The 57,671-nt window shown below is 68.2% G+C and carries 49 protein-coding genes and 3 pseudogenes (1 of these 52 running past the window's edge); 29 read left to right on the forward strand and 23 right to left on the reverse strand.

Translation table 11 applies throughout. The features are described 5' to 3' along the window. Window positions 1-141: 141 nt before the first annotated feature. A complete protein-coding gene (locus AB0I23_RS28365; RefSeq protein ID WP_330481515.1) occupies window positions 142-447 on the reverse strand; it encodes a hypothetical protein in 306 nt (101 codons plus the stop codon). A 531-nt stretch (window positions 448-978) separates the two neighbouring features. Between AB0I23_RS28365 and AB0I23_RS28370 the strand changes: the two genes are divergently transcribed. The 3 genes and pseudogenes from AB0I23_RS28370 to AB0I23_RS28380 all read left to right on the forward strand — a co-directional run. Next, window positions 979-1,893: a sigma factor-like helix-turn-helix DNA-binding protein gene (locus AB0I23_RS28370; RefSeq protein ID WP_359113441.1), complete on the forward strand. Its 915-nt coding sequence runs from the start codon at window positions 979-981 to the stop codon at window positions 1,891-1,893. Beyond that, window positions 1,890-2,072, forward strand: coding sequence for a hypothetical protein (locus AB0I23_RS28375; protein WP_330481513.1), 183 nt, complete (start codon window positions 1,890-1,892; stop codon window positions 2,070-2,072). The genes AB0I23_RS28370 and AB0I23_RS28375 overlap by 4 nt, the downstream gene beginning before the upstream one ends. A gap of 735 nt (window positions 2,073-2,807) precedes the next feature. Further along, window positions 2,808-3,057 (forward strand): annotated as a pseudogene (locus AB0I23_RS28380) (transposase); the annotation flags it as partial. Window positions 3,058-3,094: 37 nt separating this feature from the next. Here AB0I23_RS28380 and AB0I23_RS28385 read toward each other — a convergent pair. Further along, a complete protein-coding gene (locus AB0I23_RS28385) occupies window positions 3,095-3,682 on the reverse strand; it encodes an Imm21 family immunity protein (RefSeq protein ID WP_330481512.1) in 588 nt (195 codons plus the stop codon). Window positions 3,683-3,912: 230 nt separating this feature from the next. Beyond that, window positions 3,913-4,527: a hypothetical protein gene (locus AB0I23_RS28390; RefSeq protein WP_330481511.1), complete on the reverse strand. Its 615-nt coding sequence runs from the start codon at window positions 4,525-4,527 to the stop codon at window positions 3,913-3,915. 726 nt (window positions 4,528-5,253) lie between these two features. On the opposite strand from AB0I23_RS28390, the gene AB0I23_RS28395 reads away from it, so the two are divergent. The 3 genes from AB0I23_RS28395 to AB0I23_RS28405 all read left to right on the forward strand — a co-directional run bounded on the left by AB0I23_RS28395 (window position 5,254) and on the right by AB0I23_RS28405 (window position 6,964). Next, window positions 5,254-5,637, forward strand: a complete 384-nt coding sequence (locus AB0I23_RS28395; protein ID WP_359113444.1) for a hypothetical protein — start codon at window positions 5,254-5,256, stop codon at window positions 5,635-5,637. An 86-nt stretch (window positions 5,638-5,723) separates the two neighbouring features. Beyond that, window positions 5,724-6,011, forward strand: a complete 288-nt coding sequence (locus tag AB0I23_RS28400) for a hypothetical protein (RefSeq protein WP_330481509.1) — start codon at window positions 5,724-5,726, stop codon at window positions 6,009-6,011. A 500-nt stretch (window positions 6,012-6,511) separates the two neighbouring features. Next, window positions 6,512-6,964, forward strand: coding sequence for a hypothetical protein (locus tag AB0I23_RS28405; RefSeq protein WP_330481508.1), 453 nt, complete (start codon window positions 6,512-6,514; stop codon window positions 6,962-6,964). On the opposite strand, the gene AB0I23_RS28410 is transcribed toward AB0I23_RS28405, so the two are convergent. After that, entirely contained in the window at window positions 6,945-7,376 is a 432-nt protein-coding gene (locus AB0I23_RS28410; protein WP_330481507.1) for an HIT family protein, read from the reverse strand. The genes AB0I23_RS28405 and AB0I23_RS28410 overlap by 20 nt on opposite strands. A 58-nt stretch (window positions 7,377-7,434) precedes the next feature. On the opposite strand from AB0I23_RS28410, the gene AB0I23_RS28415 reads away from it, so the two are divergent. Together AB0I23_RS28415 and AB0I23_RS28420 are read left to right on the forward strand one after the other, a co-directional pair. After that, on the forward strand, window positions 7,435-8,967 hold the full coding sequence (locus tag AB0I23_RS28415) for a toll/interleukin-1 receptor domain-containing protein (protein WP_330481506.1): 1,533 nt from the start codon (window positions 7,435-7,437) through the stop codon (window positions 8,965-8,967). 526 nt (window positions 8,968-9,493) lie between these two features. Further along, window positions 9,494-10,549 (forward strand): hypothetical protein, encoded by a 1,056-nt coding sequence (locus AB0I23_RS28420; RefSeq protein ID WP_330481505.1) that lies wholly within the window; start codon window positions 9,494-9,496, stop codon window positions 10,547-10,549. Window positions 10,550-10,666: 117 nt separating this feature from the next. On the opposite strand, the gene AB0I23_RS28425 is transcribed toward AB0I23_RS28420, so the two are convergent. Further along, window positions 10,667-11,995: a DNA polymerase III subunit beta gene (locus tag AB0I23_RS28425; RefSeq protein ID WP_359113447.1), complete on the reverse strand. Its 1,329-nt coding sequence runs from the start codon at window positions 11,993-11,995 to the stop codon at window positions 10,667-10,669. Between the two features lie 418 nt (window positions 11,996-12,413). On the opposite strand from AB0I23_RS28425, the gene AB0I23_RS28430 reads away from it, so the two are divergent. The 5 genes from AB0I23_RS28430 (at window position 12,414) to AB0I23_RS28450 (ending at window position 17,780) form a co-directional block, all read left to right on the forward strand. Next, entirely contained in the window at window positions 12,414-13,151 is a 738-nt protein-coding gene (locus AB0I23_RS28430; protein ID WP_359113449.1) for a TIGR02391 family protein, read from the forward strand. Window positions 13,152-13,328: 177 nt separating this feature from the next. Then, on the forward strand, window positions 13,329-13,745 hold the full coding sequence (locus AB0I23_RS28435) for a DUF6907 domain-containing protein (RefSeq protein WP_330481501.1): 417 nt from the start codon (window positions 13,329-13,331) through the stop codon (window positions 13,743-13,745). 569 nt (window positions 13,746-14,314) lie between these two features. Continuing rightward, window positions 14,315-15,136, forward strand: a complete 822-nt coding sequence (locus AB0I23_RS28440) for a serine/threonine protein kinase (RefSeq protein WP_359113453.1) — start codon at window positions 14,315-14,317, stop codon at window positions 15,134-15,136. A 47-nt stretch (window positions 15,137-15,183) separates the two neighbouring features. Beyond that, entirely contained in the window at window positions 15,184-15,762 is a 579-nt protein-coding gene (locus AB0I23_RS28445; RefSeq protein ID WP_330481499.1) for an ABC-three component system middle component 2, read from the forward strand. A 488-nt stretch (window positions 15,763-16,250) separates the two neighbouring features. Beyond that, window positions 16,251-17,780 (forward strand): DNA recombination protein RecN, encoded by a 1,530-nt coding sequence (locus tag AB0I23_RS28450; RefSeq protein WP_359113455.1) that lies wholly within the window; start codon window positions 16,251-16,253, stop codon window positions 17,778-17,780. A gap of 180 nt (window positions 17,781-17,960) precedes the next feature. Here AB0I23_RS28450 and AB0I23_RS28455 read toward each other — a convergent pair whose 3' ends face one another. Further along, a complete protein-coding gene (locus AB0I23_RS28455) occupies window positions 17,961-18,821 on the reverse strand; it encodes a sugar phosphate nucleotidyltransferase (RefSeq protein WP_359113457.1) in 861 nt (286 codons plus the stop codon). Window positions 18,822-19,048: 227 nt separating this feature from the next. Here AB0I23_RS28455 and AB0I23_RS28460 point away from each other — a divergent pair, with 227 nt between their 5' ends. The 5 genes from AB0I23_RS28460 to AB0I23_RS28480 all read left to right on the forward strand — a co-directional run bounded on the left by AB0I23_RS28460 (window position 19,049) and on the right by AB0I23_RS28480 (window position 28,910). Beyond that, window positions 19,049-20,617 carry a DUF2397 family protein gene (locus tag AB0I23_RS28460; protein ID WP_359113459.1) on the forward strand — a complete coding sequence of 523 codons (1,569 nt, stop codon included), beginning with the start codon at window positions 19,049-19,051 and terminating at the stop codon, window positions 20,615-20,617. Beyond that, window positions 20,614-21,858, forward strand: a complete 1,245-nt coding sequence (locus AB0I23_RS28465; RefSeq protein ID WP_359113461.1) for a DUF2398 family protein — start codon at window positions 20,614-20,616, stop codon at window positions 21,856-21,858. Before AB0I23_RS28460 ends, AB0I23_RS28465 begins: the two co-directional genes overlap by 4 nt. Further along, window positions 21,855-26,036 (forward strand): SbcC/MukB-like Walker B domain-containing protein, encoded by a 4,182-nt coding sequence (locus AB0I23_RS28470; RefSeq protein ID WP_359113463.1) that lies wholly within the window; start codon window positions 21,855-21,857, stop codon window positions 26,034-26,036. Before AB0I23_RS28465 ends, AB0I23_RS28470 begins: the two co-directional genes overlap by 4 nt. Further along, the gene (locus AB0I23_RS28475) at window positions 26,033-27,652 is read left to right on the forward strand and encodes a DUF2399 domain-containing protein (protein ID WP_359113465.1); all 1,620 of its coding nucleotides are present in this window, start codon (window positions 26,033-26,035) and stop codon (window positions 27,650-27,652) included. Before AB0I23_RS28470 ends, AB0I23_RS28475 begins: the two co-directional genes overlap by 4 nt. A 322-nt stretch (window positions 27,653-27,974) precedes the next feature. After that, window positions 27,975-28,910, forward strand: coding sequence for a Ku protein (locus AB0I23_RS28480; protein ID WP_359113467.1), 936 nt, complete (start codon window positions 27,975-27,977; stop codon window positions 28,908-28,910). Here AB0I23_RS28480 and AB0I23_RS28485 read toward each other — a convergent pair whose 3' ends face one another. Next, on the reverse strand, window positions 28,911-29,120 hold the full coding sequence (locus AB0I23_RS28485; protein WP_359113469.1) for a DUF6233 domain-containing protein: 210 nt from the start codon (window positions 29,118-29,120) through the stop codon (window positions 28,911-28,913). Between the two features lie 214 nt (window positions 29,121-29,334). Here AB0I23_RS28485 and AB0I23_RS28490 point away from each other — a divergent pair, with 214 nt between their 5' ends. Beyond that, window positions 29,335-29,661, forward strand: coding sequence for a hypothetical protein (locus tag AB0I23_RS28490; RefSeq protein ID WP_359113471.1), 327 nt, complete (start codon window positions 29,335-29,337; stop codon window positions 29,659-29,661). Window positions 29,662-29,728: 67 nt separating this feature from the next. Here the strand turns inward: AB0I23_RS28490 and AB0I23_RS28495 are convergent, their stop codons facing one another. From AB0I23_RS28495 to AB0I23_RS28535, 9 genes are all read right to left on the reverse strand, one after another. Then, entirely contained in the window at window positions 29,729-30,130 is a 402-nt protein-coding gene (locus AB0I23_RS28495) for a hypothetical protein (RefSeq protein ID WP_267010023.1), read from the reverse strand. 5 nt (window positions 30,131-30,135) lie between these two features. Further along, the gene (locus AB0I23_RS28500; protein WP_359113473.1) at window positions 30,136-31,971 is read right to left on the reverse strand and encodes an nSTAND1 domain-containing NTPase; all 1,836 of its coding nucleotides are present in this window, start codon (window positions 31,969-31,971) and stop codon (window positions 30,136-30,138) included. Window positions 31,972-32,174: 203 nt separating this feature from the next. Then, a complete protein-coding gene (locus tag AB0I23_RS28505) occupies window positions 32,175-32,468 on the reverse strand; it encodes a hypothetical protein (RefSeq protein WP_359113475.1) in 294 nt (97 codons plus the stop codon). Between the two features lie 250 nt (window positions 32,469-32,718). Next, window positions 32,719-33,741: a Gfo/Idh/MocA family protein gene (locus AB0I23_RS28510; RefSeq protein WP_359113477.1), complete on the reverse strand. Its 1,023-nt coding sequence runs from the start codon at window positions 33,739-33,741 to the stop codon at window positions 32,719-32,721. Continuing rightward, complete coding sequence (locus tag AB0I23_RS28515; RefSeq protein ID WP_359113479.1) at window positions 33,738-34,838, reverse strand: DegT/DnrJ/EryC1/StrS family aminotransferase; 1,101 nt, start codon at window positions 34,836-34,838, stop codon at window positions 33,738-33,740. Before AB0I23_RS28515 ends, AB0I23_RS28510 begins: the two co-directional genes overlap by 4 nt. Before the next feature lie 55 nt (window positions 34,839-34,893). Next, the gene (locus AB0I23_RS28520) at window positions 34,894-35,400 is read right to left on the reverse strand and encodes an NUDIX hydrolase (RefSeq protein WP_359113481.1); all 507 of its coding nucleotides are present in this window, start codon (window positions 35,398-35,400) and stop codon (window positions 34,894-34,896) included. Window positions 35,401-35,484: 84 nt separating this feature from the next. Further along, window positions 35,485-36,351 carry a phosphopantetheine-binding protein gene (locus AB0I23_RS28525; RefSeq protein WP_267010017.1) on the reverse strand — a complete coding sequence of 289 codons (867 nt, stop codon included), beginning with the start codon at window positions 36,349-36,351 and terminating at the stop codon, window positions 35,485-35,487. Next, window positions 36,348-37,748, reverse strand: a complete 1,401-nt coding sequence (locus AB0I23_RS28530) for an NAD(P)/FAD-dependent oxidoreductase (protein ID WP_359113483.1) — start codon at window positions 37,746-37,748, stop codon at window positions 36,348-36,350. The genes AB0I23_RS28525 and AB0I23_RS28530 overlap by 4 nt, the downstream gene beginning before the upstream one ends. Continuing rightward, on the reverse strand, window positions 37,741-38,820 hold the full coding sequence (locus AB0I23_RS28535; protein WP_359113485.1) for a TauD/TfdA family dioxygenase: 1,080 nt from the start codon (window positions 38,818-38,820) through the stop codon (window positions 37,741-37,743). Before AB0I23_RS28535 ends, AB0I23_RS28530 begins: the two co-directional genes overlap by 8 nt. 278 nt (window positions 38,821-39,098) lie before the next feature. On the opposite strand from AB0I23_RS28535, the gene AB0I23_RS28540 reads away from it, so the two are divergent. Beyond that, on the forward strand, window positions 39,099-40,457 hold the full coding sequence (locus tag AB0I23_RS28540; protein ID WP_359113487.1) for a transcriptional regulator: 1,359 nt from the start codon (window positions 39,099-39,101) through the stop codon (window positions 40,455-40,457). A 36-nt stretch (window positions 40,458-40,493) separates the two neighbouring features. Here the strand turns inward: AB0I23_RS28540 and AB0I23_RS28545 are convergent, their stop codons facing one another. Then, window positions 40,494-41,438 (reverse strand): nucleotidyl transferase AbiEii/AbiGii toxin family protein, encoded by a 945-nt coding sequence (locus AB0I23_RS28545; RefSeq protein ID WP_330481479.1) that lies wholly within the window; start codon window positions 41,436-41,438, stop codon window positions 40,494-40,496. 50 nt (window positions 41,439-41,488) lie between these two features. Further along, the gene (locus AB0I23_RS28550) at window positions 41,489-42,856 is read right to left on the reverse strand and encodes a type IV toxin-antitoxin system AbiEi family antitoxin domain-containing protein (RefSeq protein ID WP_359113489.1); all 1,368 of its coding nucleotides are present in this window, start codon (window positions 42,854-42,856) and stop codon (window positions 41,489-41,491) included. A 144-nt stretch (window positions 42,857-43,000) separates the two neighbouring features. On the opposite strand from AB0I23_RS28550, the gene AB0I23_RS28555 reads away from it, so the two are divergent. Beyond that, entirely contained in the window at window positions 43,001-44,818 is a 1,818-nt protein-coding gene (locus AB0I23_RS28555) for a zeta toxin family protein (protein WP_359113491.1), read from the forward strand. Here the strand turns inward: AB0I23_RS28555 and AB0I23_RS28560 are convergent. Then, window positions 44,782-45,063, reverse strand: a complete 282-nt coding sequence (locus AB0I23_RS28560) for a hypothetical protein (protein ID WP_267010014.1) — start codon at window positions 45,061-45,063, stop codon at window positions 44,782-44,784. The two genes, AB0I23_RS28555 and AB0I23_RS28560, sit on opposite strands and share 37 nt — an antisense overlap. 204 nt (window positions 45,064-45,267) lie before the next feature. On the opposite strand from AB0I23_RS28560, the gene AB0I23_RS28565 reads away from it, so the two are divergent. The 4 genes from AB0I23_RS28565 to AB0I23_RS28580 all read left to right on the forward strand — a co-directional run bounded on the left by AB0I23_RS28565 (window position 45,268) and on the right by AB0I23_RS28580 (window position 49,476). After that, entirely contained in the window at window positions 45,268-47,628 is a 2,361-nt protein-coding gene (locus tag AB0I23_RS28565) for an ATP/GTP-binding protein (RefSeq protein ID WP_359113493.1), read from the forward strand. Between the two features lie 81 nt (window positions 47,629-47,709). Then, complete coding sequence (locus AB0I23_RS28570) at window positions 47,710-48,246, forward strand: DUF6882 domain-containing protein (RefSeq protein WP_359113495.1); 537 nt, start codon at window positions 47,710-47,712, stop codon at window positions 48,244-48,246. Window positions 48,247-48,427: 181 nt separating this feature from the next. Further along, window positions 48,428-48,805, forward strand: coding sequence for a helix-turn-helix domain-containing protein (locus tag AB0I23_RS28575; protein WP_359113497.1), 378 nt, complete (start codon window positions 48,428-48,430; stop codon window positions 48,803-48,805). After that, a complete protein-coding gene (locus AB0I23_RS28580) occupies window positions 48,694-49,476 on the forward strand; it encodes an IS630 family transposase (protein WP_359113499.1) in 783 nt (260 codons plus the stop codon). The genes AB0I23_RS28575 and AB0I23_RS28580 overlap by 112 nt, the downstream gene beginning before the upstream one ends. 86 nt (window positions 49,477-49,562) lie before the next feature. On the opposite strand, the gene istB is transcribed toward AB0I23_RS28580, so the two are convergent. Together istB and istA are read right to left on the reverse strand one after the other, a co-directional pair. Continuing rightward, complete coding sequence (gene istB, locus AB0I23_RS28585; protein WP_267007350.1) at window positions 49,563-50,333, reverse strand: IS21-like element helper ATPase IstB; 771 nt, start codon at window positions 50,331-50,333, stop codon at window positions 49,563-49,565. Next, the gene (gene istA / locus AB0I23_RS28590) at window positions 50,330-51,925 is read right to left on the reverse strand and encodes an IS21 family transposase (RefSeq protein ID WP_359113501.1); all 1,596 of its coding nucleotides are present in this window, start codon (window positions 51,923-51,925) and stop codon (window positions 50,330-50,332) included. The genes istB and istA overlap by 4 nt, the downstream gene beginning before the upstream one ends. A gap of 228 nt (window positions 51,926-52,153) precedes the next feature. On the opposite strand from istA, the gene AB0I23_RS28595 reads away from it, so the two are divergent. Together AB0I23_RS28595 and AB0I23_RS28600 are read left to right on the forward strand one after the other, a co-directional pair. After that, complete coding sequence (locus AB0I23_RS28595; protein ID WP_359113503.1) at window positions 52,154-52,591, forward strand: hypothetical protein; 438 nt, start codon at window positions 52,154-52,156, stop codon at window positions 52,589-52,591. A 629-nt stretch (window positions 52,592-53,220) separates the two neighbouring features. Continuing rightward, window positions 53,221-53,472, forward strand: a complete 252-nt coding sequence (locus AB0I23_RS28600) for a hypothetical protein (protein WP_359113505.1) — start codon at window positions 53,221-53,223, stop codon at window positions 53,470-53,472. Between the two features lie 72 nt (window positions 53,473-53,544). On the opposite strand, the gene AB0I23_RS28605 is transcribed toward AB0I23_RS28600, so the two are convergent. Continuing rightward, on the reverse strand, window positions 53,545-54,558 hold the full coding sequence (locus AB0I23_RS28605; protein WP_359113507.1) for a DNA-directed RNA polymerase subunit alpha: 1,014 nt from the start codon (window positions 54,556-54,558) through the stop codon (window positions 53,545-53,547). Window positions 54,559-55,053: 495 nt separating this feature from the next. Continuing rightward, a pseudogene (locus AB0I23_RS28610) lies at window positions 55,054-55,512 on the reverse strand (single-stranded DNA-binding protein); the annotation flags it as partial. A 143-nt stretch (window positions 55,513-55,655) separates the two neighbouring features. Here AB0I23_RS28610 and AB0I23_RS28615 point away from each other — a divergent pair. Both AB0I23_RS28615 and AB0I23_RS28620 read left to right on the forward strand, forming a co-directional pair. Further along, on the forward strand, window positions 55,656-55,871 hold the full coding sequence (locus AB0I23_RS28615) for a helix-turn-helix domain-containing protein (protein WP_327259792.1): 216 nt from the start codon (window positions 55,656-55,658) through the stop codon (window positions 55,869-55,871). A 204-nt stretch (window positions 55,872-56,075) separates the two neighbouring features. Continuing rightward, window positions 56,076-57,671 (forward strand): annotated as a pseudogene (locus AB0I23_RS28620) (DUF4158 domain-containing protein); its annotated part runs 148 nt beyond the window's last position; the annotation flags it as partial.

The following is a 57,671-nucleotide window of genomic DNA, read 5'->3' on the forward strand; positions in this document are numbered from 1 at the left end:
GCTGACGGTCTCGGCGGTGCGGACGCTCATCACGGGGCCCTCTCTCGGGGTGGGTTCTCGGTGGGACGGGGGTGCCACTCCCCCGCCGCCGGGGGGTGAGGGTGGTCCCTGTCTCGGATGTGAGGACAGGGGGCGGGGCAGTCAGCCCCAGGTGACGCGCAGGCCTCGGGCCTGGGCGTCCTCGGCCAGCCGGTGCAACTCCTGCAGCCGTGCCTGCGTGTAGCCCTCGCCGCGGCCGCAGTCGACGAAGCGGCCGTCCGTAACGGCAGGACGCCCGGCATCCTCGGGATCGAGGGCAAGCGCGAGCAGCACGCGGCCGAGAAAGACCCGGGCGTCCTCGTCGCCGTACGGCTCGGCGTACCCGAGAGCGCCCAGCACGCGAGCGGCGTTGGAGTTCGCCATGTCCACCGGCTCACCAGTGAGTTCAGCAGTGAACGTGACCGACATGGGTGACTCCGTCTCTCGCGAGTGTGTGTTTCGGGTGTTGGCCGACTGCCACCGCCGACCAACAAGATAACTATATCCCCGGCGAATCACAACGGCAATACCTGCCCCACACCGGGTTCGCCCAGACCGGGGCGCAGCCCGTTGGGGGCACAGCCGGCCCCGCCGCTCCCCCGCCGGAGCCGGGCATGGACTACGCCGACGCCCCGACCGCCCGGGTCTGACCGGCTGACGACCGGGGCGCAGCCTGACCGGATTCGGGGCGGGCCGGGGGCGGGGTCCTGGGGGCAGGTCCGGGCCCGGAGCCGTTGGCCCCTGCGGAGCACCCCGGCTTACTCGAGCGCGCGCGTGATACAGCACGCAGCCTTAGTGCCGCAAGGATGACTTGCAGCCACAGCATTGCCCGCTATGCACCGGTTCAGCGCTCTTGGAAAACTATCTCGGCGTCCCGCGCGATGTTTTTCCCACTTCCCCGCTACGTCGTGCCGAAGGCAACGCGATATGACTGGGGGTGGGCTAGTGACGCCGCATCTGATGATCGAGCAACTGAAGAGCGTCGTTCCCGAGCGAATCGGGATGATCCGGGATGAAGATCCCGCGGCCAGAGCAGCACGGCGGCGGGCTGAAGACGCGACCCTGGTCGAGCGGCTCCGGCTGGCTGATTTTGAGGGCCTGGAGATGGAGCTGGCACGCGAGAGGCTGTGGGCCTACGCCGTGGTGACGCTGAACGCGTGGTGCGCGAGCGGCACGATCGTGGAGCGCGTGCGTGCCTCCTCGGAATTCCACGGCAGGTTCGAGATGCAGGACCGGCACAGCGACGTGCTGCGCGCCGCCCCGGAGGAGCGCATTGACCTCACGCTCTCGGCGGTGGCCGGCGCGTGGCCGTCCTTCCTTGAGTACGGCCTCCGCGGCGGCAAGTGGGATCCGAACTGGGAGCCGGAGACCGCCGTGGCGGACAGCCGGGGCTCATCGGCCGCAGGGCTGCGGACGTACTTCACCAAGGGAGTTCTGCAGTACTTCCCCCGCGAGTACTGGAAGTGGGCCACAGCCCAAGACCTGCGGCTTGCAGAACTGGGTGTGCTCGACGACTGGACGGTGCGCCTGGAGCCGTGGTGGCCGGGCGCATCGCATTTCGAGGACGAAGACGTTGTCGTCAACGATTGGCTCAACCGGCTACTGACATCCCTGCCGCCGCAGACCCGCCATATCTTTCGCATGGTCTACGAGGGCCACACCTACGCCGAGATCGGCGAGGTCCTCGGCATCACGGCAAAGATGGTCGCCGACCGGATCTACCGTGCCCGCCAGCGCCTGACCACAGCACGGGAGAGCCTTCGTCAAACGATGTCAGCAACCCATTCGTTCATCCCCCAGGGACCGGACGACCGGATGGCCAGCGCGCTCCACCAACGGGCGCGGGAAGCACGGAAGGCGTCGATCCGCCGATGAACACCACGACCGCCCTGGCTGTGCTCTACAACTTCGTCATCCACGACGTCGCGGGAAACCTCGCCGCCAGCCTGGTACTCCTGACCGCGACAGCCAGCTGGCGCCGCCTACGCGTTAACCGACAAATCCGCCACAACAGCACACCGCTCAACGAACCCGAAACACCACCCGACAACTAACACATCCAGCAACCACCCCGAGACGGGGCGCAGCCAGCAGGGCTGCGCCCCAGGGCGCAGAGACCCGTGAGCCGAGGGGACCAGCAGCGCGAAGCGAGAGAGCCGGACGCGCAGCGCCCCCAACGACCGGCTGCCGGACCCGAAGGTGCGTGAGAGCGCGCAACGCCCGGACCGGACCGCCCCACCGTGCGACACGGACGGCGCAGCACCCCGCCCCCGGAAAGGGAGGCGGAGCGCTGCGCCCTAAAGTCGGAAAGCGTTCGAACGGAAGCTATGAGGCGTACGGGTTACCTGACTCATCAGTAATCGAGATTCCCTGCCAGAAATTGACCCTCACGCGGTCGTTTGACCCGACCCCCGGGGACGGGCCAAGGGGCGCTGCCTGTGCCGTGCCAGCAGTGCTCACGGCAGCCACGAGAACCATGGACGGTACGGCGATCAGAGCGGCTGCCCTGATCTGCATGATGGTCTTGCGCTTCATCGGCTCCCCAAAAATTCGTCGTCGGGCGCGCGCCCGGTGCGTTCCTTAAACGCTCTCGGAGTAATCCGGTCACTGTGGCGGTCCGCTATCGCGCCACTCGCAACCGCTGGCGCCAGCCCGACTCGTTGGCGACACCGAGGTTCACTTCCAGCGAGCATCCGAAACCAGCACCGGTACCCGTTGTCGCCGCCGGTGATCGGCAACGACGCATGTCTTCCCGGCGTCGCGGGAGCGACCGTCGCGCGGGACGCAGCGGCAAGACCATGACCATCGCTGATGGCGGCTATCCAGGCACTGGAGTCGTCATGCCCCACCGTCGGAGGGCGGGCGAGTAACTGCCCGCCTGGAAACAGGAGCACAGCCGCTCACACAAGCGGATCCGCGCCCGCGTCGAGCATGCCTTCGCACGGATGAAAAGCCTGGGAGATCCTCCGCGACTGCCGGCTGAAGGGCGAAGGCGTCCACCACGCGATGCTCGGCATTGCCCATCTACAACCTTGCGCGCAGCGCGTGACCACACTCAACCCAAGCTCCTACCCGTTCAAGATTCGATGGGCAGGAGCTGGACCAGGCCAACCCAGTTCTCCTCGTCCGCCTTGGTGTGGGTGGCACGGACCTTCCAGTGACCGGCGGGCAGCGGGACCGATGCCTGGGCGGGCATCCCGCCGCCGGGATACTCGATGTCCAGCTCGGCGCCTGCTTCGGCAGAGTCCATGAGCGTGGCTGGACCGTCCGACACCCATGTGCCGCACTCCTCCCACTGAGTAGCCGCATCTGCGAGGACAGCCCTGGCCGCAGCCTTCAGCTCGGCTTCGGAGTCGGCGGCAAGCCACCGCAGGAAGGCTCGGTGCTCGGGTAGAAAACAGCTGGTAGCGGGCTCGTCCGCCAGCACCAGTGCCTGCGCACCGTTGTCTCCAAGGGCGATCACACCGGCCAGATCATCCACCGCGCAGGCTCGGTCGTAGTCGTCTGGAGTGGTGGCGTCTCCCGCCAGGACCCCGGTCTCCGTACCCCCACGCCATGCAGCCAACGCGGAGACGGGGACGACGATCAAAGGCCCGCCCATCGACTCCACCCAAACAGGAGAGATGTGAGACGCATCGGCTGCAGTGGACGAAGAGATGCTCATGCCGTCAGTGTGCCCGCGCCCACTGACAACGCCCACGGCGGCCCAGTAACGCCCATGGCAGGAACGGGCCCGGGCCTACGGCGACCGCAGTTACGGGACAGCCCTTAGCCAGCACCACACACCCAACACCCGGGTGATGGAGAGGAGCGAAGCAAGGGAGCCGGGCGCGGAGCGGCTAGTGCCCGACTGCCCGTCGTCGAGGTTCTCGGCCCAGAACGAGCACCATCCCATTACAGACCGCCCCACACGACATAGCCGTCTAGGGTGTCGACGGTCTTCTGCGGAGGAGTAACGGAGGGGATTTCGTACAGCCAGTCACCGCGGCCGGTATCCCACTGCAGGGTCACGGTGGACACCTGCATGGCGCCCGCCGCGAACCGGGACACTATCTGCAGGACCGCGGTCTGTGGGGTGTAGGTGACGAATTGGTACCCGGCGAACTGGCCCAGCTCGCCGGGCACCGGGGTGACCGGTTCCGCGGTCGCCTCGTACGCCCGCCGCTTGTCCAGCAGGACCTGCTTGCCGTCACCGTACGTCTGCTTCTCGACCACCGTTTCCCAGTTCTTCGTGAACGCGTACCGGGTACCGATCTGCGCGGCGGCGAAGAGCGCCCCCGTCGGCGAGTGGGCGAAGCACTCGGCCACGTCGCCGTCGACGACCGCGGGGCCCGCGGTCTTGGACGCCGGTACCGCGACGGTGCTGACGAGAGCCCATTCCGCAACCGGTGCCGTCCGCGGTATGTCTGTCGATGTCGCAAGCTGGGGGCAGCCAACGGCAGTCTTCTCCGCTGCCTGCGGATCAGCCGATGCCTTCGCCGCGCCATGCGTCGCCGAGGCAGTCGCCAACGGGGCTGCAGACGGCTTGCCGTCCCCGCCATCGCTACTGCTACCGCTACAGCCCGCGAGCAGCAGAACAAGCGACACAGCGCTGTACACCGCCACCACGCGCCTCTTCCGAACCGTCACCATCCAGGCCACCCCCGCGAGTCCGTGATCACTCGCGCTCACCGTAACGCGACGCAGCCACACCGTCACGCCCCTGCCCCGGAGCAGGGCAGAGAAAGGGAACCCCTCTCCTGCAGAGCGGCAGACGTCGTCCACCAGGCCCACCAGAGATCCAGAACATCTCGTTGCTATCGCCGCCCCGCACCAAGACGCCCCGGCGTGGATGTTCGCATCTGGCATTCTCAGGCAAAAGTTAACGAGATGCCGCTCTGGCCCCAAGTGCCGCGTAGGCAGCAGGCGTTCGTCGCCGTATGGTGCCGGCTACAACGCATCGCGACCAGGCACTCACCTTGGATGGTCACCTCTCCCTCGGGGGATGAGGCAGGGGCTGGAGGGCCGATGAGCATACGCACGGCGGGGGAGACTTTCGTGGCAGCAGCATCACACCTGAGCAGTAACGGGAAGAGGCGGTGGAACGCACCCGTCATCGTTCCCGCGGCTCTCGTCGGGGTTGTGCTCATGACGGCCGGATGCAGCACATCCGGGGACAAAGCACTGCCCTCGAAAACGAGTGCGCCTGCAACGCCCGTCCCGTCCGCCGACCCTGAGAAGGCGCAGAAGGACGCCGTGCTGACGGTGTACCGGAAGATGTGGGCCGCCCAGATAAAGGCGTACTCCTCCGGCACACTCAGGGGAGCCGGCTTGGAGAGCGTCGCCGGGGACAAGGCCCTGTCGAAGGTCAGGGTGACGGCCCTGTACTACCAGGAGCACGGCAGCGTCATGAAAGGCAAGCCGCAGCTGTCCCCGAAGGTGACCGCGATCAGCGAGGGCCAGGCGGAAATCACCGACTGCATCGACAGCACCCACTACGTGCAGATCAACAAGAAGACCGGCAAGGCGGTCGGACTGCTCGACAACAACCGGCGGCACATAGCGACCTACAAGGCGCACACCATCGCGGGCAAATGGCTGATCACCGACCTCAACATCGACCGGAACCGCACATGCTGAAACCGGTACGGCGGTAAGTTGCGGAGCCTGCGGTGACCGCGATAGCGCACAGGGCCGCATCAACGCCGATGAGGCTGCGCTGCCCCTTGAAGCGGAGGCCGATCCGGGCTTCCAGGATCGGTGTACTCCTCGGGCAGGAGATCCAGACCCACGGCTACACAGGTGGATACGGGGCTATCCGCAAATACCTTCGTCCCTTCCTGGACTGCACCCCGGACGACCCCGCCACCATGCGCACCGCCCGCGACCGGACGGCCGACCCGGTCACCGTGAGCGCGCTGGACAGCGAACTCGCCGACCTCGACCGCGAGCACACCACCATCCGCATAGCGCTGCGGAGCCGCTTCGACGGCCTGGACCACGACCACATCTGACCCGCACAGCGAGACGGCCCCGGTGCAGCCGCCCGGCCGAGGCGGACCACATATGAAGCCTCGCCGACGGGGGGCGGCGAGGCCGCAGTCAGTGTGGCAGGACCAGGCCGCCGTTGTGCCCGATTCGCCGTGCGGAGCGGAGCGGCGGCAAAGCGCGGCGGGAGAGTGAGGACCCGATGAATGACCAGTTGACCGATCGGCAAGCGAAGGCTGTATCCGGGACTACATCGCCGACACGGGCGAATGCCCGACCATCCGGCAGCACCCACGCCAAGATGCGCCGCCTCGGCGAACAGGCCATCTCAAGGGTTGGCGCCTTCGGCGGAACCTTCGCCGCAGTGCCAACCGGATTACGTCCCCTTGGACGCGCCCCTCTAGGACAGGCAGGCCCTGCGCACCTTTGGATCCGTCCATCGCCCGTGCCCCCATTCCCCCTTCCCGCTCCGGCCTGCCACGCCGATAGCATCTTCGAACGGCTGCTCGGACGGGAGACTTGACGCGTGACAGCACTGAACGAGGACCCGGAGACAGGCGTGGCCGGACGCCGCACTCCGCTGGATCCCGACCGAATGAAGCACCTGGAGTTCATCCAGGCAACAATCACCCGCCTGGGCAACAACTCCTTCCTCATCAAGGGCTGGGCGCTCACCCTGGCCGCGGCGTTCCTCGCCCTGTCGGCCGGCCAACGGAGCTGGGAGATTTCGGGTGCCGGTGTGGTACCGCTGCTCTGCTTCTGGTTCCTGGACGGCTACTTCGTACGCCAGGAGCGGCTGTTCCGGCGGCTCTACGACGCCGTACGCCGCCCAGACAGCACGGTCGAGCTGCTGTCGATGAACGTGGGCCCGTACGGCCTGGACACCCCGCTCCGCGCCGCGATCCTGTCGCAGACCCTCGTACTGTTCCACGGGGCGCTGCTGGCGGCCGACGTCGCACTCATCGCCGTGTGGCTCTGAGCCCGGCCCGGACCCGGTTGGCGAGCTCGTCCAGCGCGGCCTCGTCACAGGCAGATTCGCGCGGTGGCCAGAAGTCGCCCATCGCGTCCCCGACCCGGCGCGGGACCAGGTGCACATGCACGTGGAAGACCGTCTGCGAAGCCACCCGCCCCGCCGAGTTGATGACGTTCATACCGTCCGGAGCGAGGACCGCGCGCAGGGTCCTGCCGACCGCGAGCACGGCGTGCGTCAGCTGCTGCACGGTGCGCTCGGGCATCTCCCAGAGATCCACAGCATGGACTCGGGGCACGACCAGCGTGTGCCCCGCGGTCACCGGGGCCAGCGGAAAGAACGCCACCGCGTGGGCGTCCTCGTAGACCACACGCGCGAGCGTCGGGTTCGCGACGATGTCGCAGAAGTCGCAGGTCTTCATCAGGCGCTTCCTCCTCATTCTCCGCACGTCACGCGTCTGCATCTGGTAAGACCCTGCCATGGGTGGGATCTTCGTCAATTACCGCAGGGGAGATCACTCCGGCGCCGTTCTCGCGCTGCACGAACGGCTCGCCGGACACTTCGGCACCGACCAGGTGTTCCTCGACAAGCCGTCGATCGTGCCGGGACGACGCTATCCGGACGTCCTGCGCGAGCGGCTGGCTGACTGTGACGTCCTGCTCGTCGTCATCCACTCGGGCTGGGCCGCCGAAGCGGACGAGCTAGGGGTCCGGCGGTTGTACCGCGAGGGCGACTGGGTCCGGCTGGAGATCGAGACGGCACTGGAAACCGAAAAGATCGTCATCCCCCTCCTGATCGCGGGCGCGGAGCCACCGAATCCAGGTGATTTACCGGAGAAACTGCGCGAACTGACCCTGAAGAACGCCCACTTTCTGGCGCCATTCGAGGGGGGCGAGGACGAGCGGTGGGAGGCGAGACTGGACGAGCTGATCGACGTACTCGAGCCACACGTCTCCCGCCCCTGGCGGCCGAATCCGGCACCGGAGCCAATCCGATCCCTGGGCCCACGACGCCGCCGACCCGCGAGCGGGTCTCCGGATGACCACCGACCGCGGGCTCATCGACCGCGCCTTCTCGCAGTGGGCACGGCCCTCCTGGCCGTGGCGCTACCCGTCGCGGCCGCCATGCAGGCGCCGTACGGTGCCCCTCACGGCCGGGACGAACCGGCAGCGACGATGATGCTCACTGTCCTGTCGGTCGTCGGCATGGCCGCGTGCCTGTTCGCAGCGTTTGTCGGGCGCGTGTTGCTCCGGCGCGCAGTAGACGGTTGGGAGCGCTGGCTGCACGGAGTCTCGATGAGGAAGTACTTCGTGGTCACCGCGGTGGTGCCCTTCGCCCTCATCTTCGTCGGCCTGACTTTTGCCATGACCCTCCTGGCTGCGTCCTGGTCGATGGGGATGGTGCTGCTGCTGGTCCTGTTCGTCACTGTCGCAAGTACAGCGGCGCGCTTCATCGAGGCTGAGAAGCAGGAAGCAAAGCAGTGGGACGCGTGGCCGACGGCGCTGCCGATTGCCCCCGTACCCAGGCGGGACCTACGGCGTGCGGTCGCGCGGCTGGAGGAACGGATGAAGCCCTGGAAGCAGCCGCTCACCCGCGAACAACAAGATAAAGCCCATTGGGAGTTGCGGGAATTCGACCGGGCCCTGGAGGAGGCGGAACAGGCAGCCGGACGATCGCGACTGGTGTGGCTGTACCAGGACCGGTTCCCGCACTCCGCCGGGTACATCCTGTGGATCTCGATCAGCGCCTCGCTCGCCCTGGTCTGGACGCTGTCCCTCGTGGCAGCGGGTGAGGCCGTCTGGATCACGTACACGTTTCCGGGGGTCGTTACGCTCACCGCCACCGCATTGGCGCTGACCACGTGGGAAATCGACTATCGGCACCAGCGCTGGCTCCACCGTGCCGTGATGGCGGAACTTGCACCGCGCACGAAGGCTCTCCGGGCACAGGTGGCGGAGTTGAGCGCACCGGCCCGTTCCAGGCCTTCCCAGTCTGGCGCGACGATTCGCTGATCAGACCGACACATATGGGATATTGTTGTTTCATACGCAAGGCAGTGGCAGCCACGCGCTGACCGGAAACACCCCAGCAGTGAGGCTCCCCGAGCGGGGTGAAGGACTCGGCGCCGTCCGCGTACCGGATGTCGACGTCGCCGGCGACATGGTCCAAGTCGATGGAGCCTGGCGGACAGACCGTGGCGGCAAGCCGGCCTCCTTCAGGCGTTGGAACCCCGCGAGGTTTCCCGCAGTCCGTCCGAGGGCCCATGGCGAGATGGACACGCAGGCCCGACCGTCCTTCGAGGCGGTGGGCCGGCGCTGCCCGGATCGTCCGGCAGTACGACGTTATGGAAGGACACCCCGTGATCACCGACTTGTTCGCACCCGGCGGAGGCGACGGCCCCAGACTTCGACCGCTGCTCCTGGCGGTAGCCGCCGGCCTGGCGGCCGCGCAGAGCGAGGCGTGGGCGAGCGCCCTGGGAACAGCGGCCGGGGTCTACGCAGTTGTTGTCGGTAGCGGCCGGAACAGGAGGCGCTAACCGTGGCCCGTACGAAGCCGTCCGAGGCGGACATGGCCCTGATCGCCGAGGTCAGGAAGCGCGGGTTCTCCGCCACCCCGACGCAGTTGGAGCGATGGCGTGAGCAGGTGTGGCTGCCGAGGAACCCTCGGGAGTGGCTCGGCCAGGGCCGGGGAAGTTCCTCCGGGCTGCGACCCGAGACCGTGGACCGGGCCGTATGGCTTGCTGCCATCTCGCGTCCCGGCAGGAGCCTTGGCGTCGTTGGCTGGGTGTTCTGGGCCCTGAACGACAACAAGGCGAGCGCGAAGCGGCTGCGGGCCGCACTGCTCACTGCGCTCGACCGTCCGTTCACGCGGGCCGGGATCACAGAGATCCCCGACGGTGACTCCGACGAGGCGTTCCAGGTGCGGGAGGAGGCTGCTTCCCGGCTGTTGAAGGGACGGCGCGCTCCGCAGCACGACTTCGACCGGACGCTGCGGGAGTACGCCGCCGAAGCAGGGTGCGACCTCCCTCATTCGCCGTTCTCCGTCCCGAACATGTACCACCGGGCCCTGCTCGAGCCAGGCGCGCGGATGATGGTTGGTGGCACTGACCACGTCTCGTTCGACGAAATCCTGGACTCGTGGGAAACCGCGTGGCCGCATCATGCCGAGAGCATCGAGGCCCTTCGCGCGTTCTACCGCGACGCCGAGTTCGCCGGTGCAGATGCGATGGCGCAGTCCCCCATGGCCGACGGGATGGCCGGCCTGCGTCGTGCCGTCGAGGACGCCGGCGACCCGGCGCTCTGCGCGGCAGTGCGTACCTGTACGAAAGCGTCCGGCACCCTGGCGGAACTCCTCAAGCGGGCGATACACGAGCCGGTGATCCTCACGCGCCTAATGAACCATGTGATGTGGGATCAATGGGTCCGCACCGGTGGTGTACTCGTCGACGGACAGGCCGGCGAGGCCGCCGTCGCCCTGAGCACCGTTCAGTTCCTGATCGTGCCCGGGTGGGCTGAGGACCTGGAACGCTACCTGGCGTTCATGGAGGCCCTATTGCTCGTCCCGCGCACCGACGCCGCCTTCACTGGCCAATAAAAGGCTGGGTACACAGCGAGACCCCGGAACGGGGCAGATTCCGGGGTCTCGTGCAGGCAGCTCTCCAGCGCGCGCCGGGCGGGGCGGGCAAGGGGCCAGCCCCGCAGAGCCTCTTGGCTACCTGGTCAGGTCGATCCGTACTGGCATCAGCAGGTGCCGGTAGCCATCACCGGCGATGTCGGGCCCGCCGGTGAGCAGCACGGGCTTGGTGGTCTGTCCCTCCTCCATCCCGCGGATGTGCAGGGTGATGGTGTCACCGGAGAACGTGCCGAGGGCGTCGAGCAGGAAGGCCGGGTTGTGGGACAGGATGTTGCCCCGGACTGTGTCGGCGCTGCCGTGCGTGATGGTGGCCGGGATGGTCATGCCCTTGGTGCGGGCCCGGTCGTCCGTGGTGCCGATGCGCGGGGCGAGGGTGAGGGTGCCGTCGTCGCTCCAGGCGAAGCTGACGGGGCTGCCCTTCTCGCCCTTGGCGCTGATGAGGGCCTGGCACTTCTTCGCGGCCCGTACAAGGGTGGGCCGGTCCACCTGGACGGAGGTGTCGCATTCCGTCGGGAACAGGCTCTTGTACTTGGGAAACTCGCCCTCCAACGGGCGCATGGTGACGGTGGTGTCGCCCATCGAGAGGGTGGCCCGGGCGGTGATGCCATCGCCGTCGATGATGCCGATGCCCACGGGCCCGTCGTACGCCTTCAGGCGCTTGGCCAGCGGGGCCAGCACGCCGGCAGGGATGAGGGCGGTGAGCGGCTTCTCGGGCGGCTGGATTGTGGCGCGGGCGGTGACTTCCGCGACCGCGAACCGGTAGCGGTCGGTGGCGGCCATGGTGAGCATCTCGCCGTCCAGCGTCATCTGCACGCCCGTGAGTGTCGGCAGGGTCTCGTCGCGGCCCGCGGTCGTCAGCACACGGTTCAGCTGCGTGAGGAACGTCTGCGCGTCCATGGTCGCCATGGCGGGCACCGCCTCCGGCGGGTGCGTGAACGCGTGGATGTCCAGCGCCGTGATCGGCACGGTGATGTGCTCGGTGGCCAGCAGGTCACCCGCGAGCGAAACATGTGTACGGGCGGCGACTGCCTTTGTCTCCCCCGCGGTCATCGCGGCGAGTGCCTTTCTCAGCTGCGCGAAATGCAGCAGCGAATAGCCCTTCGCGACGGGCGTTTCCACGGGCACTGTTACCGATACGGCGGTCCAGAAATCAAAGGTGCTGAGAGTGAGCCGGTTTCGACTCGTCTCGATGAGGACACCGCTCTGCGCTACCGGCTGCGCCGTGGCCGGTACACCGAATTGGGCGATGTTCAACGCCTCGGTGATCTGCGCGTGCAGAGCCGCGAAGTGTGCGGTCGGCTTGACGGGCTCCTTATCCGCCTTCTTTTCGGTGTTGACCTGCGTCGCGGTCGGGTCGGGCGCCGCGGCAGTCAGATCGCGCTCGGCAAGGGGGCTGGGCTGGGACATGACTCTCCCTCAAGTAGGGGTGCGTGCTTTCGGTTTGCTGGCCGACTGCCACCGCCGACCAACAAGACAACTATAACATTCACAGGTCACGTGAAGGAGTGTTTCGGGCCCCTATCTGGACACCATTTTGGCTGCTCACACGGCGTCTGAGCGACGCGTGCGGGGTGCAGCTCGTTGAATGCCGAGGGCGCCTCACGGGCGCGCAGCGATCGGGTCCCGGCCCGCGCAGCAGCCCGGCGGGCAGCAAGAGGTGTGGGCAGCCAGCCGGCCGCACCCCGGTGCCGTTTCCCGCCATGCAATGCCCCGTCCCTGGGCGAGGACGTCCGGGGCTTGCCATCACGGCAGCGGGCCAGCTTCGCTTGCTCATCGGGTCAGCGAATCGCCAGCCTGGTTGGACACGGCTGATTACCCTCTTTGTATGGATCACGCTTTCGCCGTGCGCAAGTTGACGGAGTTCCTCGCACTCGTCGGCGGGTACCTCTACGAAGTAGAGCGCGCTTCCAGGGAGGACGGGGCAGATTGGCCGGACTGGCCTCAGGAGCTTGTCGTACAGCAAGTTGTGGCCCGGCAGATCGCCAACGCCTACTCCCCCGGCCTGGGCGATGTCGAACGCGATGAGGGGGAGAATGACTTCTCGTACTGGTACCGGTCACGTACCGCTGCTGCTCAGGCGCTCGGGATGGCCTCCTCAGCTGAGGAGATAGCCGCCTTTCTCCGGCCTACGTCACCAGCCATCGCCGCCGACTCCCTCCATCCGTGGGTGTGGGAGCCAGCCGCCCCACTCTGGGCTGCTGAGGCTCGCCAGGACGCGGTCCTCGCCGCGGCTCGCACCCTCAATCGTCGGCTTCAGCAGAAGCTCGAACGCCACGACATCGGCGAGACCGATCTCTGCATGCAAACTTTCGATCTCAAGGAAGCTCAGCCGGGGAAACCACGTCTGCGATTTCCGGGCGACCGCTCCACGGCTACGTGGCGAGCGCGACAGGAGGGAGCAAAGTATTTCGCTGCCGGCGCCTTCCTCGCCATTCGCAATGTCGCAGCCCACGAGGAAGCTGTGGAGTGGTCCCGGGAGGATGCTCTGGAACATCTGGCTGCTCTGAGCGTCCTCGCTCGCTGGATCGAAGAGTGCACGACCGAACAGGTCCCATCGTCCTAACAGCCTCAGCAGCAGAGAGGCCCTTCGGAATCACGGCCTGGGGCTTCGCGCTGGTCGCCCTTCGCGCTCAGGCGCCTCGGGAGCGTCCGAGAACGCCTTACGCGGCCGCGGAAGTCACCGGCGACCCGCGCTACCCACCAAGCCGCTACCACTTGACTATCCGGTCGTTGGCTCGGCATGGACACTCTGCTCGAGGCTTCGCTGGTCAAGACACCGTGGGGCTTCCTCTGCCCGGACTGGTGCAACGATGCTCCGCCTGAGGGAGAGGCCCATATGGGCATGAACGGGCCCGGAGACTTCAGCGAGGTCGTTCACTACGGGCAGAGCACAGGCTGGACCTTCATGGAATGGCCCAAGCCCGACGAGACCACTCGCTGGCCCGGCATCTACCTGACCATCGACATCGCGGCACGCAGCGACTTGGACGGTTATCCGACCCGGCCCTTCCTGCGAGTCGACGAGGACGCGGAGGAATTCGAGATCCACGACCCCGACCGGGCGGCGTTGCTGTGCGAAGTCCTTTCCCGCACGACCACCCAACTCCTGGGCATGACAGCGAAAATCAGGGACTGGACGCCGCCGAAAGCCTCGTGACTTCCTGGAAGGCGCAGGGTCCATGGGGTCGCCTGCAGCCGCTCGCCAGGGAGGCCGACGCTTGTTGCCCGCCGGCCATGAACCACGTCAAGCCGGGTTTGCGGGAGGCTTACCCGGTCATCGGATGGCGATCGGGACGACACACGCCACCATGAGGGCCGCGTCGCCCGCCGCCGGGTGACAGTGCGCGGGGTAGGCCAGGGCACCCATCACTAGACCGGCAAGGACCACGAGCAGCAGGACGAGAAAGGGCAGTTCGTGCCGCTGGCGACTGGCCGGAATCGTCCCGCGCCGGGGCGACCTGCACCTTGATCAGCTGAATCCAAGACGGGTACGCTGGCCGTCGTTACTGTGTGTGGTGCAGCGAGGACAGTCGGCTGAACGCCGGTGACCTGGGCTGCCTGCAGGATGCGGGGGCCAGGTTGGATAGCTCCATAGCCGTGGCGGCTGGTGTTCCTCCCATCCATTTCGGAGTGCACGAGCTCCGTACCGGGAGCGCGGACGGGGCGCGGGCCGACTTCGAGAAGATGCTCGCTCAGCTTGCCGCCGCTACCACCCCAAATGTTCGGATGATCGCGGCCAACCCGGGCGACTGGGGAATCGACGCTTTCGCTGGCGACCTAGGGGGCGCCATCACCGTCTGGCAGTCCAAGTACTTCATGCCTAACACCACCACCAAACAGTCGCAGCAGATCCGTGAGTCACTCGCACACGCGCTTCAGGCTGCGGCGGACAACGATCACACCATCGCGATCTGGATCCTCTGTATCCCCTCCAGCATGGACGGCCCCGCAGCAAATTGGTGGGACCGTTGGAAGAAGAAGCAGGAGAAGGAGCACGACATCGTCATCGAGCTTTGGGACGAGACCGCACTCGTACAGAAGCTCCAAAGCCCCGAGGGCGACCATGTGCGTCGCGCCTACTACGAGCCCTTCACACCGGTGCTGGCCCAGGAGCAGCTGCGGCTGGTCGTGGACGTGGAGGATGACAAGGCTGCAGCGCTCGACTCGGCTCTCTTCGTGCGGCAGATGACGGAGGCCGGCCACGTCGAGCTGGACTCCGCCAAGCAGCAGTTCTTCAACGCTGATCTGGTCGCACGCGAGATCGTGCACAAGGCGGTGCCTACAGAGGTGGCGGCGCTCAGGTCCGCTGATGCCACCTTGCATGGTGTGTGGGAGATGCAGTTCAACGAGTGCTCTGCAGAGGATGCCATCAAGGCCCTCCATGGACGGGTCTGGCGCGAGGTGCGCAGCGAGCACGACAAGCTGCCGAAGGTGCTGCGTCTGGAGTTGGTGCACAGCTGGGGGTTGGTCCACCGGCTGGTCGACAACCGTCGGGCCGGCTGGGTCAAGCACTGGCGGCAGATCGCAAGCGGTCATCCCGACGGCTGAGACCGCCCGATGACCTGTCCCGCTAGACAATTGAGGAGGAGCACGCCGTGGAAGCACACCGGCCGGTAGCGATGCCGGAGGATGAGGTACCTTTCCGGCTCGCTCAGTTGCTGCTGCTCCTTGACGCGGTTGCCGGGCAGGACGCGAACGGGGCGAGCTTGGAGCGCATCGGCTACTACGACTTCCTGTCCGCGAACCCCTTCCTCGTGGTCCCTTCCGAAGGCCGAGAGGCCAGTCTCCTTCGACTGGCCGGGTTCGACCCGCAGGTTTTGGCATACGCCTCTTCCTCGCAGCGGTTCACCAGCCGTCGGGAGCGCATCCAGCACGACCTCGCGCTCCTGGTCGCCTACGGGTGCTGCCAAGTCCGCAACCACAAGGGCTCCCTCGCCTACTCGATCACAGCGGCTGGGCAGGAGCTCGGTGGACAATTCACAGCCACCTACGCCACCTCGTTCAGTACCGCGGCCGGCATCGTCGTGGGTCGGCTCCGCAAGCTCAGCGACAAGGGTCTGCGGGAGCAGACGGCTCGGTGGCTCCGGCCGGACGGGCACGGTGGCCCTGCGGCTGCCCTCATGAGTGTCCTGGGCCCGGGCCCGCGGGTGTCGGCAACGTCTTGGGAGGGATGATCACCATGGAGCCGCTTCCCGGCATTCGGATCCGACGCCTGCGCCTGGCCGGGATCGACCGGGCCTATGACGTCGACTTCACAGTCGGGCAGCAGGTACGGAACTTGTCGGTGATCGCGGGGGCGTTCAGCTCGGGCAAGACTGCCGTGCTGGAGTTCATCGCGTACGGGCTCGGCGCCAAGAGGCACCCCCGTCACCAAGAGGTGCTGCGGAAGGTCCGCTCCTGCCTTTTGGAGGTCGAGCTTTCCGGCGAGCCTCATGTGATCGAACGGTCGGTCGGAGAGCCTTCGAAGGTCGCCTTCGTACGTCGCGGAACACTGGACAGTAAGCCCGTGTCCAGGCCCGAGAGCAGGCTCATCGAGCCGCCCGGCTCTTCGGAGAGCCTGTCCGCGCTCCTGCTGAGCCACTGCAAACTCGAGGGCGTCCACCTGCGTGAAGCCCCCACCAGCCGCGAATCCCGCACGGACCCGCTCAGCTTCCGTGACCTGATGTGGCTGGCCTTCCTTCCCAACGAACGCGTCGCGGACAAGAACTTCCTCTTCGAGAACGACTACATGCGCAAGCACAAGCTGCGGCAGGTGGTCGACGTTGTCTTCGGGGTCCACGACGACCGTGCCGTCGAGCTCGGCCAACGCATACGAGAACTCGGCGGCCGGCTCAACCATGCGAAGGCCGACCTTGCAGCGGCGCGTGCCTTCGTCGAGGAACAAGCTCCCACCACACTGGGCGATGCCATCTCACCCCTCGCCTACGAGCGGGAGCTGGCCGACATCACAGCTCAGCTTCAGAACCTGGACCGGGCCGCTCAGGCGGGGACGGCCTTCGCGGCCCGACTGCGCCGTGAACACCAGCAGGCCGCCCAGAACTCCCGCCGGGCGGCAGCGGTCCTGCGGGACTGCGAGACGCAACTCGCTCGCCTGCTCCCGCTGCGCGCGCAGTACGCGGACGACCTCCTCAAGCTCGGCATGCTGGGCGAAGCCCAGAAGCTCTTCGACCCGCTGAGTGTCACCGCCTGCCCAGCCTGCCTGAACCGCCTGCCGGCTCGGCCGACAGCCACCAGTGGGCGCTGCAGCCTGTGCAGCCACGACCTGACCGACGCTGACGGGACGCTGACCTTGGGCGCTGCCGACGTCGGCAGCGCGACCGAAGGCAACCGCCTGGACGTTGCGGCCGAGACCCGGTCCACCAAGGCCCGCCTCAAAGAGATCACCGCCTACATCGAAAACCTGGACGTCTCACTGGCCGCGCTCAAGCTCCAGGCAGAAGACGCGGCGATCCTTGAAGAACAGGCATCCGCCGCGCTGGATGCGGCAACCTCGCCCGCGGTATCGCCATTCCTCGCCGCTCGCGACGACCTCCACCGCAGGCGCGAACAGGTACTCCTTCTCGTCGACCAGGCCGAAAGCACCGTGAAGCTTCAGGAAGGGCTCGCCAAGCGAGCCGCCACGGTGGAACGCCACGAGGCCGACATTGCCCGTCTGCGCGATGAACTCGCGCAGCTCGGGGACGTCACACTCGACCGCGATCGAATCATCGGCCAGATCAGCAGCCGCTACGGCGACCTCCTTCGGGAATGGCGCTACCCCAAGGTCAGTCAGCCCTTCATCAAACCTGACCTCACGCCATTCGTACGCGGTGAGCCCTACCAGGAGGCATCCTCGGGCGCCCGCACGCTCCTGACCCTTGCCTGGCAACTAGCCGTCTTCGAAATCGCCGTCGAAACAGGTGCCGCGCACCCCGGCTTCCTCATGATCGACAGTCCCCAGAAGAACCTCGGCCACGGCGGTACCCTCGATGCAGTGATCGCCGATGCCGTCGCCATCGACGACGTCTACCACCACCTCTCCGTCTGGCTCGCAAACCGAGGTACCGGGGCGCAGCTCATCGTCGTCGACAACAGCCCGCCGCTCCTCGCGGAAGGCAATGTGGTGGCCCGCTACAGCCGAAACGAGGACCAGCCTCCCTACGGGCTGATCGAAGATGAGACCAGCACAGAAGCGGAAGAGGCTGGCCGCTAGAGCTCCACGGCACTCTTGAGATCGCGGGCGAGCACGGCCGACGTTATGCAGGGGGCCCGCCGGGGAGGGAGTACTGGTCTCCGCCGGGGCATCGACGGTGGATCAGGCAGGTCTGGTGTCGCCGGAGGATGGCGGCGCAGGTGCGGACTCCGATGACGGCGGTGGGCTCGGTCGTCTTGATCACGAGGTTTGCCCCGGCACGGCGAGGCCTTGAGCGCGGGCTGCGGCGATGTTGGCGGCCAGCCATCCAGCTGTGTTGCCGCAGTCGAAGTACTGTCCGGTGACAGGGTGGATGAGTACGTCACGGTCGGGCGCGAATGCGGTAATGGCGTCGGTGGCCTGGTATTCGCCGTTGGCGGCGCGGGTGAGTTTCACGAAGTACGGGATTGCGTCGGCGGGGAGCAAGCTGCGGCTGATGTTGATGAACGCGGTCGGGGCGCTGTAGACGGCCTGCTTCTCCAGCAGGCCGTCCAGGAATTGGTGGCCGGCGGGGGCGTGCCGGGGCGAGAGGATGCCGTACCGGTGGGCGTCCGTGCCGGGGACGGTGGCGGCGGCGACCGCGCCCCGAGTGCCGGCGGCGATGCTGGCGGCCGCGAGGTCGGCGAGGTCGGATCCCCCGTCGGGGCGCAGGAGCAGGTCGTCGCCAGCAATGAGGAAGAAGTCCTGATCGGCGATGAAGTCGGCGGCGAGGATCGCGGGCAGGGCCGTTCCGTACCGGTCGCCGTCGCGGGGCTGCTCGATGAAGGTGAAGTCCGCCTGGTCGTGGAGGTGTGCGATCGGCTCGTACTTCTCCTGCCAGCCGCGGGCGCCGAAGTACTCCCTCATGCCGTGGTCTTCGGTGAAGTAGTGGCGGATCTGGCGGCCGCTCTCACCGGCGGCGATGACGATCGCGATCTCGCGTACCCCGGCGGCCAGGCAGTCGGCGACCGCGTAGGCCAGGACTGGCTGCTCCAGGACTGGCAGCATGCACTTGTTGAGCGATTTCGCGACGGGGAAGAATCGGGTTCCCATGCCGGCGACGGCGATGACGGCACGACTCACGCGCTGTCCCTTCGACGGGGCGGATCCGGACTCCGGCTGTCATTTGTCAGCGGCGGCTCGGCTGGATAGGCGCGCGAGTCTACGCATACCGTGCACGGATTCTGTGAACCCGCGGCCCACGGGTGGGGCGCAACTGGCGGCCCTGCCATCTGGGCCCCAGGAGCATTGTCAGTGGTCACACCTACTCTCAAAACGGACATTGAGGGCGTCATGTGAGAGTAGGTGCCATGGGCGGTCGAAGGCCGGAAGACGGTTACGACTCGGATTGGGTTACGGATGGCTGGGCGGCTACGGCATTGCCCACAGAGGATCCAGGGCGGCCGTTCGGCTATCTGCTGAGCTCCTGCCGCAGTGACTATGTGTCGATCATGGGCGTGCTGGAGCAGGCGGTGGACCAGTTGACTCCCCAGCAGGTCGCCTGTGAGCTCGCGGAGCAGGGCGTGGATCTGCCGGTGGCTGTGGTCACTCAGCGGCTACGGGCCCTGGGCGAGACCTTCCTCGCAGCATCGGGACGTCCCGACTCCGAGATCGAGCGGTACCAGGAACTCCGTGGTTCACGCTGGCGCTACGGCACAACGCCAAGGGGCCGACAGGTGCAGCGCCTGTGGTCCCAGATGGCCGCCGAGGGTGTCGTGCAGCGGGAAATCGCACTGGATGGGCTGGCCCGGATCGTCGACTCGCTCGGCCGGCTCGATGACGGCGGTGCTCTGGCCGCCGCTGATGCAGCGGTTCTTGCCGGGGGTGTCTTCGTTGAGCACGACCATCTCGATGCGGCGCTGGTGGGGCAGGCCGATCTGCTGGCCGAGCTCGCGCACCGCTTCGACCTCGGAGCCGAGGACACGGTCGAACTCAAAGGACTGCTCGTGGACTATGCCACGCATGTGGTCGTTCACCTGGACCGGGCGGTGGTCCTGGTGCACCACCGTCTGAAGCAGCTACGTCCGCGCTTCGCCGAACTGGCTGGGACCATGCGCGGGCAGTCCCGGGCCGGTGCGCTGGTCGCGCGCGGTGTTCTGACGCCGGCCAGAGGGCATCGGGTGGAGGACTGGGAGCAGCTGTTGGGCTGGTTCTCGCCGGGCACCGGGAAGGCTGCGCGGTTCGGTCTGCAGTTGGTGCGGGCAATCCCGATGATGCATATCAACCTGCGGCGTCACCAGAGCGCGGCGGGGCCCGGGTCGTTGCGGGCGAAGGCGCTGTCGCTCGCAGTGGGCTGCCAGGACCCGCAATACGGGCAGGCCGTGTTGCGGGCGTCGCTGGGAGACCACCCGTGGATGAAGCTGCACACCGTTGCTGAGGCTGAGGACGGTGAGGCGGTGTCCTGGCATGAGGGACCTCGAGTGCCGGCGTTGGCGATGCTCAGGGCGACCGGGCAGAGCAGACCCCGGGGCAAGGTGACGGGCCGCAGGCCCCGAGAAGAAGTCGCACAGGTGCTATCGCTGCAACGTGAGCAACGGCGAGCGGCCCAAGAGGCTGCGGTTGCCGAAGTTCTGGCGGGCAGGCAGCCGTTGTCGGAGAGTGCGTGCAGAGCTGCGCTGAAGGCTGATATCGCCGCCGTGCGGACGCCTGAGGCCGAAGGTTTGCGCACCGGTTCGGCCGATGGGCTGGGGTGCACCCTGACCGCTGGAGCTAATGGAACCGGGCGTGTCGACGGAGAGCGGTGGTCGGTGCTGTTGCCGGGGCGTTCAGTGGGCTTTCATCTTCCCCGTTCCGCACGGGTGTCTGCTCGCCGCGCTGCTGCAGAGGTCGGGGCAGGGGCGGCGGATCCGGCTGTGATGGTCTTGGAGGTGGCCAGGTGAGCCGCGGACACTGGCATGGTGAGGGCGGCGGGGCGGGGCCGGACGAAGAGGAGCAGGAAGAGGTCGCCGCTCTTGCCCGACGGCTGGCGGTCCGTCCCTGGCAGGTGGGCGGGCGCGATGACACGGTGATCGAGGCGGTACACCGGCACGCTCATGGTCTGCGCCGGGCACTTGCCCGGGTGGGCTGGTCCTTGACCGTGGAGCCTGATCTGGTGCGGGTGCACAAACCGGCCGCTCTCGCGGCCGGTCCGGTGCCCGGTGAAGCCTCAGCGGCCGGGACCTGGTTCTGGCTGACCGTTGCGGCGCTCGAAAGTCTCAGGCCCCGGGTGGGGCTGGGCCAGGTAGTGGCCGCGGCTCGGGCCGCAGCCGCGGAAGCCACTATTGCCGTCACTCAGTCGCCGACTGAACTGCGCGCGCTGGTGGCCGCCTTGGGCATGCTGCGCGAGCGGGGGCTGCTGGAAGAGCTCGAAGGGCACATCGAGGAACTGCTGGATCAGGAGGACCCCCCGGTGCTGCTGCGGGTGCACCATGTCCGGCTGCTCCACGTCGTGCCGCGCGGTGTGCCGCTGGACGAGTGCGGGCAGTGGAGCACCGACCCCGCTAGGGACCCAGGACAGTGGCTGGCCGGACTGGAGCGCCCCGAGGATCTGTCGGTGCGGATGTGCGGGATGCTCGCCGACCAGGCCGTGGTGCACACCTGCGATCTGTCCGACGACGAACGGCAGTGGTTCAGCGACCGGCTGCCTCGCGAGGGCACAGCCGCTGCGGAAGCCTTCGGGCTGGTCTTGGAGCGGCGCGTGGAGGGTGCCGCTTTTGTCATGCCGGCGGCCAGGTATGCGGGCGAGTGGGAGCTGGGACCGTTCGTCTTCCCCCGTCGCCAGCGCGGGGGAACGGTCGTGCACGCCGCTTTGCTTCTCATCGACCACCTCACGCAGGTCGGCGACCGTGACGCAGCTATGGCTCCGGGGCCGGGTTGGTACGGCGCCGGGGCAGGGGAGGTTGTGGGCCGCTTGGGCGAGCTTGCCGCCCAATACACCGGCTGGGCCGGTGAATACCGCTCTGATCCCTCCCGGCTGGCCGAGCATGTCAGAGCGTTGCTGGAGCCGCCCGGTCTGCTGCGGGTGGTCGGCGGCTACGAGGACCAGTGGTGGCTGTCACCGGCTGTGGCCCGTTGGACCGTCGTGGCGCACGAGCCGGGCCAAGGCGTTACCGCCCACCACGTTATGGAGACAGCCCGATGACCCTGATGGGACCACCTGCCCGCTGGCAGGAACGCTGGCGCCTGACCGGTGCCGGGGTGGACAACGTGTGGCACTACCTCCGGGAAATCCTCGCCTGCCCATCCGGCCGGCTTCTGCTGCGCGGGCCCAACGGGACGGGGAAGACCACTCTGCTCGAAGCATTGCTCCCCTATTTGCTCAACCCAAAGGCTTCCGCGCTCAGTTCTGGCAGGAACCGGGCGACGAGTCTGGAGTCTTTGATGAAGGCCGGAAGTCCCGGTCGGCGGCGTACGGGGTATCTGTGGCTGTCGTTCACCGCTCCTGGCGGCCGGGACGAATCCGGGAGCGAGGCCGATGAAGTGCACTACGGGGTCCGGCTGGAGTACGCCCAGGGCTGCAACCCCGCCGTCGTAGTCGTCCCGTTCTGGGCTCCTGTGCTGCCTGGATCGGACCTGGACAACTTTAGCGAGCTGGACCGCGACGAGTTCACTGGCTGGCTCACCTCCTGTGGGGGTGAGGTGTTCGCCTGCCCCGACGACTACGTGTCACACTTGGCCCAGTCAGTCTTCGGCAGCGATGCGGGCACGTTGAAGCGGCTGGCCAAGAGGATCAAGAAGGTCCGCAATCCTGGTCTCCTCGCAGGAATGAGCCCGACGGAGGCCGAACACCTGCTGCGTCTGGCCCTGCCGACGGTCAGCGGCGAAGTAATGCGGGTTACTGGGGAAGCCCTCGCTTCCGACGAAGGCACCCGTCTGCGGTACGCCCGCGGGGAGAAGACCACCGGGCTGCTGCAGGATCTCGCCGCGGCCTGGACCCATGCCGCCGCCCGCCACCTGGGCGACGCTACGGGCGCGGCATCAGCCTGCACGCGGGCGCGGGCGCGTGCCGATGAGGAAGCCGCGAAGACCGCGACCGAGGCAGCAGAGGCCCGGGAGCGCAAGACCGAGCTATCAGTGCTGTTGGGTCAGCTGGAGACCCTCGAGCGCACCACGGGGAGCCGGGCCAGAGCGTTGGCCATCGACGCCGCGTCATCGGACGTCGTCCGGGCCAGCCAGGCGGCGCTGAACTTCAGCAGGCAACATGCGTCGGACTGTGAGTTGCTCCAACTGCGGCTGGAGAAGGCGGCCGACTGTGCGGCCGCCGTGATCGCTTCCGCCACAACCACGGCAGGCCGGGTCGACAACATCATCAAGGAGTGCTCCGACGCCGGGGCGCCGGTGGCGGTCTGTAAGCCCGTGACCGTGGAGCGGGCTGATGACGCGCCCCTGGTGCGGGTCGGGGAACGGTCGTTCAAGCCCGCGCCCACGGTGACGTTGACGGCCGACGAACCGGCCGTGGAAACCGCGGTGCGCAGCCTTCATGAGACCCAGCAGCGGCAGCAGAAGCGCCAGGACACGGCCCACGTCATCCTCAGGGCCTACGGCGAAGTCGAGGCCGCCTTGAAAGAGAGCCAGGAGGTACGCCGCGATGCCCAGGAGGCGGCGGACAGGGCGGAGCAGGCGGGGGCCCGGCATCGCGCCAACTTCGACCTCCTGCACGACCGGATCCGCGCGCTCGGGACGGGAGTCGAGACGTGGGCCAGCAGCTGGAGCACAGCACTGCGTACCCCGAAGATGCACGCGGCGGGGGTTGTCGAGGAAGCATCCTCCTGGCTGCACGAGAGCGAGTTCGCCGGGGCCGTGCAGAACGCTGCCGCTCTTCGGGACGAGGTGGCGGCACGGGCGGTAAGGGGGGCAGACCGCGCACGCGGACGGTCGGAACACCACAGGAAGGCAGCCGTCCGGGCTCAGCGGGCCGCGCGGGACGCGGAAGGCCGCGCGACGTGGTGGCGTTCGGGTAACCTGCCCGCGTTTCCCGGCCCTGCCTGGCTGGATGCGGTGGACGAGGCCAGTGCGTTCGGGGCAGCTGTGGACTGGAAAGCGGCAACCGTACCGACCGGGCCCGGGCGTGATGTCCTCGAAGCCGCCATCGCCGCCACCGGGCTACTGGGAGCGGCATTCACCGAACACGGCGTGGCGCATGATGTCGGATGGCAGGTACGGGCCGACGGGCCGGCCCTGACCGCACCCCTGTCCTTGGCATCGGTCCTCACCGCCGTCCCCGGCCATCCGTTTGAGGCCGTGGCCGCCGCGGTCCTGGAGCGCATCGCCTACCTACCGAGCGCCGCCGCGCTCACCGACGAGGGGGGCGCGGGACTGGCTATCGGCGCCGACGGGACCTTTCGGGCCGGGCCGCTGGTCGGCCATCCCGCCCTGCGGGGGAACGTGCTGCCTGCCGCGCATATCGGGATGGACGCCCGGCGGGCGGCCGCGATGAGGGAAGCCGAGACGGCACAGCGTGAATGCGAGGCTCTGCAGCATGCCTCGGCCGGTCGCCTGCGCGCGGCGCAATACCTGTCCGGTTTCGCCCGGCAGGTTGAATCCTTCGCCCAGAGCTTCCCCGGTCACCTGGTGGACGAGGCGGCCGTGGCGGAGGCAACGCGTGCAGAAAGCGCCCGGGTCGAGGCCGACGCCCGCGCCGAGGCAGCCCGGAAAGACAGGTTGGCGAGTGAGAAGGAGGCTGGACACCGCGCCGCGCTGGACCAGTGGCGGGACCAGGCTGCCGCCTTCCATCTGCCCGACGACCCCACGCTGGTCGAAGCGGAGGCCCACGCGGCCGGCCGACGGCACGAGGTGCTGGGCAAAGCGGCTGAGCAGATGGCCGGGATCCGCAACGAACTCACCGGGCTGAAGGCCGCGGCACAGGCTGCCCTAGAAGACCGCGCACAGGCCGAAGAGTGCCGCGCCCGGGCCGAGGAGAGTCATCGGCGGGCCGCCGACGCCGAGGCAGCGCTGGAGGCATGCAGACAGCGAAGCGACCTCAGCGAGCTCGACCTCGAACAGGCAGTCGCAGCTGCCGACCAGGCTCACACGGAGGCACTAGCGCAACTGGCTGCGCAGCGCACGGCCCACACCGAAGCCGTGGGAAATGACTCGGATTGCGCACGGGCCCATGCCGAGGCCCTCCGACGGCTGAAGGAATCCCGGCCCGCGGCCGAAGCTGCCCTGGCCCTCGTCCGTGAACGGCTCGCCGCGCCCGGGCTAAGTCGCGCGGTGGGCTGGCAGGGCGACAGCACCAGTCCGGAGGGCAACTGGCTGGACGAACTCAAGACCCGCCTGAGCTGCGTGCCGGAGCCCGCGCGTGGCCTGGACGAGTGCACGGACGCCCTGCGCCTGCACCTTCGCGAAGAACCGGACGACGGCTGGAGCCTGGGATACGGGCCCGCACCCGAGCCGATGCCGGCTCATCAGCTGGCCTTCGCCGGGCGGCGCTTCTCCCCGTCGGCGGCAGCCGAAGAAGCCGCAACCCGCCGCGACCAGGCACTGGCCGCCTACAACGCAGCCGACGCGCAGACCTTGCAGCGCTTCGTCCTGGGCCGGATCCCGGCCGCCATCAGCACCGCATGGGTAGAACTCCAGGACTGGGTCCGCGACATCAACACGCAGATGTCGCTCGCGGCCGCATCCTCCGGCGTCGGCGTCCGGATCGAAGTCAGTGTCCGCAAGGACCTCTCCCCCGCGGTCGCCACCATTCACGAGCTGACCTGCAAGGTCGCCGACGCCGATCGAACCCCCGAACAGCAGCAACGCATCGGCCAGGCGCTGCTGGCCGTACTGCGGATGGGCGAGCCGGACCTCACCGACGAACGCCCACGCCACGAGGAGCGCGCCGGTCTGCTCGCCGAAGCCACCGACATTCGCACCTGGGTCACCATCAAATACATGATCACACGGGCCGACGGCAGCCAGGAGAGATGGGGCGCCCCCGATGTCACCATCTCCCAGGGCGAAAGCCGCCTGATCGTCCTCGCCCCGATGCTGGCCGCACTCGCCGCCGACTACCGCGACCTGCCCTCCCACGCCGCCCGCCTGTGCGCCCTGGACGAGGTACCCGCTGAGGTCGATCAACAGGGCCGGGACGGGATCGCCGCCTACGTCGAGAGCCTCGATCTGGACCTGATCTGCACCAGCCACCACTGGGACGGCTCCCCCGGGGCCTGGGACGGCATCGACCTCTACGACCTGGAGAAAGCAACCAACGGCACCGTCATCGCATTCGAGGAAATGGACCTCTACGCCCCCAGCCTGCTCATCGCGACCGGCCATAGTCTGCCCCACCCCGCAGGCCCTACCGCGACCATTGCCGAGGATCGGCCGTGACGGCCGGCCCAGCTCCGTGCCCGGACGCGCTGTGTCCCGACGGCGCCTGCGACGGCGCCGAGTTCGGCGCTCTGCTCGGCGACGACGTGATGTGGCTGTGGGAGCAGTTCGCCGACCGGGCCGACCGGAGCGGCGACCGTGCCATGGAACACGGCAGTGTGACGATCTCCGCGCCACCCGATGCCGCTCGGCGAGCGGCTGTCCTCGGTCTCCTGGGCGCGAGGACCCTACGCCCAGGGCAGAGCAAGCGCGTCGACCTGCCCGAACTCACCCGCCGCCTTCGCGCCCGCGGTCCCGGACTGACCCCTGCGGCCGTGGCCGCACATGCAGTGCGCCGGGCGTTGGGGCGGAATACGGCCGAGCAAGCGCGACGGGCAGCCCGGCTCGCGGGACTCCAGGAGCTTCGCAGCCGACTGCTGGCCTCACTTCCTCCCACCGCCCCGGTGAGACCAGGGCCTCAGGAGTGGGCCGTACTGCAGCGAACCGGCCGGGTCAGCCGGATCACCCAGCACCCAGCCCCCGAGGAACTGCTGGCGGCTCTCGCCCGTGTGCTGGCCCGTCTCCCGCAGACAGGGCGCCTCGACCGTCGTTTGCTGGCCCACGATGTCACCGGGGACCCTCACGCCCTGGACGCCAATACCGACCTCGGCGGACTTGTCCTCGCCGAAGCAACCGCCTGCGGCGCTGTGGAGCCCGGCCTGCACAGACGCGACGCGTGGGCCCGGCTTGGCATCGACCTCGACACTCTCACCGGTGGCCTGCTCAGCCTCAACGTCCACCCCCAGGGGTGGCGGATCCCCCGCAACCAGCCGCTCATCCTGCCGCCCTGGACGCTGGAACGCGCACGCTGGCCCAAGCCGGGCGGCGGAGACAGCGGATGGGTGTTCGTCACCGAGAACCCCTCCATCACAGCAGCAGCCCTCACTCTCTCCTCCCCGCAGCCGGTCCGCTTGCTGTGCACCGTCGGCACCCCGTCTCCATGCGAACTCGCTTCCCTCCGACGGATCGCCTCCGCCGGCTGGCGCATCGCGGTACGCGCCGATTTCGATGCCGCGGGGATCCAACACGTCAGAGCTGTCCTCGCTGCCGTCCCGGACGCCGCTGTCTGGCGAATGACGGCCGCCGACTACACCGCCAGCCTCCACCCAGCACCCTTCCAGCCCAGCGCCCTGGACCTCGGACGCCTGGCCGACACCCCCTGGGATCCCGCACTACACAAAGCCATGCGCACCCACAGCCGCGCCGCCTACGAGGAGGCTCTGATCGGCACGCTGTGTACAGAGCTCCGGCGGGGCCGCCCAAAAACCTCCCCACAACCGCAACCCGCTCCGCCGCGACCGGTGGCTTACGAAAGGACGAACCGCGTGCCCGGACCGGACATGCCTGCACCCGATCAGCCCGTCACCGCAGAAGCCTGCCTTCACCGCTGGCCCAGCGCCGTACAGCGGACCGAACTCATCAACGGTGTCCTGCTGTTCACCGGAAACTTCGACGAACGGGACATCACAACCGCCGAGCGCACCTACCCCGGCCGACGCGTTCTCCTCAACACCGACGGCAGCATCGAGGTCCACCCCGCCGCCCCCGGCCCGCCACGCTCCCTGCTCGAACCGTAGGCACGGCATCCTCGCAGGCACCCCCACAGGTGGCAGAGGGCTGCCGCGGCCGCACAACGCCGGGCTGAGGAAGTTGCAGGCTGTCAGCCGCTCACCGTGACTGGGTGGCGATTCCGCCCCTTCCGGGGAAGGGACGGAATCGAGGCCGCCTCGCCGTCCACTGCTGCCCCCACGAACCACGCTCCCCTGTCTGGTCCGGCTGGCCCAGGTGCGCGGGCCTCGGTCCGGCGTGAGGATCGCTGTACGGGTGGTGGCCCAGATGTCGATCTGCCGCAGCCTGGACCGCTGCCCGACCGGCCCACAGGGGGACCTGGAGGTACGCATGCCGTCGACGATCTGGAGCGGGGCCATCAGCTTTGGCCTTGTCACCATCCCCTGCAAGGTGGTCGGTGCCACCGAGGATCACTCGATCCGCTTCCACCAGGTCCACCTGGAAGACATGGGCAGAGTCCGCACCCGGAAGGTGTGCGAGATCGACGGCGAGGTCGTACCGCAGGAGGACATCGGCAAGGGCTACGAGCTCACCAAGGACGAGACCGTCCCGATCACGGACGCAGAGCTCGACCAGATGCCCCTGCCCACCGCCAAGGCCATCGAGATCGTGGCGTTCGTGGACGCCGACACGATCGACCCGGTGCGAATCGGTGACAGCTACTACCTGGCGATCGACGGGCAGGTGGCCGCGAAGCCGTACACCCTGCTCCGCAAAGCGCTGGAGCGCTCCGACAAAGTCGCCATCGCGAAGTTCGCATGGCACAACCGCGAACGGCTCGGCCTGCTGCGCGTCCGCGACAACGCCATCGTGCTCCACGCGATGCGATGGCCAGACGAGATCCGCGACCCGGCAGAGCTGGCCCCGAAGAAAACCGAGCTGGACGAGGACGAGATCGAGCAAGCCGTGCAGCTCGCCGACAGCATGACCATCGACGACATCTCCGGCTTCCGCGACGCGTACCGAGACGCCCTGGAAGAGCTCATCGAGGCAAAGACCGAAGGCAAGGAAGCGCCGCAGCCGACCGAGGGCAAAGCGCAGCAGCCCAGCCAGGTCGTCGACCTGATGGCAGCCCTGAGCGCCTCCGTACAGAGGGCAAAGGAGTCCCGCGGCGAGACGGACGACCACGCCACCGTCCACGAGATGAAGCCGCGCAAGAAGACGGCCGCGAAGAAGACGACGAAAAAGAAGGCACCCGCCAAGAAGGCCGCGGCGAAGAAGACCGATTCGAAGAAGGCGGCTGGTCGGAAGCCCCGGACCGCCTGACTACCCGAGCGCCCCCAGCGCGGTGTCCGGCCGGCAGTGAATGCAGGCCCGGATCCCGTCGGCGAGGGCGGCAAGTGCCTGCTCCCGGCTGACTGCTCGGCGCCGCTTCCCGGCCGCGTAGCACCCGCCGACGTGGACTTCGATGGGTGGGGAGCCGACGCCGATGCCGAGCTCAATGACCCAGTCCGGTGTGGGCGGCCGCGCGCGCACGCCCTGCTGCCGCTCTCTCCCGCTGTTCGGCCGCCGCAATGGCCTCGTCGAGGCGTGTGAGCCACATGGCATGCCAGGTCCGCAGGGTGCGGAGGCGAGGCAAGTCAGACGGCAGAATATCGGACACGCGTTCGAGTCTACGTGGGTACGCACCATCGGGGCATCGCCGTGCCAGCATGGGGCGCGCCGCACGGGAGCCGACGAGAGGAGCCGCATGAACGACGCTGACCTGCTGCGTGTCCTCGGCGTGGACCCGTCGGAGCTGGACCCCGCCCCACCGTGGATGCCGCGCCAGCTCGCAAGCGTCAACCGGCTCGACGGCAGCCTTCCGTGTGTGCGCTGTGGCGAGCCCGCGAGAGCGACCGGAGTCGTGGACGCGCCCGGGCACGGCCGGCGGTGGCTGGACCGATGCATGCCCTGCCTTCTCGCCACCACCCCACGCGGTGGCCCTCCTGGGCCACTGGAGGACACGCTGGCCGTGCTGCGGCAGGCGGCCCAGCAGGCGGGCGTCGACCTCACCATCGTGACCGACGAGCCGTAGCCTGCTGGCGACCACCTTCACCTGACCCTCAGCAGAAGACGGGCAGCTGAGTCCGGGCTGCGGACACTCAGGAGTTCCGGTTCTGGGTGCGGACGATGGCTGCGGCAATCGCCGCGACTCCGCCGCCGAGCATGCCTGCCGCAGGGACCGCCGCACCGTGATCGACGAAGTACTTGGCGACCCAGAAGTAGCCGACCACAGCGCCGCTACCGACGAGTGCACCGCTCGCTCGCAGCACCAGATTGGCCAAGTCCATCCGTCGCTGGTGGACCTGGTTGAGGCTCTGCTGCTCGAAATCCTGCTCGACCATCCGCAGGATGCGCTCGCCGGCACCGGGGACCGCACGGTCCCAGCGCTCTACCTGCTCGCCGGCAAGCAGCTCCTGATAGGGGCGATTCGGCTGTGTGGACTCCTGAAGGCCGGTGAGCGCCTCGGCAGTGGCGCCACCAGGCTCCTCAGACGGCGTCACGGCTGTCACCGCTCGCCCCTCTCGACATCGTTGTATGGGTCCTCAGCTGCGGGTTCATGCAGCTTCGGTGGCCTGCCGAGCTGACCGCACACCCGGTCCAGCGATTCCTCGACGTTTCGCAGCGCCCGCTCCCGAGAAGGCGGCACGCCGCCACGGCCGAGTGGTGCCAGGCGGTCGGGCCCTATGAAGGCGATCGGGAAGAGCCACACATCGAGCAACCCGCTCACGAATGCTCCGGTGCGAGAACCTGCCGCGCCCCTGCCAGGTCGTGACCGTGGCGCGGCAGGGTTTGGCTCTCTTCGCGTGTCGTTCCGACGTGCAGTTCGCAGCGCAGCGGCCCCGAGCAGGGCCCACAAGGCGAAGAAGCTGCCCATCGACCACCAGCCGCGGGCTGTTGGTAGCGCACCCATCAGGAAGACTAGAGCGATCGTGAGTAGGGCGCCGATTACGACGCCGACGCCTATGCGCACCCATGAGGGACGGCGGTGGGCCTCTATCGAGGCTTCGAGGAACTCCAGCGCGTGTGAGCTGAGTTGGTTGCGCAGGACAGGGACCCAGGCCATGGCCTCGGCCATACGGTTTCCTCGGTAGAGCCAGTCAGGGTCGCGATCGTGGCCTTCCCAAGCGGCCGTCGCATCCTCGATCTCCTGACGGTTGTCGAGCAACTGCCGAAGACGTGGCCAGCCTGACAGCAGCCCAATGTTCGCGATCTCGACCAGCTCGCCCTCCTGGGTGAGGACGCGGCCGCGGAGAAGCATGTCCATGGCGACGCCGGCATCAGGGGAGTCCTCGCGGTACAGCGCATTCCGGGCGACCCGCTGCCGGATGGGCTGATTGTGATTGCCAAGCCTGATCAACTGGAGGAAGACGCCCATGGTCGCCTGCCGCTCGTCGGTGCTCAACTGCTGGTAGGTCCGCTCGGCGAGGGTCGCCCCAATACCTGCGATCCCGCCTGCCTCCAGGTACGCCGATATCGTCAGCCTCGTGTCCCGCCTGTTTTGCCACAGGTTCCACAGCGCGGGTTGCAGCAGGGACAGCCGCTCGGGTGGAGAAACTTCTGCAAGGTCATGCAACAGCAGGTCAACCAGACCGGGTTCTAGGGTCAGGCCCGCAATCTCGGCCGGACGCTGGATCGCCGCGCGGAGTCCTCCATTCGACAGCGGCCCGAGAAATATCGCGTCGCGCAATGCAGTCAATAGCTGCGGGACCTCAAACCAGCGTTCAGCGCAGACGGTCGACAGCTCGAAGACGACAAGTGCAACCGGCGATTCCCCGTTCCGACCTGGCCCGGCCAGGACCGAGAGGGTGTGGAGGAAGGCGCGTTGTTGCTCCTCGTCCGGGACCAGGTAGAAGAGCTCTTCGAGTCGATCGACCACGATGATCAGGCGCGGATCAGCCCCTCCGGCCAGAGCACGGACCGCGTCGCGCACCAGCGCCGCTCCCACGTGCGGGTCCGGGGTAAGCGCACCGACCAGCGAGGCGGCCGGAATACCGGTCAGTTCGGCCAAGCCGTCAACCAGGGCCGCCATGGGGCGAGCGGTAGGGGAGAACAACAGGCTCGGCCACGATCGCGAGCCGGGAAGGGCGCCGGCTGCAAGCGCGGGCAGCAGCCCGGCCCTCAACAACGAAGACTTCCCTGAACCGGGCGGGCCGACCACCGCCGCTGGGTCCCCGGTATGCATATGCGTTTCCAAGCGGCGAACCAGGGACGCAGTCTCGCCCTCGCGACTGAAGAACCACGCTGCATCCCGCTGGCTGAACGCCACTGGGCCGGGATACGGGCAGTCCTCCCTCCGCACGGTGTCGTCGCGTGCATCGGACGATCTGTCGACGACATTCATGCTCGAGGCGCCCGAAACGACGCGGGGCCGTGGTTCTCCCGGCCCCGTGCTGGTCGTGCGCTGCGAGGTAGCGCCAAACGGCGGCTCAGTCTCGGGCTGCCCCACCCCGTTCTCCCTCCGGCCAGGGTCTCACGGTAGTGCACGCTTGCCAGGGCTCGCCTGCGAAGCACTGCGTGGGCCCCGGCACCGTCAACTAGTACGTCCTACGAGGCGGCGTCCTGACGCATCTCGCGCCATGCCTCCCGCCCATACGTCTCGATCTCTGACCCTTCAGGGCCACCCTCATAGAACCAGCCGTCCGCGATGAACTGACGGACCAGCTTGCGGAACAGCTCGCCCCCGCGCCCCAGCTTCACGTGCAGAATCACGTTCGCGGACGGTTCGTTGTAGCTCTGCCAGTAGTCGGGCACCTTCCCGTCTCGTACCGGCACCGGGAAGTAGGGGAAGCAGTACGTCGCCTCCCGCGACGGCCTCGCCGGCGTCGAATGGTCGATCAACTCCTCGGCCGACCTGCAGCTCTGGGAGCTCGGCCGCAGCGCCGCCTGACCCCGACATCTGTCCCGGCACCCCGTCCCGGCCGCACGGGGCAGGAATTCACCCAGCAGAGAGCAGGGGTCCAGGACGGCCGCCCGTCCTGGACCCCTGCTGCTGTGTCTTGGAGCAGGGCTGTCCACGCCCAGACGGGGTGCCCCAGAGCTTTGAGGCCGAGATGTTCAGGGGACGTTGGCTTCGGGCGGTCTCGGGAGATCACGCCGCACTGAGATCGGTGAGGTTGGGCACTGCTGTGGTGGCGCCGTTGCGGGAGGCTTGCAGCGCGGCGTGGGCGGTGAGGACGGCGTGTAGGCCGTCGTGGAGGGTTGCGGTGTGGTGGCCGTGGCCGAGGACCAGGTCGCGGAAGGCTTCGTGTTCCGCGACAAGGGGTTCCCTTTTGGGGATCGCGTATCGGGTGACGTCGCCCTCGGTGACGCCGCGGAATGCGGCGAGCGCCTCCCGCTGGGTGGTGCGTGTGGAGCCGTTTGCCCAGTACGAGAGGTCAGCGGTGAGTGTGTCGGCAACAAGGATGCCGTGGTCGCCGGTGACGGTGGTGGTCCGTTCCTTGAGCGGGGAAAGCCAGCTGACCTGGTGGTGCGTGATGGTTCCGTCGGCCAGCTGGCCGACGGCTGCGAGAAGGTCCTCGTGGGAGCGGCCGCTGCGGTGGGCGGTTCGGGCGGTGATTGAAGTGAAGCGGGTGCCGGTGATCCACGCGGTCAGGTCGAGGTCGTGGGTGGCGAGGTCGTGGATGACTCCGACGTCGGTGATCCGTGCGGGGTAGGGGCCGGTGCGCCGGGTGGCGACCGAGAACACGTCCCCGAGCTGTCCGTCTTCCAGTCGTTGGCGCAGGGCGATCAGTGCGGGGTTGAAGCGTTCGATGTATCCCACGGCGGCCGGTACTCCAGCGGTGTGGAAGGCCTCGGCGAGCCGTCTGGCTGAGGCGGGGTCACCCGCCAGCGGTTTCTCGATGAGGGTCGGGATGCCGGCTGCTGCGAGTGTGGTGCCCACCGGTTCGTGCAGCAGTGTGGGGCAGGCCAGAACCGCGTAGTCCAGGCCGAGCTGCAGCAGCGCATCCAAGTCCGCCACCACGGGTACGCCGCCGGCGGCGCGGTAGCGGTCGCCGTTCGGATCGAGGGCACCGACCAGTTGGGCACCGTCCAGGGTTCGAAGGACCCTGGCGTGGTGGCGGCCCATCTGCCCCAGTCCGATCAGGCCGACCCGTAGCGCGGTGGTGCTCATGCGACACACTCGCTGGCGCGGGCGAGTGTCGTCACGGCTCGGGCGATGTCTTCGATCTGGGCTGGGGTCAGCCCGGGGTGGACCGGCAGGGACAGCACCTGGGCGGCGGCGGCGTCGGTGTGCGGAAGGTCGGTCGCGGTCGCGTAGGCGGGTGAGCGGTGGAGCGGGACTGGGTAGTGGACGCCGGTGCCGATCCCTGCCTGTTGCAGGTTGTGGGCGAAGGTGTCGCGGTCACCGAGGGTCGTGCTGATACGGACGGTGTACTGGTGCCAGACGTGGCCGGCTCCTGCGGCAGTGATGGGCAGGGATAATTCCGGCAGGTTGGCGAGGCGTTCGCTGAGGTCGGTGGCGTTGGCGCGGCGGCGCGCGTTAAGGGCGGGGAGTCTGCGGAGCTGGCTGCGTGCGATGGCTGCGCTGACGTCGCTCATCCGCCCATTAGTGCCCACGATCTCGTGGTGGTAGCGCTCTTCCATGCCCTGGTTGCGCAGCAGTCGCAGCGTGCGGGCCAGGGCCGGGTCGGCGGTGGTGATCAGGCCGCCTTCGATGGCCTGCAGGTTCTTGGTCGGGTAGAAGCTGAAGCAGCCCGCGGTGCCGAGGGTGCCTACGGGGCGGCCGTTGAGGGTCGCGCCGTGGGCTTGGGCGGCGTCCTCTACCAGGGCGAGTTGGTGTTGTTGGGCGAGTGCGGCGAGGTCGCCCATAGCGGCAGGGTGTCCGAAGAGGTGGACGGGAATCACCGCGGCGGTGCGTGGGGTGATCGCGGCGCGTACGGCGTCGGGGTCCAGGCAGAACGTGTCCGGGGTGATGTCGGCGAAGACGACGGCGGCGCCGGTGAGCCGGGCAGCGGCGGCCGTGCCGGCGAAAGTGAAGGACGGGACGATCACCTCGTCGCCGAGACCGATGCCCAGCGCGAGGAGGGTCAGCCACAGGGCGGAAGTGCCGGAGTTGACCGCGACGCAGTGGTTGCCGTCGACCAGGTGCGCGAACTCGTCCTCGAAGGCCGCGACCTCGGGGCCCTGGACGAGGTGGCCGGACCTGAGGACGCGGACAGCGGCGGCGATGTCGGTCTCATCCAGGCGCGGTGCGGCAACGGGAATCATCGTGAGTGTTCCTTCCGGTCAGCGCCTGTATGCCGACCGGAAGGGTGGCGGGGCGTCAGGTCTGTTGGCGGGTGGGGTCGAAGCCGTACTGCAGGTAGACGGTGGTGTCCTGGGTCAGGGCGCGGGAGCAGGCATGAAGGCGGCGGGCCATGTGCGGAGCGAGCAGGGTGTCCCACTGGTCGGGGGTGGCCAGCTGCCATGCGGCGAGTTCTTCGCGGTCGAGGTGGATCTGTGTCTGGGCTTCGGCCTCGGTGATCAGGCCGCCGTCGAAGAGGTAGTTGACCAGCGGTGGGCGGCCGTCGGCCTGTTCCGGGACCCAGTCGACGGCCAGCAGCCGGCCCGGTGTGAGATCGATGCTGAGCTCTTCCTTGACTTCGCGCTGGACTGCTTGCAGCGGGTCCTCTCCCGTGTCCAGTCCGCCGCCTGGGATCTCCCAGGTGTCGGTGCGGTAGGACGGCTGGACCAGAAGAATGCGGCCCGCTGCGTCGTGGATGATTGCCCCGGCACCGGCGATGTGCTTGGGCAGGGACGCGTAGTACTCGGCGGGAGGAAGGTGGCTCATGGAGCGGGACGCTAATCTCAGCGCCCGCGGGTTCCCGGTAGCACCCTCGGCTTGGCACAGAACGGTGACAAACCGGTGTGATTCTCACTCCAGCGGCAAAGGGTCGTGCTCGGTCAGTTCATCGCCGTCGCGCCGGTAGACGCGCTGGCAACTGGTGCAGTGAAGCCCCTTTTCCAGGGCCTGACCGCACCGGCATACCCATCCCACCTGGCGGGCGGGGTTGCCGATGACCAGGCCGTGGGCGGGCACGTCGCGCAGTACGACGGCGCCGAGCGCGACCAGGGCGTGGGCGCCGATGGTGACTCCAGGGGCGACGACGGCTCCCGCCCCGATCGTTGCCCCGGTTCGGATGGTGACGGGATGCCGGGTCCAGTCGTCCGGGCCCTTGCGTCGGCCGTCGGGGGTGGTGGCCCGCGGGGCCGGGTCCTCCAGGAGGAGAACACCGGGGCAGATCATCGCCTCGTCATTCACGGCCGCGCCGAACACACTGGCGTTGTTGCCGATCTTCACGCGGTCGCCGATCCTGCTGCCGGCACCGACGAAGCAGCCCTTTCCCAGAGTGCTGTCGGCGCCGACAACGGCACCTGCGGCGATCTGAGCCTGGTGCCACAGCCGGGTCCCCTCTCCGGCCACCGCGCCCTCGTCGAGCCAGCCGGAGTCCTGAGAGGGCAGGTGAGAGGAGTGTTGCCGGCCCACAGATGTTTTGCCTTCGGTGCCGTCGGACAGACGCCGGGTCAGGTCGGCGGGAGTAGTGGCGTCGGAGAGCACCCAGTCGGAGACTGCGAGCCCGGTGGCTTGTTCGACGGCGACCGCCAAGGACAGTCGGTCCAGCGAGTCCATACCCAGGTCACTGAAAGCGGTGTCGGGTCGCGGATCGCTGTGCTCGGGACGGACCTGACGGACGGCGCCCAGGACCTTCGCCAGCAGCTCGTTGCTAGGAATGGCGGTCATCGGACGGCCTCCAGGCGGCGGGCGAGCACGAACAGCGCGGGTACGGCCTCGATGACCGGCGCTCGCTGCCACAGTCGCCGCACGGCCGTCCCCGCCTTCGAGCCCTCTTCCAGCAGGGCACGCAAGGCCAGGTCGGCGAATGCGGCGAACTCGGCCTGCTGCGCGGGCGAAAGGTGCCCGCCGCCCTGCAGCAGGTGCTCCAGCAGATCCTGGGCCGCGCCTTCGGCGAGGACATCGTCGATGCGCGGAGTCGGCATCGGCCGCAGCGCCCGGTACGGGTGGGCCTCCAGGCTGCCGGGTGCGGTGATCTCGTCAGCGACCAGCTGGGCCAGGCGCGGGGCCAGCAGCACACCGCACCGGTAGGTGGCCGTCGCCACCAGGACGGACGGCTCGCCGGTGCGACCGATCAGCGGCAGGTGGTCGAGGGTGTACGGGCGAAGGCCGGCACGGGCCTCCCGGAGCGTGGCCGCTCCCAGCCGCGGGTCCAGCAGTGACGCCACGTCGGCGGCGAGGACGGCGACCTCGTCCAGGACCGGGGCTTGTTCCGGGTCAGCGTTCAGGGTCAGCCGGTTGGTGCCACCGAGATACAGGCTGCCGTCCGTGCGTGGGACCAGGTGAACGCCGCAGGCGAAGGCGGCGTTCGGGGTCCGCACCACCTGACCAAGCTCCACCGCGGGGGCGTTCAGTCGAGCGCTGACCCCGCGGCCGGCCAGGATCGGTGGCAGGCCCAGCGGGCGGCCATGCTCCGGCAGCAGCGCCGGGATCCCGCACCCGGCGGCCAGCACAATCTCCCGTGCCCGGACAGTTACACCGTCCGTACAGGCCACGGTGCCCGCGCTGCCCGACGTCGCCGCCTGGGTGGTCCAGGTGGCGTGGGGGTGATGCTCGATGGCGCGGGAGAGGGATTCCATCAGGGCTGCTGTGTCGACGCGGGCCTCGGTGGGCAGCCATAGGGCGCCCGCCGAGGATGCGGGGACACGCAGTGCGGGGATGCTCGAAGCGTCGTGCTCTTCGACGCTGTGCCCGGCTGCCCGTGCGGCGTCGGCGATCGGGTTCAGGCTGAGGCGGCGGCCGGCCGGGGCGAGCACCCAGGTCCCGGCCGGGGTCTGGACGGCATCGCCGCCCATGGCCGCGATGCGCTCCAGCCAGGCCGGGTAGGCCTGGTGGGCGGCCAGCCGCTCGGCTGTCTCCAGCCCAGCTCTCTGTTTGTCGTGGTGCGGCTCCAGTTCGGAGAACGTCGAGAGCATCGCACCGGCCGCCCGGGTGCCTTGGCCCCGGTGGGCGCCGGCGCGCGGTCCCACCACGGTCACGGTCAGCCCTCGGTGCAGCAGTTCGACAGCTACCGCGAGGCCGACGACGCCGGTCCCCACCACCGCCACGTCCGCCGGCTCACGCATTGCCCCGCCTCCCCGCTGCAGTCAGGGTCTGGTGGGCGGGGGCGGCCGGGTCGAAGGTGGCCTTGGCCTGCATGATCCAGCGGCGGGTGCCATCCGGGAGGCCCTGCTGGTGTCCGAGCGCGGTACGGCCATGCGCGATACGCCGCTGGTCGACGACCAGCAGCTGCCCACGCCCCAGGGTGACCGCGACGGTGGTCTTCTCCAGTGCCGCGGCAAACCGCTCCAGCACCGCTGTGCGGTCGGTGTTGCGCTGGTCACGGACCATCTTCGCCGCCCACCGGACCCAGATAGGCTCCCCTTCCTTGTCCTCAAGCACGGGGAACGGCATCCGAGGCGCCCCGACGCCACGCAGGCCTTCGGCCTGTCCCTCGAAGAACACCGGTTCCCGCAGCGCCTCACGGTCGATCTCATCCAGCTGGGCCACCGCGGTGCGCAGGTCTCCCAGCAGGGACGTCCCGCCCCCGGCCGGGTCGGCGCGCAGCACCAGCAGGCTCGTGTACTCCGGGACGCACTCGACGTTGGGGGCGTCGATGTGCAGCCCCTGCCTGCCCGTACCGCCGAACGACCCCTGATCCTTCGCCGAGCTCGTCTCCTCCCCGATCCACAGCCGGCCATCGCCCTGCCTGATGGAGAAAAACGGTCTGCCGAGCGCCGCGAGCACACCGGCTGCGGCCACCTGCAGTTCCTCATCCTCCAGCGTGGCGGGCAGCGCAAGTAATGCCCACCCCGGCGAGGACGGGCGGGTGCGGTCCAGCCGCTCGGCCAGCGCTCCGAGCAGCATCTCCGCGCCGCCACCGGTGAGCACCCTGCGGGCGCCAGCCACGTTCTCCGCACTCCACTGATGCTCGTCCATCTGTGTGGTGCAGGCCGCGTTCAGCGCGACCGCGAGCGTCCTCGGCAGCACCACCCGGACCGGATCTTCAATCCGCGGTGTCATCACGTACCTCTTCGTCTCGTGGACCGGCCCCGCTGCGCGCGCGTGGCCGGCGGTGTCCGCGGGTCCGGTGCCCAGGTCGCTCACGGCCGATGCGCCATACTCGCGGGACTCGGTTGCGGTGAGGTCGACTTCCACGGCAACCCCTTCCTTCTTGTGGTGTGTTGTTCCGCCGCCCTACGCACGGACTCCCAGGTCGAGGCCCGGCGGGCAGAGGGATCGGCCGATGGGACGCGGTACCGATCGGTCTGAACCAAGGCAACACCCGAACGGGTATCCGAGATAGGTGGGAAGGTGTTGTCTCCGTGTTGCCTATCTCCCTCACCGACCGCTGAACTGCGCTGACTTGGAGCGCCCTCCGCTACGGTCAGGGCAACGCTCACGCACGTCCCATCCCTCAAGGGGGTGCATCGCCGATGCCCGCCACCAGCCCGAGACCGCGGCACTTACTCGCCGCCGTCCGCACCGCGTTCGGCTACACGCTCGCCGGATATGCCAAGGCGCTCGAACAACAGGCCCCAGCAATCGGATACGGCGCCATCGCCTGGAGGCGCGAGAAGATCTCCCGATGGGAGGCCGGAGCAACAGAGCCCGAGCTGCCCGCCCAGCTCGTCATGGCAGACCTGCACGGGGTCGACCCGGACCAGGTCGCGGCGCGAGGATGGCCCGACTGGCTCTTACTCGCCCTGCCCGGACCGGACATCTGGGCCCCGTTCGCACTGGAGGCCACCCTGTCCGCCCTCGACTACCTGGCCGCCGATCCCTCGCGCGCCGATGACGCCGGCACTCCCCTCGTACCGCCCGACGTCCTTCACGACCTCACCGTCCGGTGGACCGCACACATTCAGCACACCATCGAGCGAGGCATCGGCGGCGCCTACATCGGCGTCGAGGTCTCCACCGCAATCCAGGCCCGCCTCACCGCACTGTGGCACCTGGACGACTCACTGGGCGGAACCCCTTGCACCACCAGCGCTCGAGCCGACCTGCGCATGGTCACCCGTCTGCTGCGCCACGCCCGGCACACCGGCCAGCTCACCACCGATCTCCACTACCTCGCCGCTGAATACGCCCGCTTCCTCGGCTGGGCCGAATTCGACGCGGACAACCGGCCCGGCGCGCAACGCGCCTGGCACGCCGCGTTGCGCGCCTCTGCCGAGGTCGCCGACCCCGCCCACAGCGCGTACCTGCTCTCCAACCTGGCGCTGACGGCCATCTATGACGACGACGCCCACCAGGGCACTGAGCTGCTCGCCACTGCCCGTGACATCGCCGGCAGCCGTACAACCCCTTTGGTCGCCGCCATGATCGATACCTGGCGCGTGAGGGCAGCCGCCGCCGAAGGCGACGCTGCAGGAGCGGCAAGGTTCCTGATGACGGCTGAGAAGGAGTTCGACCACGCGCAGCAGGGCGATGAGAACCCGCCCTGGGCGTACTGGATGTGCCGCCCCAGTCACATGGCCGAGACCGGCCGGGCATTCCTCGACCTCGGAGAACCGGCCACCGCGGAGACCCTGCTCACAGAAGGCCTGCAGGCCCTGCCGAAGGGGGCCACTCGGGACCGGATCCTCTACCTCACCTGGATCGCCACAGCCCAAGCACGGCAACAATCGCTCGACGCCGCAGCCGACACCGCATCAACCGCACTCGACCTTGCCCCCCTGGTCGACTCCGGCCGATGCTCCAACCTGCTCGACGACCTGAGCCGAGAACTTTCCCCGCACAGCAAGTCCTCGCAGGTCGCATCCGTCCTTGAACGCCTTCGTAGTGCATAGGCCGTTCCGGAGCAGCACCCGCCCGCCCCGAACGGTTCAGCGCAGATCCCACTCTCCAGTGCTGGGATTCCATGCTCCAGTGAAAGATGGGCCCAGCAGCGGGCTGACGAATGCATGCGCGCCAGGAAAGGCCGTGTCCCACGTTTCGCAGCCGTTTAGGCCGGCGACGTCCTTGGCTGCTTTGGCGTAGCCGCTCGGCCAGGACTCGTGTGGCATCTCGAACTGATGGGGCAGGCGCAGCTCGATGGTGGTGTGGGTGCGACGGATGGCTGCTTCGGTGTGCAGAGCGTGGTGCGCTTCGGCAGCGTCGATGGTTTCGTTCTGGCTGATGAGCAGGATGTCGGCGAGGTCACGGAAGCGGCTGGACGGGCTGCTGGTTCCCCATTCGTACATGGCGCAGATCTTGTCGGCGAGGTGGTCGACGAGGGGGTAGAGCCTGATTTTGGGCCAGTCGGTGGGCCAGGGGAGATCGGGCCGCGGCGTGAGCTGGACGGCTTGCGGGGTTGCGGTGATGTTGCGCTTGGTGACGAGGTCGACGTGGATGGTGTCGACCTTGCGGGTTCCGATGAGGACATCGAAGGGCTGGTTCACGCCTTCGGCGTTGTTGCCGTGTGGCTTCAGCTGTCGGGGCACGAAGTTCAGGTGGTCCCCGAGGTCAGTCGTGGCCGCTTTCAGAAGTGCGGCGAGCGCTTCGCTGGGGTCGCCTTCGAGGCGTTGGAGATCGATGTCTTTGCTGAGCCGTGCGCGGGCCGGGTAGCGGACGAGGAGTGCTTGTCCGCCTTTGAGGAGCCACCCGTCCGGGTCTTCGGTGAAGACCCGGGCGGTCAGTCGCTGGAAGAAGAAGCCGCGCATTACCGCACTAGCGGCTCCGCCTTGGGTTTTGGCGATGGTCTTTGCGCGTTCCTTGAGCGCTCTTTCGAACGCTGCGGGGCTGTTGTAGACCTTGCCGTCTGTCGTGGTGATCGTGACTCCCCGGGCCATCGCACTGGAAAGCCCAACAATAGGGACAATGCAGCGCCACAGCCTACGAGTTAGCCACTATTCCCGTCCGATGCGGGACGAGTTGACTCCTCATCACCTGGGGAGGAGGCCGGCGCCGCGGTTTCATCGTGGTCGCTCAGGGCGGCGAGCGCGGTCACGGCAGCGCGGATACGACTCTCCTGAGACATCGTTCCTAGTGAGGGTCGGGCATCCAGGATTGCCTTTCGCAGCGCAGCATTCGACAGACTCGCGGGGGTACCTGCCGCGTTCTGCGCGCGCAGAACGCTCGCGATCAGCCGCTCCTGGCGCGACACCGCAGAAGAGCCGGCCGCGGCGGCCGCTAGCCCCGCCAGATGGGGGCTCCTCTGCCACAGGCCAGCGTCTCCGAGGCGCTCCGAGAGTCCTGCGAGGGCGCCAGCTGCTGCTGCGGCAGCAGTCTGCGGATCGACCGGGCTCCGCTGAAGGTGCTCCTGGAGTGCTGCGAGGGCGCCAGCTGCTGATGCGGCAACAGTCTGCGGATCGACCGGGCTCCGTCGTACGTGCTCCTGGAGTGCTGCGAGAGCGCCAGCTGCTGATGCGGCAACAGTCTGCGGATCGACCGAGCTCCGTCGTACGTGCTCCTGGAGTGCTGCGAGGGTCGAGGACGGTGCGGACGCGTCGAGGTGAGAAAGATCGGTGCGTAGTAGTGCCTCGAGGGCGAGTTCGGGGTTGAGGGCGGAGGCGAGGGCGGCTCGTTCGCCGGCGGCGGTCATCTGCTGGTCCCTGAGCGTGAAGCCGGCCTGATCTGCCAGGGATTCCAGGAGGTCGGTGCCTTCGGTGGTTCGGGGCATCCCGTAGAAACGTGCGTAGGGCTGGACGCGTGGGGCCAGGCTGCGGGTGTCGATCAGTCCCCGCTGGTCTGCGTCCGCGATGACACGGCCGATGTGGCCTGCGTCAGCCCGGGCGTGCAGGAGGTCGCAGATGGTGCGGTCCACGGTGGTGACCGGCAGGCCTTCGATGACCGTGATGTCCTGCGTCGGGACGACGGCCCGGTGAAAGGAGACGCCCGGCTCGCGGGTCGTACGGCGCCGAGGTACAGAGAGCTCGACGTCGTCGGCCGGGATGTCACCCACGTCGTGGAGCTGGCAGGCGGAGGCGTGGGAGACGACGCCGGAGCGGTCATCCCCGATCCGCCGCTCCCATGCCGGGACGGCGGGGTCCAGCCGCAGCCAGGCCACCTTGATGTCGAGGTGGGCGGCGGGAGTGGCGCCGGGTACCTGGTAGACGCTGCGTGCAGCGCGGTCGAGCAGGTTGGCGTCGGCGAGGCGGGCGAGGTCGACGCGGGAGACGCCAGCAGCTTCGGCCTGGGCTGTGGTCACCAGGCCCCATTGGTCGGCGGCGATGGTGCTGATCGCCCTGATCGCTTCACTCCGTTCCATGCAGCAATCGTAACAACCAAATCCACACGGTGCAGCGTTTGCTACCACTAGAATGATACAAACGCTGCATCACGAATGATCAACTGATACTTTTGCTGTTAACGGTGAAACGTAGGGGGAAGGTCAATGGGGGAGCGGGGCGTCATGCCGGTGGTTCTGCAGGACAACGAGAGCCGCAGCGTCCTGACCGGGACAATCCTGCCGACGTGGGCCCAGGATGCCGTCCCGCAGGCTCGACCGGTCGTCGTGATCGTCATCGGGCAGCCGGGCGCCGGAAAGACCGAGATCGCGGATCTTGTCCAGGCGGTGCTGAACCGCCGGGGTGGCGCGGTGCGGGTCGGCAGCGATCTGTACAAGGCTGCACACCGGAGCTACCCCGAACTGCTGGCCGCCGACGTCCGCACGGCCGGAATGAAAGTGCGGCCGGACACCAGGCGTTGGCAGGCCGCAGTAGAGGAGTACGCCCGGACCCACGGGTTCGACGCGGTGGTTGAGGCGTCCGCAGCCGATCCCGACGACTTCCGCAGGTCAGCTGTCGCATACCGACAGGCAGGCTCCCGCATCGAAGTAGTGGCCGTGGCGACGCCGGAGGCCCTGAGCCAGCTCGGACTGCTGGACCGGTTCCTCACCGAGGCGATCGAAGGGGGCGGCCGGTATGTGTCCTGGGAGAACCATGACGCCTGCGCAAGGGGAATGCTGCGGACACTGGCCGCCATGGAGGCCGAGCAGCTGGTGGACCGGATCACCGTCGTGCGCCGAGACGGCACCGTGCTGTACGACAACGAGCTCGCCGATGGCGCCTGGCGGCGGCGGCCCGCTGCGGACAAGGCGGTGGCGGCGGAGCGGTCGCGGCCGTGGACGGCGCGGGAGACGGCAGTGTTCCGACAGGAGCTCGCCCGCACTGATCAGCGGCTCCACCGTGAACCGCTCTGCGATGACCGGCGCCTGGCCGTCCAGCGGGACAGTGAGCGCGCTGCGGCCCTGGCCGAGCCGGTGCGCCGTATCGCGCAAGCACGCCGCGAGGCGCCTGGGGTCGACTACCACCGTCTGTCGGCCGACGAGCACCGGTGGATCTTCGACGAGCTGATCGCGCCGTCGTATCTGAGCAGCATCACCCCGCGACAGGCCCCCCAAGCGGTGTACGTACTGGGGCAGCCAGGGGCAGGCAAGACGGCGATCGCCCGTTTGGTGAAGCGCGCGATGCGGCCGGGGGCGACGCATTTGGTGGGCGACGACTTCAAGGCGTCGCATCCGGACTACTCGAAGCTGCTGACGGAGAATCCCCGGGGCGCGGGCGCGGCAATCCGTGCCGACTACCGCGCCTGGATGACCGAGGCCGAGGCGTACGTGAGGTCCCGGCGCGGTGACGTGCTGATCGAAGCCGCCCCGGGCAGCACGGAGGCGTTCCTGCACAGTGCTCTGCCGTTCCACCAGGCCGCATACCCGCTCGACCTGGTGATCGTGGCCGTCCGGGAGGCCGACAGCCGCCTTGCGACGGCGCTGCGGTACGCCCGCGCCCTGCAGGCCGGTCTCCCGGCGCGGTTCACCTCTGGCGTCGGGCACGACGTATGTTTCCGGGCCGTCGCCGACATCGTGGAGATGGCTCAGTCGCATCCGGGTGTCGCTGCCGTGACGGTGGTCCGGCGTGATGGCCAGGCCCTGCTGCGCCACGAGGGATCCAGTGGTCGCGGGCGGCAGGCGGCGTGGGCACTGGCGGCGGAGCGGCTCCGTCCGTACACGGAGCACGAGGCCGCACGGTTCTTCGCGCTTCACCGCGCGCTGTGCAGGGCGTTGCCGCAGCACCGCACGGAGCTGGATGAGATCGCCGCACTGGCCCGCCCGCTGATGCCCGCCGGGATGCAGGCAGCCCGCATCGGCCGCCCGCACCCGTCGTCCTGGCCGCTGCCTCTCCCCCGTGCCGGGGATTACGAGCTGGTCAGGTCCTTGAGCTGGGCGGCATAGAGGGCTGCGATGCGTGCCACCTCTTCAGGCCCGGCCGTCTCCAGACTTCCCTGATCCAAGAGCGCGGCCTGCCGTGCGGCCTTCAGCTCCTCCATGCGGGCATCGTCGGGTACCGGGGCCCTGTGCTCCTCGGCGATCTGGGCGTTGTACCAGTTCACCACTGCCCGTACGGCGTCCAGTGCCAGCTGGTCTTCCCCGCCGTCCAGGTGGGAGTAGTCGGGGGGTCCTGCGTGAGGGTCGGACACGGCGTTAGCCACCTCTATTGTTGATCATGAATGGAAATGGCCATTGTCCTCCCGGCTCGTTGCGGCAAGCCAGGCCACCTCACCGCGACACGGCGCGCTCGAGGGGCCGGCACCTGTGGGCACTGCCCCATTCTGGGGATGCTTGCCCAAGAGGCCCCAGGCGGACATAGGTTGGGGCAAGGTGATCATCATTGGGGGGTTGACGTGGCAGGTCGGGATCTGCGGGCGCTGTTCAGCACGAACGACCGGAACCTGGCCACCGAGGAGGCATTCACGAACCGGCAGGCGCAGTGGGAGCTGATCGCTGCCGCGCTTACCGAGCACCTGCGGCACACCGCCGACCCGGCCTTCGACGTCGAGGACCTCGAAGCACCACGGAACAACGTGATGGTCTTCCACGGAGTTGGCGGCATCGGCAAGACCACGCTGTCCCGCAAACTTGAGGCCGCGCTCGGCAGTGCGGAACGCCGGCCCACCCAGTGGGGCGAACCGACCTGGGCCGGCGAGCGGATCCTCCCCGTACGGATCGACCTCGCCCGCTCGGCCGGCACCGACTTCGAACATGTCATCCTCACCATCCGGCTCGCGCTCGCCGAACTCGGCCGTCCCCTGCCCGCTTTCGACCTCGCGCTGCGCCGCTACTGGGAGCACCAGCACCCCGGCGAACCCCTGGAGGAGTACCTGCGCCGTGGCGGCCTCGCCTCCCGGTTCGGTAAGGCACTGCCGCAGCAGATGCAGTCCGCGCTCGGTGACATCGCCCAGGCCCTGCTTCTGCCGGGCACCGTCGGATCCGTCGTCGGTGAAGTGACCGGCTCGCTGGTGCGTGCCCTGCGCGAGCATCGGCAGTCCGTTCGGGCTCTCGCAGGGTGCATGCGCCTGGCCGACCTCTTGCAGGCCGAGCCCGATGTGGACGCCCTGTCGTACTACCCGCACCTGCTGGCCTGGGAGCTCGCCCAGCTCCCGGCGGACAAGCGCATCGTGCCGGTGATCCTGCTGGACACCTTCGAGGACACCGGCGATCGCACTCACCGCGATCTGGAGCGCCTCCTGCAGCGCGTGGTGTGGCTCATGCCGAACGCGTTCTTCCTCGTCACCGGACGCAGCAGGCTGCAATGGGCCGATGAAGGCCTGCAGGGACAGCTCGACTGGACGGGACCTTCAGCATGGCCCGGCCTGGCCACCCACGACATCCCCGCCCCCCGCTCCACGGCCGGTGTGGGGCGAGGGCGGCAGATCCTGATCGGCGACTTCAGCCCCGAGGACTGCAAGGACTACCTCGCCCGCCGCCTCACCCACAGCGGCCGGCCCCTCATCAGCGAACCCCTGCGCACCGTAATCGCCGACCGCTCCCACGGCCTGCCCCTCTACCTCGATCTGGCGGTGATGCGCTTCCTGGAGATCCGCCGCACCGGCCGCACCCCGCAGCCAGCCGACTTCGACGTCGACTTCCCAGCCCTGATCGCCCGCACACTGTCCGATCTCACCCCCGACGAGCGACACGTCTTGCGCTCCGTCGCGCTCCTCGACTCCTTCGACCTGCCCCTGGCGACCCGGGCCGCGGGTATGAGCCACGAGGCTCCGGCTCTGCGCCTGCTGGAGCGGCCCTTCGTCCGAAGGAACGAGTTCGGCCTGTGGCCGTTCCACCTCCATGACCTGATCCGCTCCACCATCCGAACCGCCGACGACCAGACCGATGACCGCTGGTCATCGCGCGACTGGCAGCAGGCAGGCGAGCGGGCCTTCGCGGGCCTGGGCGAGCAGTGGACGACCACCATGGGCCCGGGCCGGGTGCTGCTGGTCGGGTGTCTGCGCCAGGGCCTGGCCGTTGCGCGCGATTTCCGCCTGGACCTCGGCTGGCTCGCCGACGCCGCCTGGGCCTACATCAGCGACTCGGTGTGGGAACCGCTCACCCCTGCAGCCCGGCAGGAGGCCGCCGGCACTCTGGCGACAGCCGCGGACGCTCTGGTGGAGATGCTCAGCGCGCTCGCCCGCCGCCAGCACGAAAACCGGGAGCACACCGCGGAGCGCCTGGCCGCAGTTGTCGGCACCGGGTTGCTGCCCGCCGAACTGCACGAGATGGGTGTCTACTACCTGGCCAAGGCCCAGCGCGATCTCGGACGCACCGAAGCCTCGCGTCGGGGGATGCAGGTCGTGGTCGTCGGGGGCGGCCGCCTCGCACACAACGCACGTCGCGGGTTGTCGCACCTGTCCCGCCTCGCCGGCGACTTCCCCACCGCACTCCAGGCCGCCGAACGACTGGGCTGGGAGGGCCGCCACCACCGTGTAAAGGGCGACGTGTGGTGGGTCCAAGGCGACGTGACCCGAGGCGCCGAGGCCTTCCTGGATGCTCGGCTGGAAGGCGAAGAACACGGGAAGAAAGGTGAGGCGGCCATGTCCCAGTCCATGCGGGCCTTCACGCTCGCCTTTGCCGATCCCCGAACCGCCAACGATGAGATCGAGCTCGCCGAAGAACTCCTGGCTCACGTCGACCTGCGGGCCGCCACCGTGGACGTCCGGATCGCCGTGTCGACGATCACGTATTTCCCCGGCCGGTTGGTCACGTAATTCCCCAGCTTGTCGGTGGTGAAGTGTCGGGTGCGAGGGGCCATCGTCGACTGGTTGGTGGCCTCTGGCAGACTCCGCAAAATGGGAATTTTCAAGCGGGCCAAGAAAGCGGAGAGTGCTGGTCAGGCCGGAGAGAGAGCCGACTTGAGCACGTTGCTGCTGCAGGGTGAGGACATGATCGACCAGCTGGGTCGTGCGCACATGTCTTGGGGGCTGGGATCTGCGGATCGCTGGGATCTCGATCAGACGACCGGCATCATCACCTGGACGTTCCCCGATAAGACGGCGACGGCACCGGCGCAGATCCTCGGCAGCTTCAGCCACACCTCGGGCTCATGGCTGTGGTCCTGGGCCAACACGAGCATCCTCCCCGAGATGAGCCGCGACGCTGGCATCTTCCGGGACTGGGCGGAAGCTCACGGGCATCCCCACCTCGCCCAGCCGAAGATCGAAGTTGATGAGAAGGCTGCTTCGTCACTCGTGGCCTTGGCCGTTCGGGTCACCAAAGCGATCGGCTATTACAAGGGCCCGGGGAACAACTCCGCCGTGATCATCACGTTCGGTCCGGTCACTCTGACCGCCGCAGACGGCAGTGTTTCCACCTTCAACATCAACTAGTAGCGTGTCGCTGCTTAGTTATGGCGTGTCTGGCTGGGAGGTTGGTGTCTGGCAGATTCCTTCCCCCCTGCCAGATAGGACTGTTGTTGTGGGTTCACAGAAGAAGCGGCCGGTCAGGTTGACCGCGCAGGATCGTGAGGAGTTGGTCCGGGTGACCACGACAGGTGTTCGTGGAGCCTCGATGATCATGCGTGCGCGGGTGCTGCTTGCACTGGATACCTCGGTGGGTGACGTGGATTCCAAGGAGGTGATCGCGGCCCGGCTCGGTGTCTCCGGTGAGACGTTGCGGCTGGTCGCCAAGCGTTTCGCCGAGACCGGTGGCGATGTTCACGCCACGATCGCGCGGAAGAAGCGCGACCTCCCACCGGTGCCCTCGCCGGTGACCGGCGAGGTCGAAGCCCGGCTGATCGCAATGGCGTGCTCACAGCCACCCCAGGGCTATACCCGGTGGTCGCTGCGGCTGCTGGAGAAGCACGTCGCGCTGGTCGAGGACATCCCCGATCTGGACCACTCCACCATCGGGCGGGTCCTAAAAAAACGGAACTGCGCCCTCATCTGAAGAAGTGCTGGACCATCCCACCACGAGCGAACGCGGAGTTCGCGGCCCGGATGGAAGACGTGCTGGCCATCTACGCCCGGCCCTACGATCCGGCACGTCCCGTGGTGTGCATGGACGAGAAGCCCTACCAGCTCCTCGACCATGCCCGCGCCCCGCTCCCGGCCCGCCCTGGTCGCGATGCCTGCCAGGACAGCGAGTACATCCGCTGCGGCACGTGCTCGATCTTCGTGTGGACCGAACCCCTTCGCGGGTGGCGTCGCGTTCAGGCACTGTCCCAGCGGACCCGGATCGACTGGGCCGGCCAGGTCAAGCAGCTGCTGAGCGTGGATTACCCCGACGCCGAGGCCGTGGTGCTGGTGATGGACAACCTCAACACCCACGGCATCGCCTCACTGTACGAGGCATTCGAACCAGAAGAAGCATTCGCCCTGGCCCAACGCCTCGAGATCCACCACACGCCCAAACACGGGTCATGGCTCAACATCGCCGAGATCGAACTCTCCGCGCTGACCCGGCAATGCCTCGACCGCCGGATCAGCAACCTCGACAACCTCAACACCGAACTCTCGGCCTGGCAAAACGCCACCAACACCAACCAACGTCAGGTGAACTGGCAGTTCACCACCCACGACGCACGCATCAAACTGCGCCACCTCTATCCCAAAAATTAGCCGCGACGGTCTACTAGCCTGGCCATGCCCGACGCCTGGGCTCTTCAGGGCCCAGGCGCGACCCGCTGACTCTGCGGCCTGTCCTCTTATGAGGGTGCCGTTCCGTTTTTGTCGCCGGGGTTTCGCGGCCGCTTGTTGGGGCGGTAGCTGGGGCCGTTCATGATGATCTGGTGGCTGGCGTTGATCAGCCGGTCCAGGAGCGACTCGGCGACAACCGGGTTGGGAAAGAGCGGATACCAGTCGCTGGGAGCCCTGTTGCTGGTGATGATCAAGGATCGGCCTTGCCGCTCGGAGACGAGTTCGTAGAGGTCATCGGCCTGGGAAGCGGACAGCTGGCGCATCGCGAAGTCGTCGAGGATGAGCACGTCGGGACGGATGAGGTCGCGCATGCGCTTGTCCCAGGTGCGGTCCGCGTGGCCGCCCGCGAGTTCGCCCAGGATCCGGCTGGTCTTGGCGAAGCGGACGTTGGCGCCCTGCCGGATGGCTTGGTGACCGAGAGCTTGCGCGACGTGTGTCTTCCCGACGCCGACGGGTCCGAACAAAATTACGGACTCGCCGGAGTGGAGCCAGCGCAAGGCCGCGAGGTCACGGATCTGGGCGGCGGGCAGCTTCGGAGAAGCGTGGAAGTCGAAGCCCTCCAAGGTGACTTGTTGCTCGAACCTGGCCCGGCGCAGGCGCCGTTCGAGGGCGACGGTTTCACGGCGGGTGATCTCGTCCTGGCAGAGGACCTGGAGGAAGTCCAGGTGGCCGAGTTCGCCGCCCTGGGCCTGAGTGAGACGGGCGTCGAGCGTCTCGAGCATCCCCGAAAGTCGCAGAGTCTTGAGCGACTCGCGCAGGGCGGTGGTCATCACGCTCATCGGGTGGCCTCCTCGGCATCGCCGTGGCCCTGGTCGTCGTGAAGTTCGACTGGCCTCTGGGCGGGGATGTCGGCGGCAAACAGTCCCTCGGGTCCGTGCAGGAAGGCCGCGGCCCCTGCGTCGCCGGTGTCCGGCTCGGGGTCGGTCTCGGTGCCGGCGACCAGGATCCCCTTGACCGTGCGGTAGGACGGGTCCCCGACGGCGGTCGCCTTCCTGCAGGCGGCCTCCAGCCGTGTGTCGCCGTACTTCTTCCGCAGGCCGAGGACCCCTTGGGCGGCCCGGAGCCGGTAGAGCGCGTTGACCTCCAACAGCTGGTCGATCACCTCCCGGCAGGAATCGCCGACCTGCGAGGCTTGGCCGCGGCACCAGATCGGCGTCCGCATCTGGAAAGCGATCTTCTCGGGCGGGTAGTCGCCTCTGTCGGTGCGTTTCCCCTGCTCCAGGGCGGCGTGCGTCTTGACCAGCTCGCCCTCGTGGAAGATCTGCACCATCGTGGCGGTGGAGCGGACGTCGACGCGCCGCCCGACGAGCTTCCAGGGTACCGAATACAAGGTGCGGCCAACCTTGACGTGAATGTCCGGACCGACCGCGGCCTTCGACCATCTGGCCAGCACGAACGGCTCGGGCGGCAGCGGCAGCAGGGCTTCGGCTTCCACCGCCTCGAAGACCGCCAGCGGTTTCGCCCCGCCCAGCGGCCGGCACTGCCGCTGACCAGCTACGTTCCTACTCCAGAGGAGGGCCTCGGCCTGCATGTGCTCCAGCGAGGTGAACTGGCGCCCGCTCCAGAACGAATCACGAACATAGGGCATCGGCCGCTCCACTCTGGGCTTGTCTTTTGGATGAATAGCCCTCGCTGGATCGACCAACGCGCCGTAATACGTGGCGAGTTCGGCGTACGACTTGTTGATTTGCGGGTCGTAGAGGTCGGGCTTGTCCACTCCGGTCTTGAGGTTGTCCGGCACCAGACGCCGCGGGACGCCGCCGAAGAAGCGGAAGGCTTCCACGTGCGAGACGGTCCACGAGTGCTGATCCATGTTCAGCACGGGGCGTACGAACATGTGCCGCGAGGTGGGCAGCACCAACACAAACGCCCAAATCCGGTGCCGCTTACCGGTAGTTGGGTTGAACCACTGCCCCAGGAAGCCGTAGTCGATCTGGGCCTCCGAGCCCGGCTCGACGTCGTCTCGTAGCACCGTGACCTTGGCGCGGGCCGTCTCGTCGGGCAGGTTCTCGGTTGCCCAGCGACGGAACGTCGACAGCGACACCTTCAACTTGCCTTCGTCCCGCAGCCGTTGATGGATCGTGGTGACTGTCGTGGTCCTCAGCAGGTCCTTGACGTACTCGCGGTGCGGCTCGATCTCTCCCCACCTGACTTGGTTCAGCTTCCGGCTGGCGAGCTCCGGGAACCAGCTCTTGAGCAGCTTGGCCCAGTCTGTCTCGCTCATCGGCGGCCCGCCCGGGGTGATCCCGGCCGCCTCCGCCGGCGCCAAGTACTTTCGGATCGTCTTGCGGTCCACCCCCAGCGAGGCGGACACCTGACTCTTGGACCGGCCCGCGTACCAGTGCACGTAGATCTCGACGATATCGACCACGGTGAATGTTCTCCTTGCCATCCGGTGTGCCCGTTGACCTCTCGGCTCGCAGGTCAAGGGACCGCGACGACTCCGAGAGGACAGGACCCTCAACCCGGACACCGGCATGCCCATGGGGAACCCGACCGATTCGCAAGGAAGATCCAACAGCAGCTCAAACCACCCGATACAGGGAACATCAGGCTGGTTCGAGCATGGTCAGCGGCACCGTCACTGGTCAGCGCCCCAGTGGGGAACCGTGACCGCGAGGGTGGGGAATTACCTGACGCTGATCATGCAGATCGCGGGGAAAATTCTGACCGCTCACACGCCGCCCTTCTGCGCGACGCCGGCACCGGCACCGGCTTTGAAGACCGCGCACAGGTACTGGCCGCCGACATCAGCACCTCCGGGCTGGTTTTCGCCCAGGCCAAGCTCGAACTGGCCCTCTCCTTCCACCACGCCATCCGCGACAATACGGAAGGGACCGCTGCCAGCATCAGCCGGCTGCGGGAACTGACCCGCGAGGGCTACTACGCCTACTACGTCGACATCGCCCACTTCATGGCAGGAGTTCCACTCGGCACCTCCTCACAGGCCAGGTGGATCGACGGCGAACGGCCCACCCGCCAGCGGTGGCGGGACCTGGTCATCGCAAGACGGGACGGCCTACGCAACACCCGATGATCACCGTGGCCAGGGCGTCACGCCAGTACACGGAGAACTCGCCGGACCACCGGTGCGGCGCCGCCGTCCGACGACCGCTCCATCCGGACGGTCAGGGGTGGTTTGCGCCGCTAACGACCGATAGGTGCGCAAGATCAAAAAATGTGAGCCGGTGGTGGCCGATCCGAGGCCGTTGACAGTGATCGTCCGGTCCTGAAAGGGCCATGGCCGATCGGGTGTGGTGCAAGATCAGCGGACCGCGGTCGGGGAGATCCTCGGCGGCGCGTCGATCTGTCGTGCCCGCGGCGAGACCGCCCGCGGGCGTGCTGATCCCCTCAGAGAGCAGGCGACGATGGATGACGGCTTCGAACTACGGGGAACAAACGAGAAAGGCGAGGGTGTTTTCGCCACCCGGCCCTTCGGGATCGATGAGACGGTGATGGCCGGTGTCATCGACTGTGAACTGGACCGCAACCACTCGCACGCCTCCCAGGTCGGTGCGGAGCGTTTCGTGTTGCACGGCGGGCTCGTCCCGAAGGTGAACCACTCATGTGAACCGAATTGCGGGATCCGCCTCAATTTCAGCGGTGCGCACGACTTCGTCGTGAACACCCATAGTCGCCGACGAGGAGATCACTTTCGACTATGCGATGCGGAACTACTCGGTCGACTACTTCGCCGCCCCCTGCCGGTGCGGTGCGCGCCACTGCCGTGGCCGCATCACCGGCTGGCGGGATCTACCGACCAGGCGCAAAGCGGACTACCACCGCTTTGTCGCCCCCTACCTCATCGAGATCGACCACCGGGCCCGCACGGCGCTGGCCGCCCGCCTGGACGGGGGTTCCCGTAGGGGGCGCCGCACAACAACGGATATGACTGGCAGGGCATCTGAGCTGCCGTAATGTGGCCGTTTGCCTGACTGGTCGCGCGGAGCCGGGAGGCGACTCCCGGCTCCGCGCGACCCGGCGCAGCGTTCAGTATTGTTCGGTCTCGACGAAGCCCGCGTCCGCGTCGCCGAAGGCGTCGGCGGCGGCGATCGGGTCGAATCCGGGCGGGCTGTCCTTGAGGCCCATGCCCATGCCGGCCAGCTTCGCCTTGACCTCGTCGATCGACTTCGCACCGAAGTTGCGGATGTCGAGCAGGTCGGCCTCGGAGCGGGCGAGAAGCTCACCGACCGTGTGGACGCCCTCGCGCTTGAGGCAGTTGTACGAACGGACCGTGAGCTCGAGCTCCTCGATCGGCAGCGCCAGATCGGCGGCGAGCGCGGCGTCCGTCGGGGACGGGCCCATGTCGATGCCCTCGGCATCGATGTTGAGCTCGCGCGCCAGACCGAACAGCTCGACCAGGGTCTTACCGGCCGACGCCATGGCGTCACGGGGACGCATGGCCTGCTTGGTCTCGACGTCGACGATCAGCTTGTCGAAGTCGGTGCGCTGCTCGACACGGGTCGCCTCGACCTTGTACGTGACCTTGAGCACCGGCGAGTAGATGGAGTCGACCGGGATACGGCCGATCTCCTGGCCGACCTGCTTGTTCTGGACGGCGGAGACGTAGCCGCGACCGCGCTCGACGGTCAGCTCCATCTCCAGCTTGCCCTTGCTGTTCAGCGTGGCCAGGACCAAGTCCGGATTGTGGACCTCGACACCGGCCGGCGGGGCGATGTCAGCAGCGGTGACCAGGCCGGGACCCTGCTTGCGCAGGTACATCACGACCGGCTCGTCGTGCTCCGAGGAGAGGTCCAGCTGCTTGATGTTGAGGATGAGGTCGGTGACGTCCTCCTTGACGCCCGGCACGGTGGTGAACTCGTGCAGGACACCGTCGATCCGGACGGACGTGACAGCCGCACCCGGGATCGAGGAGAGGAGCGTACGACGCAGGGAGTTGCCGAGGGTGTAGCCGAAGCCCGGCTCCAGCGGCTCGATCACGAACCGGGAGCGGAACTCGTCGACGACCTCTTCGATCAACGAAGGACGCTGAGCAATCAGCATGGGGTGGTGCCTCCAGATTTCGGCGCCCGCTATTTGACGCCGTAGACACCACACGGTATCGGCAATACGACCTCACAAGAGGCCGCACCGCCCGACGCCGCCAGGTGCCGGCTCAGCCGGCGGGACAGGAGAGTTGCCCGAAGCGCGCGGCGCCTTTGCCGTCAGGCCGCAGACCGGCGCGGTGGTGAGACGAAGAGGCCGAGTGCCTGCTGCCACGGGCCGGGGCGCCATGCGATGGCGACCAAGAGCACGCCGCGCCCGCAGAACAGGGTGCGGGAGTACGACTCGTTGACCAGGCCCTGCTCGAAGAACGGGTTGCCCGCCTGTTACGCGGCGAGGCGTACGTGCTTGAGGTCGTCCATCGAAAACGGCTGCTGCACGGGGACCACCTCAGCGACGGGGGCGGGGCGGCGGTGCCGCCGTGATCTTCTCCTGCTCATGATCTGGTCAACGGCCGCGGACCGTTCCAGGTGCCGCTGGACTTTAGAACGGGTGCGGCTCGCCACCGGCGGGAGCCTGCGCCTGCCCGGCGGGGCGGGACTCCGCAGCAGGGGCCTGTCCCTGGCGGGGCGGGGCGCCGCCGGCACTGCGGGTGACCTTGGTGACGGCCGCCTTCGCGTAGGTGAGGGAGGCCGCGACCTCCTCGGCGTCGACCTCGACGACGGTGCGGCGCTGGCCCTCCTTGTCGTCGAAGGTGCGCTGCTTGAGCCTGCCGTTGACGATCACGCGCATCCCACGCTGCAGCGACTGGGCTGCATTCTCGGCGGCCTGGCGCCAGAGCGAACAGCGCAGGAACAGAGGCTCCCCGTCGACGAACTCGCTGCGCTCGCGGTCGAAGGTGCGGGGGGTGGACGCGATCGTGAACCCAACAACGGGGATACCCGAGTTGGTGTACCGCAGTTCGGGGTCGGCGGTCAGGTTGCCCACCACCGTCACCAGCGTCTCGCCCGCCATGACTACCGTCCCTTCGACCTGCCGCACCGTGGATGAGCCCACCGTACCGGCGGGCAGTGACAGTTCGGCCGAATCGGTGGCCGCAGCCGTCCACTCCACGCGATCATGGCGGTATCTGCTGCCTTGTGGGAGGGAATCCGCTGATGTCCAGGAAGACACCGGCCCGCAAACTGATGGCGGGCCCGGCCCGCGACCAGGTCGCCACGGAATTGCGGAAGAGGTACGAAAACGGTGACTCCGTTCGTTCCATCGCCGAAGCCACGAACCGCTCCTACGGCGGTGTACACCGCCTCCTCGCCGACGCCGGGGTGACCTTCCGCTCCCGCGGCGGCGAGACGCGCAAGAAGACCGGCGCCTGACCGTTCCCCGACGCGGCCTCGGCCGTTGAGTCCTGCGCGGGCCGCCGGACCGGACGCTCAGGTTGGGCCCCCGGGTGTGAGTAGTTGGGGTACAGGAAATCCCGGTGAGAACGATCATGGTCGGTTAGCACGCCGATCGGCGGCTCCGCTGGGGTTCACGGAAAGATCGCCGGGCGGGCGTCAGTGCTGGCTACGGTCCGCTTCGTGCCGGTGGAGTTTCTGACTGATGAGCAGGCCGAGGCGTCCGGGGCGTTCACCGAGGTGCCCACGCGTCCGGAGCTGGAGCGGTTCTTCTTCCTCGACGATGACGACCGTGATCTGATCGCGTTGCGTCGTACTGACGCGCACCGGTTGGGCATGGCGGTGCAGATCTGCACCGTCCGCTACGTCGGCCGGTTCCTGGGCGAGGACCCGCTCGCGGTGCCGTGGGAGGCCGTGAAGTACCTGGCCGGGCAGCTCGGCATCGCGGACGCCTCGTGCGTGAAGCGGTATCCGGAGCGCCGGTCGACGGTGTACGAGCACGCGGCGGAGATCCAGGAGCGTTTTAGGTACCGGGACTTCACCGCCCGGCGGTGGGGCAGGGAGTTCCGCGGCTTTCTGTACGGGCGGGCGCGGACGCACGCCGAGGGGCCGGTGGCCCTGTTCAACCACGCGGTGACGTGGCTGCACAAGAACCGGGTGCTGCTGCCCGGGGTGTCGGTACTGGCCCGGCAGGTGTCGGAGGCCCGCACGGTGGCCGAGCGGCGCGTGTACGAGGCGGTGGCCCGCGCCGCGCACCGGGCCGATCCCGCGCTCGCGCCAGCGCTGGCCGGGCTGCTGGTGGTGCCGGATGGCAAGCGGGTCTCGGAGCTGGAGCGGCTGCGCACACCGCCGGTGAAGTCGACGGGCACCGCGATGGTGCGGGCCATGGAGCGGGTGGAGGAGATCTCCGCGTTCGCGCTGGGGCGGGTGAACCTGTCGAGGGTGCCGGTGAACCGGCTGTCCACGCTGGCCCGGTACGGGCAGCTGAGCAAGGCGCAGACGATTCTGCGGGCGCCCGAGCCCCGGCGGACCGCGCTGCTGACGGCGGTGGTGCGCCAGTTGGAGGCGCAGGCGGTCGATGACGCGCTGGACCTGTTCGCGGTGCTGATGGCGAACCGGCTGATCAGCCCCGCGCGGCGGGCCTCGGAGCGGGATCGGTTGGCGATGCTGCCGCAGCTGGAGAAAGCGGCGCGCATCCTGGCGAAGGCGTCGAAGATCCTCACCGAGGAGCTGGACGTGGTCGCCGAGCACGGCACGGACCTGGACGTGGCCGCACTGTGGGCGGCGGTGGAGGAGGCAGTGCCGCGTACGGCGGTGGCCGGCGCGGTCGCGACCGTCGAGGCCCTGGTGCCGGAGGATGACGGGTCGGCCGAGGCGGCGATGCGGGAGAAGCTGGCCCTGCGCTACAACACCGTGCGCCCCTTCCTGGCACTGTTGGGCGAGTCGGACGCGCTGGGCGCGGCCCCGGCCGGGCGGCGCCTGTTGAAGGCGGTGCGCCGCCTGCCCGCGCTCTCCGCGCCGCCGGGTCAAGGACCGGCCGCTGTTGCCGCGCGAGATCGACGCCGAGCTGGTGCCCGCCATGTGGAAGCGGGCGGTGTTCTCGAACACGAAGCTGCCACAGGGAGCGGTCGACCGTGACGCGTACGTGGTGTGTGTGCTGGAGCAGCTGCACCATGCGCTGAACCGGCGCGATGTGTTCGCCGCCCCGTCGAATCGGTGGGCCGACCCGCGCGCGAGGCTGCTGGATGGCCCGAGATGGGAGGCGATGCGCGCAGACGT

This window comes from Streptomyces atratus (genome assembly GCF_040655115.1).
GTDB classification, from domain to species: Bacteria; Actinomycetota; Actinomycetes; order Streptomycetales; family Streptomycetaceae; genus Streptomyces; species Streptomyces atratus_D.

Coding starts and splice junctions, on each gene's coding strand:
- AB0I23_RS28365 (WP_330481515.1), bottom strand. CDS start 447: ATGTCGGTCACGTTCACTGCTGAACTCACTGGTGAGCCGGTGGACATG.
- AB0I23_RS28370 (WP_359113441.1), top strand. CDS start 979: ATGATCGAGCAACTGAAGAGCGTCGTTCCCGAGCGAATCGGGATGATC.
- AB0I23_RS28375 (WP_330481513.1), top strand. CDS start 1,890: ATGAACACCACGACCGCCCTGGCTGTGCTCTACAACTTCGTCATCCAC.
- AB0I23_RS28385 (WP_330481512.1), bottom strand. CDS start 3,682: ATGAGCATCTCTTCGTCCACTGCAGCCGATGCGTCTCACATCTCTCCT.
- AB0I23_RS28410 (WP_330481507.1), bottom strand. CDS start 7,376: ATGAAGACCTGCGACTTCTGCGACATCGTCGCGAACCCGACGCTCGCG.
- AB0I23_RS28415 (WP_330481506.1), top strand. CDS start 7,435: ATGGGTGGGATCTTCGTCAATTACCGCAGGGGAGATCACTCCGGCGCC.
- AB0I23_RS28425 (WP_359113447.1), bottom strand. CDS start 11,995: ATGTCCCAGCCCAGCCCCCTTGCCGAGCGCGATCTGACTGCCGCGGCG.
- AB0I23_RS28430 (WP_359113449.1), top strand. CDS start 12,414: ATGGATCACGCTTTCGCCGTGCGCAAGTTGACGGAGTTCCTCGCACTC.
- AB0I23_RS28435 (WP_330481501.1), top strand. CDS start 13,329: ATGGACACTCTGCTCGAGGCTTCGCTGGTCAAGACACCGTGGGGCTTC.
- AB0I23_RS28440 (WP_359113453.1), top strand. CDS start 14,315: ATGATCGCGGCCAACCCGGGCGACTGGGGAATCGACGCTTTCGCTGGC.
- AB0I23_RS28450 (WP_359113455.1), top strand. CDS start 16,251: ATGTGGCTGGCCTTCCTTCCCAACGAACGCGTCGCGGACAAGAACTTC.
- AB0I23_RS28460 (WP_359113459.1), top strand. CDS start 19,049: ATGGGCGGTCGAAGGCCGGAAGACGGTTACGACTCGGATTGGGTTACG.
- AB0I23_RS28470 (WP_359113463.1), top strand. CDS start 21,855: ATGACCCTGATGGGACCACCTGCCCGCTGGCAGGAACGCTGGCGCCTG.
- AB0I23_RS28480 (WP_359113467.1), top strand. CDS start 27,975: ATGCCGTCGACGATCTGGAGCGGGGCCATCAGCTTTGGCCTTGTCACC.
- AB0I23_RS28490 (WP_359113471.1), top strand. CDS start 29,335: ATGAACGACGCTGACCTGCTGCGTGTCCTCGGCGTGGACCCGTCGGAG.
- AB0I23_RS28500 (WP_359113473.1), bottom strand. CDS start 31,971: ATGAATGTCGTCGACAGATCGTCCGATGCACGCGACGACACCGTGCGG.
- AB0I23_RS28510 (WP_359113477.1), bottom strand. CDS start 33,741: ATGAGCACCACCGCGCTACGGGTCGGCCTGATCGGACTGGGGCAGATG.
- AB0I23_RS28515 (WP_359113479.1), bottom strand. CDS start 34,838: ATGATTCCCGTTGCCGCACCGCGCCTGGATGAGACCGACATCGCCGCC.
- AB0I23_RS28520 (WP_359113481.1), bottom strand. CDS start 35,400: ATGAGCCACCTTCCTCCCGCCGAGTACTACGCGTCCCTGCCCAAGCAC.
- AB0I23_RS28525 (WP_267010017.1), bottom strand. CDS start 36,351: ATGACCGCCATTCCTAGCAACGAGCTGCTGGCGAAGGTCCTGGGCGCC.
- AB0I23_RS28530 (WP_359113483.1), bottom strand. CDS start 37,748: ATGCGTGAGCCGGCGGACGTGGCGGTGGTGGGGACCGGCGTCGTCGGC.
- AB0I23_RS28540 (WP_359113487.1), top strand. CDS start 39,099: ATGCCCGCCACCAGCCCGAGACCGCGGCACTTACTCGCCGCCGTCCGC.
- AB0I23_RS28545 (WP_330481479.1), bottom strand. CDS start 41,438: ATGGCCCGGGGAGTCACGATCACCACGACAGACGGCAAGGTCTACAAC.
- AB0I23_RS28550 (WP_359113489.1), bottom strand. CDS start 42,856: ATGGAACGGAGTGAAGCGATCAGGGCGATCAGCACCATCGCCGCCGAC.
- AB0I23_RS28555 (WP_359113491.1), top strand. CDS start 43,001: ATGCCGGTGGTTCTGCAGGACAACGAGAGCCGCAGCGTCCTGACCGGG.
- AB0I23_RS28570 (WP_359113495.1), top strand. CDS start 47,710: ATGGGAATTTTCAAGCGGGCCAAGAAAGCGGAGAGTGCTGGTCAGGCC.
- AB0I23_RS28575 (WP_359113497.1), top strand. CDS start 48,428: ATGATCATGCGTGCGCGGGTGCTGCTTGCACTGGATACCTCGGTGGGT.
- istB (WP_267007350.1), bottom strand. CDS start 50,333: ATGAGCGTGATGACCACCGCCCTGCGCGAGTCGCTCAAGACTCTGCGA.
- AB0I23_RS28600 (WP_359113505.1), top strand. CDS start 53,221: ATGCGGAACTACTCGGTCGACTACTTCGCCGCCCCCTGCCGGTGCGGT.
- AB0I23_RS28605 (WP_359113507.1), bottom strand. CDS start 54,558: ATGCTGATTGCTCAGCGTCCTTCGTTGATCGAAGAGGTCGTCGACGAG.
- AB0I23_RS28615 (WP_327259792.1), top strand. CDS start 55,656: ATGTCCAGGAAGACACCGGCCCGCAAACTGATGGCGGGCCCGGCCCGC.